Raw genomic sequence first — 57,671 nt, forward strand, 5'->3', positions numbered from 1 at the left:
ATTAATCATTTTTGCAGGAGGAAATCCAGACAAAGTTTTCAAAACATAAAAGAGGTCGGATTTCTTCCGACCATGACTAGGCAAAGCCCGCCGAAACCGCTTTAAAGAACATTGAAAATATTGGATTCCGGCGACCGAAGGTCGCCGGAACCTTTTATAAGATTTGGATAGGTTTCTTAAACTCATCAATCGCTACAAAAGTAAAATCGCCTACAATCGCTCTTTCCCTTTCATACGAATACATCTGTTCCGTGAAAATTTCCACATTTACTTTCATACTCGTTTTTCCGACGTGAACCACTTTTCCAATCAGTTCAACAATGGTTCCGGCAGGAATCGATCTTTTAAAATCAATCTTATCGCTGCTTACGGTTACCACGCGTTTTCTTGCAAATCTGGTGGCAGCAATAAATGCCACTTCATCCATCAGCTGCATCGCTGTACCTCCGAAAAGGGTATCGTAATGATTGGTTGTGTTCGGGAAAACCGCTTTGAAAATTCGGGTTTCAGATGCTTCAATTCTTTCTTCTGTAGTCATATATCATTATTAATTAAAGCGAGATGAAAAATAGAAGAACAACAGAAAAAGCAGAGACAGAAATCTCTGAGTGTCCATTAGATCAACAAACTTCAAATCGCGAAAGTTTTTTGTTATGAAGAAAAAGGCAGGTCTCCTGACTTGTAACATCTTTATTTCCTTCCCATGACCAGCACAGTGGATTTTAATAAAGACTTCAGTTACTTACAGTTGCGCGACAGCTCGTGATTTTCACACGATTCCCTTTTAATCTGCAGTTAAGCAAAACCAGTTTCCTGAAAAGTAACAGACTTTACAAAAGAGTTAAAGACGGATGCTTTTCGGGTACAAAAATAATGATTATTAATGAATTATTCGGGAGTTTTATAGATGATCTGGCTTTCAGCTTTTCCCTGTTTGATAGTCCAGATCGTTGTATAGCGGTTTTCACCGGAACCGTTAATCATATATAGAAAAATATGATCATTGTCGATGGCGGTTACCCCAACATTATTGAAATCCATTGTAGGCTGAAACATATTTTTAATAGCGTCTCTTACAAAAACAGAGCCTCTTCCCGGCTGCTGAACGCGTACAGATTTTATTTCGGTTAAACCTTCAGGCAATTCCTTTCCTACGCCCCAGGCTTTTACTTTGTCAACTTTAATAATATTTCCATTGGCATCTTTTTCCTGTTTCTTGATGTGTGCATAGGAAGGATAAACATCAATGATGACTTTTGTTCTCTGATTTCCCGGAATTTTAGGATTGGTGTCGTCTGTAAAGATCAGAGATTTTCCGTTCTTGGATTTTGAAGGCGTAAATGGTGCTAATTTATCCACAAAAACCACACGGTTTTTATTAACCATACCTTCTTTAGTAATGCTGTCGTATCTTACGAAAGGTTTTTCCGTGTCCTCTTTTTCAGGATATTTTATCCAGATCCATTCCGTTTCTCCCGGCGCAGGTTTTTCGTAAATAAAAACATCTCCTGTTTTCATACGGATTTTATCGACGATTTTTCTGTAGTCGTCTTTATGAACGCGCACCATTGCATAACCTTCTTCAGCTTTTACAACACCGAAAGGAACTTTATTCTGACCTTTCGCCAACGCAAAAGAAAAAACACCGAAAACTGAAAGATAAAATGCTTTACGTAGAGACATCATCATGAAATTTTTTGACAGTTCAAATATATAAATTAAAATTTGTTTAAACTTTTCAAAAGTATAAAAGTAAACTTATGAATGTATCTAAACTAATTTAAATTAAAAAAAAGCTGTCATGAAACCTTTGTACTGGTTTTCTGTATATATTCACTTGGAGTTACCCCTTCTATTTTCTTAAATACTTTATTAAAAGTTGACTGATTCTTAAATCCTGCTTCAGAATAGATGTGCATCAAAGTCATCGTTTTCAGTTCATCACTATGAAGTTTATTTTTCACATATACTACACGATGCGTATTGATGTAATGATTAAAATTATCGAATCCGTTGATTTTTATGGCTTTGGAAATATAATTGTTATTCACTTTAATTGTACTGCTGAGCTCGGAAATCGTTAAATCTGCATTTCTGAATAACTTATTACCAATAACTTCCTGGTCTATTTTCTCAAAAATATTTTCTGCAAGTTGCAAATCTTTATCGGCAACAGGAGCAGGCTGAGAAACCTTTTTCTCAATAATTACCTCTTTACTCTTTATATTTTGAATCAGGCTTTTATAATATGTTCCTAAAAATATCTGTATAAGGTTAACAGTAAATATGAAAGCATCTGTAAGGCGTCCTTTCTCAAGATCATTAAAAGGATATCCGAAGTAATCGTTTCCCGCAAATACGCAGCAGAAACTTATGAGAAAAATAGCATATACTGTGAAGAAAACAACTTCTTTTTTCGAAAAAAAAACATTAGCCCAAAAGGGTAGGGCTACAATCCATATTAAACTGCAGACCGAAATATTCCAGAACCTGAATACTATAAACAGATTATAAAGCGGCATTACAAGAATGAAAATCTTCACTACTTTAAGAAGATCGTAATGATTTCCCAATATGTAAAAAGGAAGCAGTAATGAAAAAAAACCTCCGATGAGATAATAAACCATTACCGGATCTTTCATATAAAATGAGAAAACCAGGATGAATGTAATAAAAGTTACACCCAGTACATAGACGTATCTGTTGGCGAGCTCTCTTTTCAGATTAAGCACTTCGCTCTCAATATTTTTTTTCCCCATACCAATCTAATATAATAAAATTCAGAAAATCATTTATTAATTATTTTGATTATCAGTGGTTTATATTAGTTGCAATGAAAAGTCATTTATCATTTATCTCTTGTTTTCTACTCAAAAATGTGACTCTATATTTGCAATGTGTTTTTCAGTTAGCAAAATTACAATAAAAATTTAATCTTTAAATATTTATAATGTAGATATCTGATAACCTCCTTAAAAAACATATATTATGACGAACAAAAAAAAATTATTTCTTCTCATGGCTTTTTCTGTTTTGGGAATTAAATCTTTTGCTCAGGTTGGTGTTAATACCACAAAACCGCAAGGTGTATTCCACGTAGACGGAAAATCTTCTTCTGCCACAACCAATGATCCGGATAACGCACCAACAGCTTTACAGTCTTCCGACGACTTTGTTGTTAAGAGTAATGGAAGTGTAGGTATTGGTACAGTAACTCCAGATGGATCTGCTATACTGGATATGAATGTGGATCAGCTTTCTTCAGGAAGCAAAAAAGGTCTTCTTATTCCGAGAATGGCTTTAACATCCAGAACGGATATTACAACAATTCCGAATCCGGCAACAGGATTATTGGTGTATAATTTAGGAACAAATTCAGGATTTAGTTATTCCGGGTATGTTTACTGGAACGGAAGTGAGTGGCGTCTTATGGAAGACACTTCTCCGGTTAGCGCAGTTGCTGTGTTAAACTGTAACGCGGCGGCGTTGGATCCATCCCAGTTGATTGATGGAAATACACCTACTGCAATTACTTCAGGAACCGTGATGAAAATTCCATACTCTGGAGCAAACGGTGGTCAGTACAGTGGAATTACATTATATTCAGTAGGAAATCCGGGAGTTACGGCAACCATTACCGGCGGAAAGCTTGAGGTTGGATCCGGTTCTTTAGCATTTGCAGTACAGGGAACACCTATTGCTTCGCAAACGTCACCGGTGGGGATAACATTTGATCTGACTCCTTTTATTACAGCAAATTCGGGACTTACAGGCTGTAGCTCTGTTACCGTAGGAACTCAGGTGAATGCTGACATTAAAACAGTAGCTGTGATGGATTACATGAAGTTTATTACAGATCCGGATACAGGAGTAAAAGGATTTGTAGTAGAAGCAAAGACACCAGATGGTCTTTATACAGTAAAAGTTTTTATGAGACATTCTCTTCAGAATGCTACGGCTACTGCTACCAATAATACAACTTCAACTGCAAGTGGAGCAGAAAACAACGTACTTTTACGAAATAACTCCAGTACATCAAAAACCATCATGTGGAATTACTCTACATTTTATGGAGGACAGATTACAGATGCCGGAGGAAATTTAGTGGTGCCGTCACAGGTTCCTGGTGGAGGAGTTGGAAATACCTGGAGATCATTATCTACTTCTAATGCAGGAGCATGGGGTAATCCGGGAATTTATAATGCTGATAACAGCGGACCGGAATATCGATACTATTCCTGGATTGATACTTCCACAACCTCAAAAGTAGCTTACATAGCGACTGTAATGGCAGGGATGGATCCTTCGGCTACTGCAACACAGGTTACCAAACAAAAAGTTTTTATTAAAATCGAACAGATTACAGGACAATAGTAAATATAATACACATTGATGAAAAATGAATTTCAAGGACATCCATATTGGTAAGTTTATTGAAATTAAGGTTACAGAATGTGGGATGGAAATTTCCCACATCTGTAATTATTTTAATCTCGGAGAAAAAGATATACTAAGAATGTATGATTCTTCACACATAGACAGTGCACTTTTACTAAAGTGGAGTAAACTTCTTAATTATGATTTCTTTAGACTTTACACACAGCATTTAATATTTTATGCACCCCCTTCTTCCAATTTAAAATCAGCACTTAATAAAAAGAAGACCTTAAAATCCAGTTTCAGAAAAAATATCTACACACAGGAAATCATTGATTTTATCCTCGAATTGATGGAAGAAAAAAAACTATCAAGACATGAAATCTATGAAAAATACAAAATTCCTAGCACAACACTTTACAAATGGATATCAAAGAGAAAAAAATAAAGAAAACCGTTCCGGACTACAAGCAGATTTATAGTGATTTAGTTGCATTGAAATATCCTGAAAAACTGGATCAGTGTACACCAATCCTTCAGAAAAGAGAATTAGATTTCTTAGATGTCTTAGAGATCAATAATATTTTAAAACCCAATAAGACAGATCAGAATTTGAAATCATATGATAAATCTACCATTCTGAAAATTCTGGATTACCAGAAAAAAAATAATTTAAACAATACTGAACTGGCTATTAAGTTTAAAATGAGCAGAAATACGGTAGGGAAATGGAAAAAAATATTCTTCTGAATTAATCTGAATAGGAAACCGGAAGATAACCGTGCCGTTTTAATTCTTTTGAATCTTTAATCTGCCTTAAATAAGAATCAGAAAGAAGATAAATTTCATCTGAAACTTCCAACACTTCCTTATAGCGATGATCTGAGAGGATAATTCCTTTCTGTTGTGATTGTTCTTTAATCATTCTCTGAATTTCAACAATCATTTTTGGAGATAAAGCGTTAAAAGGTTCATCCAGAAGAATAAACTTTGAATCGGAATATAAAATTAAAAGAACCTCAACAATTTTCTTCTCACCGCCGGAAAGACTTCCAGAAGTTTCATTTAAAAAAGGTTTTAACAAATCTGATGCAATGAGCTGATCTGCATTTTCTTCATTACAGAAAAGTGAGATCAGTTTTTTAATTTTTACACCCCTTGGAAGAAAAGAATGCTGAGGTAAATAAGCAATCCTTCCTTTTCTGTCCATTTGGTTTTGTAAAATTCTATCATCCACTCTTACAAACTGAGAATCGCTTTTCTCTGTTCCGAAAATAATTTTTAAAAGAGTAGATTTTCCCGTACCGTTTCTTCCCAGCAATCCGATAATCTTTCCTGTTTCACAAGCCATGTAGATATCTCTCAGAATTTTCTTTTCGTTAAAAGATTTTGTAACACTGTCAATATGCAATTTGCTCATATTAATTTTGTAATCAAATTAACAATTACCCCTGCTGAAAAAGTGAAGATCCAAAGAAAAACTCTTGAAAACCCGAAATTGGCAAAGAAAAAATATTCATTTTTAAATCTTAATTCATAAATCAGATAATGAAAAGCCGGAAAAAATACCAAAAAACACAATCCGAAATTGTCAGCCGTAAAACCAAGTAGGGCATTCATCAACAAAGAAAATAGAACAGCAGGAATCAATAATTTTACATAGAAAATCCATAGAATCCTTATATTTTTAACCATATATCTGTTTAAACTAATTTTGAATTCAACCAAAGTTAAATCAATTGATTATAAAGCTTTTACTAAAATATATTAAGCTCTCAGAAGAATAAAAATCTGAAATTTTTTAGAAACTGATAACCAAATATCGTTAAATTTTATCCAGATCTTTTTTTGACAAAAACAGATAAGAATAGATTCCAAAGAAAACAAAAACAACTGAAAATACAGCGGCAGCAATATAAAAAGCATCTCCGAAACTGTACGCAATATTTATTTTTCCATCCATTCCCATTCCTGTGGTATGTTCCAGATCTTCCATTTTTGCTTTAAAACTGAGATAAAATCCTAAAAACCCAAGAAGTCCGGTTACAGAAAACCCAAGATGATAAAGATACTTGTTTCGTATGGTTTTCATCAGTTGCACAGCAATTCCCGCAATCGCCATTAGAAAAGAAAGAATAACAAACGGATTTGGCAAAATATCACCTTTGTCACTTTCTTCCTGAGAATCATCTGATGACGTTGAATGATCTTCCTGATTGCTTACGGAAGATGCATAAGGAGAACTTTTTTTAATGCTTTCTCTCATTCTTTCGTCCATTTTTTGCTTAGAAACTCCCGTTATCAGATCAGTTCCCTTTACAGACATCAAAGTAACGTTACCGCATTTCACGAGGAAAAAGGGAAATAAAAAACAAAGGATAATTACAGTATAGCTCGGTATCGGCAGAAAGTCGGACAGTATTTTTAAGTTCTTCATAAATTATTGTTTGGGGTAAAAATATAAAATTTAAAATAAAAGAGCGTCCTGAACAGACGCTCTCATGAGATATATTTTGTAAGTACATTACTCTTTTCTAAGTTTTGCTTTTACATTATTTTCTGTAATCATTCTTCGCAATCCGGTAATCTCATCCTTCGTAAAATACTTTTTCGGAACCATATTCATCGTCTGTGCGCTTTGGTAGATCAGAAACCATTCTTTATTTTCCCTCACTTTATAAACCGTATTCCATGCAAATTCTGCATCAAAAGTTTCTCCTTCCGTACGGATTTTCTCTTCCGTAAAAATATATGTAATATGTTCCTGAATCTTTTTATTGGAACTGAATGCAAATTTCAGCCGTAAAAAAGACCGGATCACGATAAACAGAAACATAATTCCAAGCCACATTGAAGCCGAAAGCAAAATTTCCTGTTCAGAATTGCCGTCCGCAAACAGTTTCACAATAAAGAAAAGCAGAATCAGCAAAGGAAAAGCAATAAGCCTTATTAAAGAACTTTTGAGATGAAACATCAGAAAATCCTTAAAACTAATATGAGTTTTTACCGTTATCATTTAAATTCTTTCCAGTTCGTCTGCGTCAATCGTCGTTTTAAAAGTTCCGTAATTCACAATTACTTTATTCCGTGAAATTTTTTCAATCGTTCCCACACTCGTGCTGCCGGAAATACGGACACGTTGCCCGACTTTCATCCAGAGAGCGCGGTCGGTTTTGCGTTTTTCCTCCAGTTTTTCATTGGTTTCCGTAATTTTTTCAATTACTTCTTCCTTTTTAAGCTGTTGGGTAATCTTCCTTTTCACAACTTGCAGACGTTTAGACTCATCTTTATCTGCTCCCAGTTTTCTGAATTTTTCCTGCTCAAGAATTTTTACAAAATCTTTTACCACATCTTTTCTGGATTTTCCTTTTACGTAGCTGTCGATAAAAGCCTCAATTTTGTTCCCGAACTGCAGTTTACGGTGCTCTTCTTCATATAATTTCTGGAAATTGAATAGCTTCTGCTGAAGCTGTTCATTCAGTTTCTGAAGGTTATCGCGCTTATCTTCTACAGATTCTTTTCTTTCGGCAAGATCGGTTTTAAGCTTTTCCACTTCATATTTTTCCTGCTGAAGTTTTACAATCGTTTTATCCAGATTTACAATATCATGTTCCACCTTTTTCTTGGCAGAATGAATAATGAATCTCGGGATTTTATTCTTTTCCGCCACCTCAAAAGTAAATGAACTTCCCGCTTGTCCCACTTCCAGTTTATACATCGGTTCCAGCGTTTCTTCATTGAATAGCATTGCGGCATTCTGGGCATTCGGAAGCTGCTCTACAACAAGTTTAATATTGGTGTAGTGCGTCGTAATGATTGCAAAACTTTTTTTGTCATAAAAAAACTCAAGGAAACTTTCTGCTAATGCACCTCCCAGTTCAGGATCGGAACCTGTACCGAATTCATCGATTAGTAAAAGCGTATTCGCTTCAGCTTCACGAATGATTCCCGACATTTTCTTCAATCTTGATGAATACGTCGAAAGGTGATTTTCAATCGACTGATTATCCCCAATATCGGTCATGATCTTATCAAAGAAAAACATTTCCGATTTCGGGTGGGTCGGAACCAGAATTCCGCTTTGGATCATCAATTGCAGCAAACCAACTGTTTTCAGCGTAATGGATTTTCCTCCCGCATTTGGTCCGGAAATACAGATGATTCTGTTGTGTTCCGTTAAACTCAGCGTTTGAGAGTAGATCGTTTTATTTTCCGCTTTATTTCTTAAAAACAGTAAAGGATGGAACGCTTCTCTTAATCTTAACGTTTTGTGACGGTTGATTTTTGGTAAAACACCGTTGATAAGTTCAGCAAATTTTGCCTTCGCTCTCGTTAAATCAAGGTCGAAAATATACTTCTGATATCTCCAGAGCTGAGGTTGAAATTCCGCTACTTCTGCGGTAAGCTGTCTTAAAATCTTATCAATTTCCTTTTTCTCTTCCTCCTCGCTTTCACGAAGCTTAAAATAATGCTTTACTACGGAATCCGGCTGAATATAAGTGATGGAACCGGTTTTTGAAAGTCCCAAAACCCTTCCCGGAACTCTTCTTTTGAATCCCGATTTTACCGCTAAAACTCTTTGGTCATCAATAATCGTTTCACGGATATCATCCAGAAAATCACTCTGTCCGTAAGTCGTTAACGCACGGTTGAAATTTTCCTGAATCGCTTTTTTCGCGTGCTGAATTTCACTTCTTAATCCTTTTAAAGCAGGAGAAGCTTCGCTTTTAACCTCACCGAAACGGTTGAACACCTTATCAACTTTATCAATAATCTCTTTTCTGAATTCCAGAACAGAAACATCTTCCATGAGAGTAGGGAAGGTTTCCGGCATGGTCGGGAAGAACTTCTGCAGTTTCCCGATTTGCTCCGTGATGGTTTTGATTTTGATGAAAGCGCTGTTTTCCAGTCGGTAATTTTCGATCAGCATAAGCTTCAGCTCACTTTCGATATCTTCATATTCATCAAACGGAATTGCATTTGAACTTTCAAAACTCGAAAGATACTCGGAAGTTTTTTTCAATGAAAGTTCTGCCTCGTCTATTTCCATCGGACGAAGTTGAAGAATTTTTTCTCTTGTTTTCGGAGAATACGCAAAGGGAGAAATTTCCGCGAGCAATTGCGGAAACTCTAATTCGTTTAAATCTTCTTTATTTATATACACAGTGCAAAGATAATTAATTTGAAAATGAAATAATTTGAGAATTTGAAAATGATTTATTGATTTGATCTCTTTTATTAATATAAGCTTGGGCAAGTCCAGTTTGATATTTTGTAACGCTTCGATTGTATTCAGGATGTTATCTTTTTGTAAAGTTTTTCTGAAATCATTAATGTGCTGTATAATTAGATAAATGTTTAACAGCCTCCATTGAATTTTTGGACTTTGTTCTACACTTATTTCAATAAAATTTTTGTGATTTTTGTAGCAGAAATTAGTGAGTTTAATTACTAAATTTATGTAAGTTTGAACTATGAAGCTAGAAACCGAAACATTAATTCTGAAACCCATCGACGAAAGTTATACGGAAGACATTCTAAAGATCAGAAGCAATGAAACCATCAACCAGTTCGTACACCGAAATCCTCCTAAAAACAATTATGATGCGCTTCAGTTTATTTTAACCATTAAAGAAAATACCCGAAATCAGACGTCTTTTTATTGGGGAATTTCGTTAAAAGACCACCCGAATCTGATTGGAACCATTTGTCTCTGGAATTTTTCCGAAGACCGGAAAGAAGCAGAAGTCGGTTATGAATTATTACCGGAGTATCACAGAAAAGGCATCATGTCGGAAGCTTTGGCTGCAGTCGTGGATTTTGCATTTAAAAATTTACATTTGCAGGAAATTGTTGCGATGACGCACAAACTCAACGAAATTTCAAAAGGACTTCTTTTAAAACATGATTTTGTATTGCAGGAGGATAGAAAGGATGAAGATTTTCCGGAGAATCTGGTTTTTAGTTTGAAGAAGAAAAAAAAGAATTATTGGTTTTCTTATCGAAGAGGATAAATGTATCTACCGTGGGATTAGATTATTCTATAATAAATTTTATGAAGAGAAAAACTTGAAGACTCATTAAACTGGCTTAATCAAAATTCTGCTGGAAATGATAGAGTTGTCTTGAGACTGGATAATGGAGATTATGTTGATGTTTTAGGGTAGTATTTTCAAAGAATTGATAAGGTTCTTTGAATAAAAAAAAGTATGATTAATAGTGGATAATTAAATAAATTTATTTGTCATTTCGACGGAGGAGAAATCTTTTTTATTTTAATCATTAAATTTGCGCTAGATTCTTCATTTCGCTTTGCTTCATTCAGAATGACAGTTGGCGTAAAAATTGAATTTTTAAATTAATTCGTTCTCAAATTTTCAAATTTAAAAAATGACCTGGACAGAAATATTAGCCCCGATAAAAAATACAGAATACTTTACCGGTTTATGGGAAAAAGTAAAGCAGGAATATGCAACCACTAAAGTTTTTCCACCAAAAAATCAGATTTTCAGAGCGTTGGAAATTACGCCTTTTGAAGATATTGAAGTGGTGATCATCGGACAGGATCCTTATCATAATGATTATCAGGCGAATGGTCTGTGCTTTTCCGTTTCCGAACAGGTAGCTGCACCACCTTCTCTGAAAAATATTTTTATTGAATTAAAAGATGATTTAGGTGTTGAAAGAACTTCAAAAGAATTGGACGATTGGGGAAAACAAGGCGTTTTACTGTTGAATGCAACTTTAACCGTTCGTGCGCATTCTCCGAATTCACACAAAGATTTGGGATGGGAAAAATTTACAGATTTCATCATCAAGGAAATTTCAGATAAAAAAGAAAACGTGGTTTTTGTTCTTTGGGGCGCTTTTGCACAAAAAAAAGCCGAACTCATCGATCCGGCTAAACATTTTATCTTAAAATCTGCGCATCCTTCTCCGTTTTCTGTTTACAGGGGATTCTTCGGAAGCAGACCTTTTTCAAAAATTAATGAATATCTGGTTTCAAAAGGGAAAAAACCTATTTCATGGTAGGATTTTCTCCTCCTTTTTTAATGGTAATTCCTATTTTGTATTTTCCGTTCAAAGCCTTTGTTCCGTCTGCAGAAGCAGGATAAGGCTGAACATCCGTTAAAGAAATAGTATATCCGTTAAAAACAGCCGACTGATGATAGTTTCTGCCTTCATTGTCCATACTGGCTAAATTCAGAACCACAGGTCGGGTTGCAGTTCCCATTACTTCAACCTGTGCCACGGCAACACCTGCCCAAATGCAGTTTACGTCTTTTGGGCAACGGCTGTCTTCAGAAATTCCTTTGAAGGTTACATTCATCTGATATTCTTCAAGGAATTTGTTTTCACCCTCGTTGAAATAGATCATTCCGCCATCTTTGCTGGTTACTTTGGTAACGCCTGTTTTATCCGTGTTCACTTTTAATTTATTTTCTTTTTGAGCATTACAGTTCATTAAAAACAATGAGCCTAAACTCAGGATAAGCATTTTATGTAGCATAATTTTTTTATATAATATTAAGCATATCTAATAATACTACCAAAAACATTGCCACACCTACCACAAGACTGAAACCTGTTCCGTAAATAAATCCTATAAAAGCCCCTTTTGTTGATTTCAGGGCTTTATTCACATCCTTGCTGTCGTGAAGAAGTTCTCCGATAAACACTCCTGCAAACATTCCCACCAGAAAACCCAAAGGAATAGGTAAAAATATTCCGACAATGGTTCCGATAATCGAACCGATGCTTCCCCAACGCGTTCCTCCGTATTTCTGATTGGTTTTTGCCGGAATTACATAATTCAAAACTACAGAAGCTACCGTCAGAATTCCGAATGCCCAAACATAAATCATAGGAAGATCTGCATCTGTTCCGAATTTATAAATTAAAAGTCCGCAGATGCTCAGCAATAAGCCCGGCAAAACAGGAAGAAACGTCCCTAAAATCCCCAGAAACAAAAGAATAAGACAAAGAATATTAATCAGTGTAGAGTCCATAATTTAAATTTATTTGCAGTATATAACAAAAGTGACTCCAAAGAGCCACTTTATATTGATAAAAAATTCTGTTAAAGATTCAGGATCACGTACTGTAAAATAACACCCGCATTTCCGATGTTTCCTGCAGCATGATTGTGGAAACTTGTATAATAAATATAGCCGCTGTTTGAAGAACCTGAGCAAGGACCTACAGTTGCACCCAATGCAACAAGATAAGGAACTAAAGTCTGCGGAACCGAAATCGTGATCTGAATACTGCTTCCCGGAATTGTAATGCAAACCGGAACAAAAGTTGTGTTCGGAGCATTTCCAATAGGCGTTACCGGAATTCCTGTAGCCGTAAAATGATTCGTTCTCAACATCAATGCCTGATTAGCACCGTCTTTTACTAGAACTTCCCAGTAAGAAGGGTCATAATTGGTAATTTTTTGCCAGGATCCCAAATCAAAATCGATATTCAGATTGTTGAAACCAAGTGCCGAAGACAATCCTGCGTTGCTTACCACAGCCGGAACAATGCCCGAATTTCCTGTGTTCGTAGAACAAAGTTTTGAATCGGGAACAAATCCTCCCGCAGGAGCGCAGCTTGAAGTATTGTCTGTACCACCCACTAAATAAGAAACATCCCAATCTGAAGCATAAATACTTCCGCCATTAGCAACGAAGATCGCAAGGTTTGCATCGATTGCAGGGAAAAGTGCCTGATTGGTGGAGTATTTTCTGGAACCGCAGTTCAGGAAAATAATATCATACTGTGCAATGGTATTTAAATTGGTAAGATCATTATTTGTGATTTCCGTAGCGGTATATCCCAAAGAAAGAATAATATCTTCAATTTTATCATACGAACCTTTTACATAAGCAATTTTAGCCACCTGATTCAGTTTGGTCTGAGACAGATCCAACGTTAAAGTTTCGTTATTTTTTACCGTTGCAGCAACTTCTGTACGGAAATTGCTTCCATTCCCGGTCTGAATGTGAATGGTGTGATTGCCGACCGGAGCGTCCAGTGTAAAATTACCATCCGCATCAGAAGTTGTGTAGTAGATTTTATATTTATCGTCGAAAGTAAAAACAGACGCACCGCCAATAGCTTTGGCTCCGTTTTGTGACATTACTTTTCCGGTTATTTTTCCGGTTTTTACCGTATTATCTACCGTGGCTTCTGTAGGAGAAGAAGGATCCGAGTGACAGGAACCCAAAGAAAAAAGGATGATAAAAATAAAAAAGAGGTTAAGTTTTTTCATAAATCATAGTTTTTAATTACGAGACTAAATTAATGATTTTATTATTAAATATATTGAAATTTTAAAACAATTTTAAATAATCGTTAATTAATTTTCAATTGTTTTGTGAAAAATTCTTATTTAATCGGTGTTGGAAGGATTTAATTTTTTACTAAATTTGTTAGAATGAATGATCAGTTACAGGAAACCAAAAATTTCATACAGGATTTAAGCGAACAGCTTTATTTATATATTACCAAAATTTCTCCGGCAGGTCTGGATTGGATTTTTCATGCCTTTACAAAACTTGCTATACTTGTTATTTTATTTTTGCTGGTAGACTTTCTTGTAAAACCTGTGATTAATCTTATCTTCCGTTTTTTTCATAACGAAGAAAAATACCCGGTGATAAAATCAATTTATCAGTCAAGAATAACAAATTCCGTAGCTCATCTTTTTGCTTTGGCCATTGTACTGGGGATTCAGACTTCTATTTTTCCGCCAAAAGCAATTCCCAGAACCAACATTTTTATTATACGTTCCATTAATTTAGGACTTGTATTAATTCTTGCCGGAATGCTCTATCGTGGTCTCACTGCTTTCAGAAATTATTTCGCCATTAAACAGGATTATTACAAAATCATGGCATTGAATGCGATTTCTGAAACAATGAAAATTTTAGGAATTTTCATTTTCTCCATTGTAGGAATCTGTGTGATTTTTGGGATTAAAGGAGCTACGATTGTTGGAAGTTTAGGGGCAATTACTGCGGTTCTGGTACTGGTTTTCCGCGATACCATTCTTGGATTTGTAACCGGAATCCATGTTTCAACTTCTAAAAGTCTTAAAGTAGGGGACTGGATCAGTATTCCCAAATACAATATAGAAGGAAATATTTCAGACATCAGTCTTTTAACGACGAAGATCATGAATTTCGATAAAACCATTTCATCGATTCCCACCTATGATCTTTTAACCACTGAGATTAAAAATCTTCAGGTGATGTCGGAATCCAACACCAGAAGAATTAAAAAATCAATCTACTTTAATATCAATTCCTTTAAATTTTTAACGGAAGAAGACATTGATCGCCTGAAAGACATTAATCTGATCTCAGAATATCTTGAAGGAAAAAGCATTGAGCTGAAAAAAGAAAAAGAGACTTTGAAGCACAGTGATAAAATAGTGAACGGAAGACAGCTTACCAATATTGGTGTTTTCAGATACTACGCAGAAAAGTACCTGCAGAATGATCCCGATGTGGATCAGGATGGTGCAATGATGGTTCGTCAGTTGGATATTACTCCGCAAGGTCTGCCTTTGGAAATCTACTGTTTCGCCAATGATTCGCGTTGGGAACATTTTGAGCAGATTCAGGCAGATATTTTTGATCATTTATTGGTTGCTTCTAAAGAATTTGATCTTCAGGTAATGCAGATCAGTGTAAAGGTGTAATGAAACTTATTCTTCGAATGTAAAATTTCATGAAATAATAAACCCACTTTTAAGTTGGGTTTTTTTATTTTTGCAGTATGACAAAACTAAGTGTAAACATTAATAAAATTGCGACGCTGAGAAATGCAAGAGGAGGAGAAACACCAAGTGTAACGGAGGCGGCCGTAAAAATTCAGGAGTTTGGAGGACAGGGCATTACCATCCATCCAAGACCGGATGAAAGACACATCACAAGAAAAGATGTTTATGATCTGAAACCTCTGGTAACAACAGAATTCAACATCGAAGGAAATCCTCACCGTTCTTTTATCGATATGGTTCTTGAGGTGAAACCGGAGCAGGTAACGCTGGTTCCCGATGCAGATGATGCCATTACTTCAAACGCAGGTTGGGACACGAAAAAACATCTGGATTTTCTTACGGAAATTATCGCAGAATTTAAAAATGCGGGAATCCGTACTTCGATCTTCTTGGATCCGACTCCCGAACTGGTAGAATATGCTGCCAAAACAGGAACCGACAGAATTGAACTCTACACCGAAGCTTACGCTAAAAATTATACCCAAAATAAAGAATCTGCCATAAAACCTTATTATGATACGGCGGTTGTTGCCACAGATTTCGGATTGGGAATTAATGCAGGACACGATTTAAGCTTGGAAAATTTAAAATATTTCGCCGATACCATTCCGAATTTGCTTGAAGTTTCGATTGGTCATGCTTTGGTTTCCGAAGCGTTATATATGGGAATGGAAAATACAGTTCAGGCTTATCTGAAGAGACTGGCAAAATGGTAAAAAGGCAGGAAGCGGGATTTGTAAAGCCAAAGGTTTGATAAGTATTGTCTGAACTATCTGCTTCCAGAACCCACTTCTATCCTAAAAACAAAACGTATGGAAATTTTAAATTCAAAAATATTTGGCGAAAATCTTTCGTCGACACCGCTTTTGGTATTTCACGGTTTATTTGGAATGCTTGATAACTGGGGAACCTTCGGGAAAGATTTCGGAGAATTTGTACCGACTCACCTTATTGATCTCCGCAATCACGGGAGAAGTTTTCATTCCGATGAGATGTCTCACGACGATTTAGCGGATGATATTCTTCGGTATATGGATCATTACGGCATAGAAAAAGCTCATATTCTGGGGCATTCTTTAGGCGGAAAAGCAGTGATGCAGTTTGCTATTAAATATCCTGAAAAAGTTGAAAAGCTCATCGTTGTGGATATTTCTCCGAAAGCATATCCTCCACATCATCAGGGAATTATCAAAGCTTTAGAGACGGTGGATTTCAATACGGTAAATTCCAGAAATGATGTGGAAGCGGTTTTAAGTCAGTACATTCCTGAAAGATCAACCATACAATTCCTCACAAAAAATCTGTATTGGGATGATAATAAAAAACTCAACTGGAGATTTAACCTGAAAACCCTTTCTGAAAAATACAATCAGTTTGTTTCCAATGCGATAAAGTTCGGCGTTTTCGAAGGAGAGACATTGTTTATCGCAGGCGAAAAATCAAATTATATTCTTCCTCAGGACGAATTTGCCATCAAACAGCAGTTTCCCAAAGCTCAGTTTTCAACGGTGAAAAATGCAGGACATTGGGTGCAGGCTGAAAATCCTGTAGATTTTGCTAAAATTGTCAAAGAATTTTTGAATATTGTATAACATAAAGCGTTTATTGGGGTTAATTTGTTAAAATTTTCTTAAAACGAAAATTTATTCTACTTTGTGTGATATTTTTTAATATTTTAGTCGAAGCTAAATCACTAAATATTAACATCATGGAAAATAAGAAAAACAAGAAGCCGTTCTTCGCATCATTTTTAGAAAAACAGATCGCAGAACCGGAAAAAATCAAAGGAGGATCTGAAACTGCTGCAACAGCTCCGTTAAAAGATAACGTTACAACAGCACTTCAGGACAGCGTTACAAAACCTTCCAATGATAATGTTACCATGAAATATCCTTCCGATGGCGATGAGGGCGGTAATGAAATCTAAAAACGAATAACCCAAAATAAACAACTATGAAAAACAAAGATTCAAAAAAGAAACCTTTCTTCGCTTCATTTTTAGAGAAACAATTACAGGATCCTGAAAAAATTAAAGGAGGTGGAGATGTAACTATTGCATCACAGGACAGCATTACAAAACCCGCTGTAGATACAGTGACCAAGCCGATCTATGATATGGCACAGACTATGAAATATCCGTCCGATGGTGATGATGATTCTCCATCAGTTTAATGGATTTTTATTATTCAGATCACATTAAAAAATCATATTAAAAGGAAACTTACACTCTAAGTTTCCTTTTTTAATAAAAACCGGCAGATGATTCTTTGTATTACGCATTCTCAGGACTTTTACAATATTGATATCTTTTTTGAATATTTAAAATCTAAAAATATTCCTTATTTCAGACTGAATTCAGATAAAATCAGTCATTATCAGAAAATCAGCATCAACGAAAACTTTTTTGAGTTAACCGATGAATTTGGAAATACCGTTAATTCAAACGAAATTAAAGCGGTGTGGCACAGAAAATCATGGGGAATTTCAGTTCCCGGAGAACTGGGCGAAAACTACACAAAAACTTTCCTGAAAGAGTATGCTGCTCTCAGATATAATCTTTTCACTTTGCTGGAAGAAGTTCCGTGGATCAATCCATTTGAGAATGAAAACAAGATAGATGGCAATAAGATGCATCAATTGAGAATTGCCAAAAAAAACAACCTTACTATTCCTGAAACTATTTTTTCGAACGATTCAGAACAAATAACCGAGTTTTTCCATCAGAAATGCAGCGGAAAAATGGTGGCAAAACTTCATGGTGCGCTTTCAAAAACAATGAGCGGCGAAAATTTCCTTTCCACCAATATCATCGATGAAAATTCTCTCGAAAATATAGAAGACATAGAATATTGTCCCATGATTTTTCAGCCCTACATCGAAAAAGAATATGAACTGAGAATACTGTATCTCGAAGGAGAATTTTTTACCGGAAAAATCAATAACAGCGAAAATGCCGACTGGAGAATTGCCAACGAAAATTATTTTTGGTCAGAATACAACTTACCCGAAAATATTAAAACCAGTTTAACTTCAATGATGAAAGAAATGGGACTGTACATCGGAGCAATCGACATGATAAAAAGCAAAGACGGAAACTACTATTTCCTTGAAGTAAATCCGCAGGGAGAATGGGGAATGCTGCAGAAAGAACTCAATTTTCCTATTGCAGAAAGAATTGCCGACAACCTTATAAAAAGAATGAAAACCAATGAATAAAATTTTAATAATTACCCATACAGGAGATAATTTTTCCATAGAAAAAGTAACGGAATACATTGCCGAAAACCATTGTGAAGTCATCCGTTTCGATGTCGATTTATACCCTTTGCAAAATAAATTATCCACCCGTTTTGAAGACGGAAAATGGATCAGTATTTTAGAAACACCCGAAAAAAAACACCGTTTAGATGATATTTCCGCAGTTTGGTACAGAAGAGCCTACAACATCGGAAGCGGACTGAAGGAAGAACTGGATTCTAAATTTTACGGAGCCGCGATGGGAGAGGTCAGAACCACGCTTTTTGGTTTTTTAGAGTCTATTGATGTGTATTCATTAGGAAAACCGAGTGTATACAGAAGACTGGACAGCAAAGAGGAACAGTTGAAAATAGCCCATAAAATAGGACTTCAGATTCCCGAATCCTGCCTTACCAACAATCCGGAAGAAGCGAAACAGTTTATTGTAAAACATAAAAATGTGGTTGCCAAAATGCAGACCGGATTTGCCATTTATGAAGACGGCGTTGAAAGTGTGGTCTTCACCAATGTGGTAAACGAAGATAAGCTGGAGGAACTGGATACGCTTTTGTACTGTCCGATGCAGTTCCAGAAAAAAATTGAAAAGAAAAAAGAACTTAGAATTACCATTGTCGGAAGAGATGTTTATGCTTTCGAAATCGATTCTCAACAATCGGAAGCCGCAAAAATAGACTGGCGAAAAGACGGGGTAAATCTCATTGATAAATGGATTCCTGCGGAACTTCCGACAGACATCGAAGCGAAGTTGCTTGAACTTTTAGACGTTTATCATATCGATTACGGCGCAATTGATATGATTGTTTCGCCGGAAGATGAATATTATTTCATTGAAATCAACTGTGCCGGAGAATTTTTCTGGCTAGATAATCTTACTGAAGGAAACCTTATTTCTAAAAGCATTGCCGATATCTTATGCGACAAAGCTCCAATAAGAAACAATAGAGTTCTTGTTTAAAAATTTATTCAGAACAGATGATATGGAAAACGGGCGAAAGTCCGTTTTTTTATTTCAAAACAATTTCACGATTTAATTAAAATCAGGATTACTAAAACTTTTGTCGTTTTATCCATTTAAAAAACAGAAAATCTCCCTTAAAAATCGCAAATTTGCATAACGTAGAATATTATCATAATTTAGTCAGCAATCAAGTAAAAAAAATTGATGGTTTTTGTAACGGGAGCAACCGGAATTTTAGGCAGAGTAATCGTTTTGGAACTTCTGAAAAAGGGAAAAAACGTTCGTGCAGCAAAAAGACCGACGAGCAATTTAAACGAAGTAAGGCATTCCTATACATTTTATACGGAAAATCCCGATGATTTCTTCAACAGAATTGAATGGGTTGATGTAGATTTTAATGATATGTATTCCCTTCAGGAAGCTTTGAAAGAGGTGGATGAAGTATATCACTGCGCTGCAAAAGTAAGCTTTCATCCTCATGACGAAAAAGAAATGTATCGTACCAATATAAAAGGTACAGAAAATCTCCTGTACGCCTGCGAAGGCTCCGGTGTGAAGAAATTTCTTCACGTGAGCTCAATTGCTGTCCTTGATAATTTCAACGAAAAAGGAGAACTGGACGAGGATTCCGATTTCAATCCTAAACTGGATCATTCTGCATACGCACTTTCCAAACACCTTTCCGAAATGGAAGTATGGAGAGCTTCAGCAGAAGGTTTAAACGTTGTTATTGTAAATCCCGGAATCATCATCGGAAGCGGAAACTGGGGAAACAGCAGCGGAGATGTTTTTCCTACCTTCGAAAAAAACAGCTTTACATTTTCTGGCGGATCTAGTTATGTGGATGTAAGAGATGTTGCAGAAATTTCCATAGAATTAATGGAAAAAAACATTTTCGGAGAACGTTTTATTGTAATTGCAGAAAACAGAAGGTACGCAGAATTAGGAAAACAGATCAGATCTAAATTAAATTTAAAAGAAGCTAAAATTCTTTCAGACTTTCAGCTCAATATCGGAGTTTTGGCAAATACATTATTCGGCTGGTTTATTCCCGCTTTAAGAATGGCAACAAGATCTAATGTGAAATCAATTTCAGAAATGAACACCGTTTCCAACGAAAAAATAAAAAGCAGATTGAATTATCAGTTTATTCCTCTTCCGGAAAGTATTGATTTTCATTTAAATAATTATATCAACGATAAAAAGATAAAGCAATGAATCTTGCAGAGGCAATTATCTTAAAAAATACAGAAAAGCATCCCATAAAATCTGCCATCGGATTTAAAAAGAAAGATGCAGGCTGGAAAGAACTGAGCTGGAAAAAATTCGGCGAAATTGTGTATAAAACAGCCAATGCGCTTAAAAATGCAGGAATTCAGGAAAATGATAAAGTAGCCATTTATTCGGATAACTCTTCCGAATGGATGATTTTTGATCTCGCGGTGTTGGCAATCGGAGCCATTACGGTTCCAATCTATTCCACCAATAATGCAGAACAGGCAGAATACATCATCAATGATTCGGAAGCGAAGGCAATTTTAGTGGGAGATCAGTCGCAGTACGATGCGTGTCTTGAAATTTTGAAGAAAGAAAGTACCAGTCTGCAAACGATTATCATTTCTAAAAAAGCAGTCTGGATCAAGAAAGAATTCAGCAGTTTTTATCTGGAGGATTTTATCGCTAAAAGTTCTCCCAAATTAGAATTCTGCAAGAAAGAATATGAAGATATTGCCACGCTTATCTACACTTCCGGAACTACAGGAACACCGAAAGGAGTCATGCTTACGCACGGAAATTTTGTAAAAGCTTTTGATGCCCACTTTGAATTTTTCAAGTTTAAAAACTTTGAAGAAGAGCTTTCTCTGGCATTTTTACCTTTAACCCACGTTTTCGAAAGAAGCTGGAGCCTGCTTTGCCTTTACGGAGGCGCAAGAGTGTATTTCCTCGAAGATCCGAAGAATATCGCCATTGCTTTGGAAGAGGTAAAACCGACCATGATGTGCGCGGTGCCGAGATTTTTCCAGAAAGTCTACGCCGGAGTTTTGGAAAAGGCAGAAGAAGGTTCTTCGCTGAAGAAAAAAATATTTAACTGGGCATTGGAAACCGGTTCGCAGACCGCAGAATTAAGAAGAAGAGAACAGCCGGTTCCGTTTGGATTAAAAATAAAAGAAAATATTGCCGAATCTTTGGTTTTCAGTAAAATTAAAGAAAAAATGGGCGGAAGATTATGGTTTCTGCCTTGTGGCGGAGCTTCATTATCTCCTGAAGTGACGAAGTTTTTTGAATCGGTTGGAATTCATGTGACGGTTGGCTACGGTTTAACGGAAACTACGGCAACTTTAACCGCTTTTCCTTTGACGAATTTTGAACACGGAGGCTGCGGAAAGCCTCTTCCGGGCGTGGAAATCCGAATCGGGGAGAACGACGAAATTCAGGCAAAAGGAAACGGAATTATGAAGGGATATTACAAAAAACCTGAAGAAACGCAGAAAGTTTTCACGGAAGACGGCTGGTTTAAAACCGGAGATGCCGGAACAATAGACAGCAAAGGAAATCTTACTATTACAGACCGTCTGAAAGATCTTATGAAGACTTCCAACGGAAAATATATCGCGCCGCAGCAGATTGAAAATATCCTAACCAACAACAATTTCATTCAGCAAATTGTCCTGATTGCGGAAGGAAAACAGTTTGTTTCCGCGTTGGTTGTTCCGAACTTTGAATTTTTAAAAGAATATCTCAAAAAAAATAATATTCCTTTCACCCATTGGGAGGAAATTGTAAAAAACGAAAAGATACACGATTTTTACAAAGACAAAATTAAAGAACTGCAAAGCCATTTATCCGATTACGAAAAAGTGAAAAAATTCACATTGATGCCTTCGGAATTTGATATCAATACAGGAGAAATTACTCCGACATTGAAGGTAAAAAGAAATGTAGTGCTTAAAAAATATGCAGATCTCATAGAGAAGATGTATTAAATTTTTAAGGCTGAGTTGAAGATTGAGCTGTAACAACTGTACATTAAGCCAGATCTCACCTTGCAAAAATTGAAATTATGACAACACAGGAATTTTTAGGAAAAAAAGATTTTACAATAAACAATCAGACGGTTTCGGAAAGCTGTCCTTCGAATATTGCCTTAATCAAATACTGGGGGAAATACGACAATCAGATTCCCGCCAATCCAAGCATCAGTTTTACTTTAAACCATTGCAGAACGAATACTTCGATGGAGTTTTCTGCCAATGAACCTTTTTCTGTGCAGACTTTTCTTGCCGGAAATGAAGAAGTAAAATTTGCCGAAAAAATTGAAAAATATTTCAGAAATATCGAACAGTATCTTCCATGGATTTTACAGGGAAAATACATCATCAGAACCGAAAATACTTTTCCTCACAGCTCAGGAATTGCAAGTTCTGCTTCCGGTTTCGGAGCGATAGCTAAATGTTTAATGAATCTGGATGAAACATTCTCAGGCAAAACTTCGGATGAAGAATCGTTGAGAAAAGCCTCTTTTTTAGCAAGATTGGGAAGCGGAAGCGCATGCCGAAGTCTTTATAATGGGCTGGTTGTGTGGGGCGAATCTCAGGTAAAAGGAAGCTCTGATCTTTTTGCAGTACAATACCCAAACGATGAAATTCATGAAATTTTTAAAGATTTTAACGACTGGGTTTTACTCATTCATGAGGGTCAGAAAAGCGTTTCTTCCACTGTCGGTCATGGTTTAATGAATACCAATCCTTACGCAGACAGAAGATTTCAGGAAGCAAGGGAAAATTTCGGTCCCATGAAAGAAATTTTAGCCAATGGAGATTTACAGAGTTTCATTAAACTGGTAGAACACGAAGCATTAACACTTCATGCCATGATGATGATGAGCGATCCTGCATTTATTTTAATGAAAACAGGAACTTTGGAAGTCATCAATAAAATCTGGGATTTCAGAAGAGAAACCAATTTGCCGTTGTTTTTTACGTTAGACGCAGGAGCCAACGTTCACCTTCTGTTCCCGAACGAAGGTTCAGAAGAAAAAATAAAATCTTTCATCGAAACCGAACTGTTGCAGCATACGCAGAACAATGGAGTGGTGAAAGATGTGATGAGGTTTTAATTTTGTGAAAAAATATAAGGGTTAAAGACATACTTAAAATCTTTAACCCTATTTTTATCTATTTATCTAAGATTCCCCTGATTTTATTCGCATTCGAAATCAGTTCTCCAAGATATTCGAAATTTTCTTTTTCCAGGGCGGCTTTAAACTTTCTTAACTGAGCAATGTGTTCATTCAATACATCCAGAACATTTTCTTTATTTTGTCTGAAAATCGGAACCCACATTTCCGGATGAGACTTTGCCAGACGAACAGTGCTGGAAAAACCGGAACTAGCCAGTTGAAAAATAGTTTCTTCTTCTTTCTCCTTTTCTAAAACCGTATTTGCCAAAGCGTAAGAAGTGATGTGGGAAATATGCGAAATATAAGCGGTGTGAACATCATGATCTTCCGCATTCATGTAAATCAGATGCATATCAAGACTTTCTACAATTTTTTCAACCAGTTGTAAAGCATCTTCTGCGGATTTTTCCTTATCGCAGATTACTCCTGCTTTTCCGGAGAAACTTTCTGAAACTGCCGATTTCGGGCCGTTATTTTCCGTTCCCCACATCGGATGGAAAGCCACAAATCTTGATCTTTTCGGATGATTTTTTACCGCATTTACAATTCCTGCTTTGGTAGATCCTGCATCCATCACCGTCTGATGTTCTGAAATCAGGTCTAAAACATTCGGCAATAATTTTCTTGCGGCATCTACAGGAATGGCAAGAATCACCAGATCAGAGTTTTTAATTCCGTATTCCAGATCTACTTTTGCATCGATTATTTTGAGTTCTAATGCTTCATTCAGATGGTCATTGCTGTTATCAATACCGTAGATGAAATCGGCAATTCCCTTTTGTTTTAATTTTAAAGCCATTGAGCCACCGATTAATCCTACACCAATAATACTTATTTTCATCGTTTAAATTTTAAAATAAAAAACCCCGCCCAAGGACGAGGTTTTGTTTTATCTATAAGAAATCCTTATCCCAGATCTGAGTTAAAAATTCCGTAATAATATGTTTCGTTGTTTGTAATCACGAGACAAAGGTAAATATTTTTTTTTAATCAGGATTAAAAAGTGAATTGTGAATTTCGCTTCGCGAGTAAAATTTTTTACAGGTCAATAAACTTCGTTGCCAATTCGCTTTGCTGTCAATTTATTTCATTGTGAATTTAAGAATTAGCCATTGCTTGCGTAGCAAATTCATTATTCAAATCATTAAGGATTGCTGATAATCAATGTTGAAGGAATATCCGATAACCATATGCTTTTCGTATCGATGAGGTTTTTCCAGCTTTTGCTGCTGATGAGCATTAAATCCTGCGAATTCAGAAATTCTTTCTCAATTTTTTTCTCATTGTATAGCGTGATGTGATTCGGCGCCACCTGTTCGATGCTTCGGATGAGTTCTTTCACTTCAATATTATTCCGGATCTGTCCTGCAACATCTAAGATAATAATCTGCGAATTGTTATTATTGATGAGTCTTTTGGCATATTCAAGCAGATAAAAATCACTTAAATTAAAAATCGGGACAAAAACTTTGTCTGCGGAAGTGAATTCTTTTTCCACCAGAATCCCAACAGGAATATGGGTTTTATCCAGAATCTGTAACGTAAAATCGTCAAAAGGCGAGTTGTTGAAAATATTGCCTTTCCCTTTTACCGTGTTTAAAAGTTTTTCAGGATTAATAATCTTTGTCGTGAAACCAAGCAGTCTTCCCAGTAAGCTTCCTTCATACATGGATTTTCCGAGCATGATGAGAAGAAGGTCATAATTTCCTTTGTTGGTAATATGCGTAAGATCGTTTTCAATATCATTGGATGCTTTGAAAAGCGTTGTGACTTCAAGATTCAGATCGTTGGACGTTTCTATTACATTTTTAAACTGTTCATTTTCGTATTCATTAATATCATAAGCGTGCATTTCATTCACAGGAGCAATATTCATCGCGGTTATGCTTTTGTTGCCGTTCATTTTATGGGTGAAATCATGAGCCAGTTTCAGCAGCGTGCTTCCGGATTCAGGATGGTCAAAAGATAATAATACCCTGTATTTCGCATCATTTACCGGAGATTCCTCATCATCTTTTTTAGATTTAAATAGAAAATTGATGAAATCCAGCGCAGGTCCCGTCATGAAAGTTGTAAAGAGCGCCATAATTACCATCATAGCAAATATCTGAGGACTTAAAACGCCCAGATCATAACCGATATTCAGGACAATAAGCTCCATCAAACCTCTGGTGTTCATCAAAGCTCCGATCGTTAAACTTTCTTTCCAGTTGATGCCTAAAAATTTTGCGGTTAACGCACTTCCTGCAAATTTTCCTACGACTGCGGTCAAAATGATAAATCCTGCCGTAATCCAGAGATGACTGTCATTCAGTAATCCGATTTGTGTACGAAGTCCTGTAAATACAAAGAAAAGGGGTAGAAGAAGAACCAACGCCACATCTTCAACTTTATCAATAAACAGTGTTCTGAATTTTGCATTTTCAGGCATAATCGCTCCTGCCATAAAAGCTCCGAAAAGCGCATGAATCCCAATAACTTCCGTAGCATAAGCCGAAAGAATTAAGGTTAAAAAGAAAATCGCAACCATGGGTTTGTTGATGGTGCTTTTTCCTGCCTGTAAGTCTCCGATTCTTTTTAGGAACGGTCTTACAATTTTAATCATGAAAAATACATAGGCAATTGCCATCAGGATCACGTAAATGGAGCTTTCAAACGATCCGGCTTTTACAATAGCAATTACGGCTGCCAAAATACACCATGCCGTAATATCATCGGCTGCTGCACAGGTAATGACCACAGTTCCCAGTTTGGTTTTCTGGAGATTTCTTTCCTGAACGATTCTTGCTAAAACGGGAAAAGCGGTAATACTCATGGCAATAGCGATGAAAAGCGCGAATGAGGTAAACTGAATTCCTTCCGGCGCAAATTCTTTATAAATGAAATAAGACAGACCAATTCCCAAGGCAAAAGGGATAATAATACTTGCATGACTTATGACTACCGCATCGTGTGCTTTTTTTCTTAAAACGCTTAAATCCAGTTCCATTCCCACAATGTACATGAAAAGAATAAGTCCGATCTGGCTTAAAAACTGAAGATTTCCTAAAGATTCTTTCGGGAAAAGAAACGCTGAAAATTCGGGGAAGTACATTCCTACGAGGGAAGGTCCAAGAACAATTCCTGCGATCATTTCACCGATCACGGAAGGCTGCTTGATCTTCATACAAATCCATCCGAAAAGTCTTGCAACAAGAATAATGGTAACGATTTGTGCCAGTAATAAAGCTAAAGGATGGTGAAGATTGGTCTTGAATGATTCTAAAAAATTGTCCCAGCTGGAACTGTTGTTTGTTTTTGTAATGATCTTTTCTCCGATTTCCAAAGTCTGCCCTTCAATGATGAAAAAATACATCAGTGATGAAAAAACAATAATGGTGGAAATATAAAAGATGATATTTCTGTATTTTCCCCAATTCATGATTCCAAATTTTAGACAAAATTGCTAAGAAAATCGGAAAAAAAAGATGATTTTTAATCAAATGTAATGAAAAGAAAGAATTTTGCAGTGAAATCTAATGTCCCAATAAATCGGAAAGAGATTTCCTGTAGGTTTCCCCGATCTGAAGCTTTAAAAAGCGGTCATTTCCCAGAGAAACAGTAGTAATAATTTCGTTGGTGGAGAATATTTTGACGGCACATAAAGCAATAACTTCTTTTTTGTTGACCTGCGCAAAATCTTTTGCAGGAAGCATTTCCAGAAGATTTTTGAAATTCAGGTTTTTTAAAACAATATTGGTTCCGTCCTTAAGAAGGATTTCCTTATCCCGACTGTCGATTTCCGAAGTTTTGATGTAGGCGATCTGGTCTGTAAAAATTACGGTTTTACCGATGTTGGTATTCCATTCGATAAAATCTTTTTTATTGGTCTTTTGGAGTAGTTCCGCTGCTTTTTCGAAAGCCTGGGTTAACCTTTCTTTTTTGATGGGTTTTCTTACATAATCTACAACATTCAGGTCGAAAGCTTCGGCTGCATATTCTTTGTAAGCGGTGGTAAAAATGATTTTTTTTGAGCCTGAAATGGCTTCTGCAACCTGCAATCCGTTTATTCTGGGCATTTCGATGTCTAAAATGCAGACGTTGCAGTCGATGTTTTCAATTTCGTTCAGAAAAATTTTAGGATCATTAAATGCTTTTACAACTTCTACATTTTCAATCTGTTCGCATAGAAGTTTTAAATAGCTGATTGCCAGTAATTCATCGTCAAGAATAACGCATTTTATCATAAAAATCTCCTAAATTGATTGTTAATTCTGCCGTGAAGATACCGTTTTTTGAACTTTTCTGAAGCGTGTAAAAATTATTGTAGATCATTTTCAGCCTTTGATCCAGAGACTGGCTTCCGAAGCCGCTTTTTTCTTTTTCGAGAACATTTTTCAGAGAAGCTTTATTGCTTACTTTCATCGTGAAAATTCTTTTTTCAAGTTCAAGCTGAATGGAAATAAAAGAGTCTGAAGCAAGGAAATCGGTGTGTTTAAAGGCATTTTCAATCAAATCTACCGAAAGAAGAGGGGCAAAAACTTTCTCTTCGTAAATTTCATCCGATTTATTGATTTTCGATTTAATTCTGAAATCAAAAAGCGGATTTACTTTAATTTTGTTGATCTCAATTAAACTTACAGCAAAATTTAATTCTTCTTTCGGACTTACGAATTTGTTATTACTTTCGTATAGAATATAGTCTAAAACATTCGCAAGTTTATCGAGCGACATATACGTCTGATAAGCATGAGACTGCACCGAATTCAGGATATTTTTAAATAAATGTGGATTCAGTTTTGTTCCGATGTGTTCAAGCTGTACTTCATTCAGTCTTTCCTGAATCATTTTATTGGCAGTCGAAAGCTTGGCATTTTTTACTTTGAATTTCTGATTTTGGCTGAATAAATAAATGCTTACCGTTAAAAAAAAGAAAACCGCAAATACTCCGATGAATATCCAATAATCATGAATCATGTAGTAATTGCCTTCCATGGATTGAAAATTTATTTACTTCTTTTTATTTTCTATTTTAAACCAAACACTCGGTATTTGCGACATGTCATGCTGAGCTTGTCGAAGCATGTTTATTTTTTATTTAAACGCAAAGTTTTAATAAAGATAATTCTAAATTTAAAAGAAGCAAAGATATAAATGCTTCGCAAAGCAGACTGATAATTTATTTCAATTTCTTCAAAGAATTTACCGTTACGCTTTCCTCACATTTTTCAAAAGTGATTTCGTAAGTGGGTTTTTCTTCGGGATAGGTGAGAAGATAATCAGGACAGGGTTTTTTCTGAGCGTGGCTTCTGTCGAAATCAATCTTTCCTTTGGTGATGATACTGTCTTTCAGAAATTTTTCATCAACTTTTAATGTTGCCATTTCTGTTTTTGCTGTTTCAGAATATTTAAAATCTTTAGACAGGGTTTCTGCAATAACGCGGCTGTTGGGAAGATAACCGCTGCAGCTTGCGCCTTTTTTGTTTAAGATAAAAAATACAATAATACATCCCGGTACAAGACCGATTGCATAGAATTTCAGTTTTTTCATTAGAAAATTAAAAGATTGATATCGTGATAAGTAAGTCCGAAACGGTCGCAGATGATTTTTTTCGTGTGTCTGCCTTTGTACATATAAAGACTCTGTTTCATTTCGTTTTTGCGAACCAGCATATTTTCGAAGCCGCCTTCTTCATCGTAATTTAAAATATAGGAAAGGAAGAAATTGGAGATGGCTTTTGTTGTGGTTCTCGGCATTCTTGAGGTAAGGTTCGGAAGTCCGCAGTGGATTACGCCGTGCTTAATGATGTATGGATCTTCCATGGTGGTAAGTTCGGAAGTCTCGATTACTTTTCCGTTGTCGATGGTAATATCAATAATTACACTTCCTTTTTTCATTTTCATTACCATATCTTCGGTAACGATGGGTGTCATATTCAATCTTGGAAGGGCTCCGATCACCACATCGGCTCTTCTTAAGGCTTTTTTCAGCTCTTTCGGATCGATAATGGAAGTCGGAACTCTGCTGTCAACCAAAGTGTGAAGTCGTCTTAATTTTGAAAGGGAATTATCGAAAACTCTTACACTTGCCCCTAAACCGATGGCTGCTTTTGTGGCAAATTCTCCAACGATTCCTGCTCCCAAAATAACCACTTCAGCGGGTCTTACTCCTGTGATTCCGCCCAACATTAAACCGTTGGATAAAGCTAAAAGCTCGGAAGCATAAAGAATGGAAACCGTTCCTGCAATTTCGCCGACCAGTCTTACTAAAGCTAATTGTTTGTATTCGTCTACAATGAATTCAAATGCAATGGCATTTACTTTTTTCTCTGCCAGTTTTAAGAAATAGTCTTTATCTCTCAAATTGATCTGAAGTGCCGATACAAGATAGGTATTCGGTCGCATATAATCGATTTCTTCGTCTGTAGGCGGATTGACTTTTAAAATTAAATCCTGCCCGAAAGCTTCTTTCGGATCGTTTGTAATTCTCGCTCCCGATTCAGAATATTGCAGATCTGTAAAGAACGAACCTTGTCCGGCTCCGGATTCTATGATTATTTCATGACCACTTTCTACCAAAACCTGCACCGCATCAGGCGTTATGCAAGCTCTTCTTTCATTCAGGGAAGTTTCCTTCGGAATTCCTATGCTGAATTGTTTTCCTTTTTTAATGACCTCCAGTTTTTCTTCTTTCGGCATCAGTTCCTCTTCGGTAAAAGGAGTAAAAATGTTTGTAGTACTCATCCTTTTAAATAATTAGGTTCTTACAGATCGTTATTTTACATTCAAATTCAGGAGCAAAGATACATAATATTTACTCGAATGAAATTTCTCTGTTTTCTCCGGTATTAATGATGCTCATTTCGTGGTATTTGAGACCGTAAAGATCTTCTTCGTAGACTTCCGGCCATTCGATAATGCAGAGAAATGAATGGTCTAAGTATTCTTCCATTCCGATATCATAGACTTCTTCAATGTTTTTTAAACGATATAAATCGAAATGATATACTTTTCCTTTTGGGGTATTGTACTCATTGACAATAGAATAGGTGGGTGAATTTACTTCGTCTGTACTTCCCATATTTTTAAGGAGAAACTGGGTGAAAGTTGTTTTTCCGGCGCCCAGATTTCCTTTTAAAAGTAAAATGTTATGCTCTAATTTTGAAATGACGGTTTCGGCAATATTCTGCCAGTCTTCCATATGTTGAATCGTGAATTGCATATTTTTAAACAAAGATAATGAATTACGGTAAAAAATTCAGGTGTAAAATTAGATCAAATAATTGTATTTTCAATTTTTGAGGTCATTCAAATCAATTAAATTTATAAAACTTTTCAGGATAATTTTAAGATGTTTTTATACTAAATTTATACTGTTCTCTATAGATTTTTTTGTATATTTTTGCAGCATGATTTCCAAACAGACCATCGATAAGATTTTTTCTACAATCCGCGTTGAGGAGATTGTGGGAGAATATGTGCAGCTCAAAAGAGCAGGGTCTAATTTCAAGGGATTAAGTCCTTTTCATGACGAAAAAACACCGAGTTTCGTTGTTTCGGCAAGCAAACAGATCTGGAAAGATTTCTCTACCGGAAAAGGAGGAACAGCGATCTCTTTCTTAATGGAAATCGAAAATTTCACATATCCTGAAGCACTTCGTCACGCGGCAAAAAAATACGGAATTGAAATTGAGGAAGATCAGAAGGATTTTTCCGAAGAAGCAAAAAATGCACAGTCGGAAAGAGATCTGCTGTATAAAATCCATGAAATTGCGAACGATTTTTTTCAGAATTTCCTTTGGGAAGTGGAAGAGGGGAGATCAATCGGTCTTTCTTATTTTAAAGAGCGTGAACTTCGTGATGACATCATTAAAAAATTCCAGCTCGGATATTCGCCTGAAAAAAAGAACGCCTTTACAGAATATGCTTTAGAAAAAGGCTATTCAAAAGAAATTCTGGAGAAATCGGGTCTTTCAATTTTTCCTGAAAATTCTCCCGCAGGAATCGACCGCTTTCGTGAAAGAGTAATATTTCCGATCCACAGTTTTTCGGGCAGGGTTTTAGGTTTTGGAGCCAGAATTCTTAAAAATAACGTAAAGACAGCCAAATATCTCAACTCACCGGAAACGGAAATTTATCATAAATCCAATGTTCTTTATGGTTTAAACCAAAGCAAGCAGGCAATTTCGCGTAAGAATGTCTGTCTTTTGGTGGAAGGTTACATGGACGTTATTTCGCTTCACATGTCGGGAATCGAAAATGTGGTGGCAAGTTCCGGAACTTCTTTAACGACGGAGCAGATTAAGCTTATCAAAAGATTAACAGAGAACGTTACGATTCTTTTTGACGGGGATAATGCAGGAATTAAGGCCAGTTTCAGAAGTATTGATATGCTTTTGACGGAAGGAATGAATATTCGGGTGATGTTGTTTCCGGACGGAGACGATCCCGATTCTTTTGCACGAAAACATCCGCAGGAATATGTGGAAAAATTCATCGAAAATGAAGCGATGGATTTTATTGATTTTAAAGCTGAAATTCTTTTCAAGGAAATTGGAGATGATCCGATTAAGAAAGCTGAAGCCATCAGAGACATTGTGAAGTCGGTTTCCTTTGTTCAGAATGCTTTGAAAAGGGAAGTGTATCTGAAGCAGGTTTCTACAAAATTCGGACTTTCAGAGCAGAGTCTGTTTAATGAGCTGGATGTTCAGAAGCAGATCACCCAAAATCAGACGCATAAAGCACAGATTAAAGCTGAAGCGCAACAACCTGCAAAGCTTGAAGTGGTTAATGATCCGAGAGATTATATTGATCCGGTACTTTTTAATGTAACGAAACTTGAAAATGACCTTATCAATCATATGCTCAATTACGGAGATGTTGTTCTTCACAGAACCGCGCCGGATCAGCAGCAATATGATATTACGGTGATTGAGGAAATTCTTCACCATTTTGAAGAAGACGACTACGAATTTCAGGTGGAACTGAACAAACGAATCGTAGAGTATATAAAAGAAGGAATTGAAAAAGAGGAACTCCGAAAAGGAAATTTCTTTTTCGGATTAATGGATGAAGAATTGAGCAAGGCAGCCGTCAATTCCATGAATATCTACAGTGAGCTGAACGACTGGACCACAAGAAATATTTTTTCGCCCAATTACGGGGATAAAATTCCAGAGCAGGTGGCAGGAGATATTCTGATTCATAAATTCAGATATGTTAATTTCCTGATATCAAAAGCAAAAGGAGAATTGGCAGAATATGCAGAATCCGATGAATCTAAATATTTTGAACAGCTTAAGAAAATTCAGATGCTCACGATGGTTTCCAAGGAATTGGCTAAAATTTTAAATTATTCTGCAATTACAGGTATTTATACTGACAGATAATAGGAAATAATCTATTAATTATTGAAACTTTATGACAAAAAGTCTTATAAAATTTTAGGAATAAAAGTTGTAAATTCAACCTCGTAAAATGTAATACACAAAACAAGCATATGGACATTAAAAAAGAATTCAGAGATTTCTCTGTAAAACATCTGGGAAATAACGGTTTGGCAACCGATCAGTATATGGGAATGTATGGTCCTACAGGTCTTACGCCGTACATTATGGAGGAGAGAAGATTAAATGTTGCACAAATGGATGTTTTCTCCCGTTTGATGATGGACAGAATTATTTTCTTAGGAACAGGAATTGATGATCAGGTGGCGAATATCGTAACCGCTCAGCTTCTTTTCTTAGAGAGTGCAGATCCTTCAAAAGATATTCAGATTTATATCAATTCTCCGGGTGGAAGTGTTTACGCCGGTTTAGGAATTTACGACACGATGCAGATCATTAAGCCTGATGTAGCAACAATCTGTACCGGTATTGCAGCTTCAATGGGTGCTGTTCTTTTGGTTGCCGGAGAAAGCGGAAAACGTTCTGCTTTGAAGCACTCAAGAGTAATGATTCACCAACCTTCGGGAGGTGCGCAAGGTGTTGCTTCTGATATGGAGATCAACCTGAGAGAGATGTTAAAGCTTAAAAAAGAGCTTTACGAGATCATTTCCGAGCACTCAGGACAGACTTATGACTGGGTAGAAAAAGCTTCCGACAGAGATTACTGGATGACTTCCGAAGAAGCAAAAGGATACGGAATGGTAGACGAAGTTTTACAGAGATCTAAAGACAAAAAATAAATTTTGTAAAAATAATAAGAAGACGCATCAATTGATTTTGGTGCGTTTTTTTATTGAAATATATCAGGAGCTTTTTCCGGCTTTCCGCACTCGCTGTTTCTAATATTTCAGGGTTGCGGCGGCGGAGCCGCCGCAACCCTGAAATATTAGAAACGAGCTCAGACAATTGCTGCAATCCGGGCTAGGATAAAAGTCGGATTTACAAATTTTAACATCAATAGTGATAAAAGTAATTTTCAGACCTAAAATAAATACTTTAACAAATTTTATAAAATGTAAGGGCAAAAACGGTATCATTTTTTCAAGATGATGAGTACAACACTTAAATCATAAAAATTATGTCAAAGAAAATTGCAATTTTAGCAACACACGGATTTGAAGAAAGCGAATTGAAATCTCCAAAAGAACATTTAGAACAGCAAGGTTGGACAGCCCACATCATCAGTCCGGAATCCGGAACTATTAAAGCATGGGCAGAAAAAGATTGGGGAAAGGAATACAATGTTGATAAAACTTTAGATGAAGCCAACGCTTCAGACTATGATGCATTGGTTTTACCGGGAGGAGTAATCAATCCGGATCAGTTAAGAACCAATGAAACTGCTTTATCTTTTGTAAGAGATTTTTTCCAGCAGCACAAACCCGTTGCAGCCATTTGTCATGGACCACAGATTCTTATTAACGCCGAAGTGGTGGACGGAAGAAAAATGACATCGGTGGATTCAATCAGTAAAGATCTTAAAAATGCGGGAGCAAATTGGGAAGACAGCGAAGTTGTGGTAGATCATGGTCTGGTAACAAGCCGTACTCCGAAAGATCTTCCAGCCTTTAATGCAAAGATGGTCGAGGAGATCAAAGAAGGAAAACATGAAGAACAGACCATCTAAAATATAAAAGCACAAACTTTAATTTTACAAACTCTGATTATAAAAAATCCGGCGGCATCGAAGATGCCGCCGGATTTTATTTTTCATTTTCTGTAGATCTTCTCTTTTTAAAGAACATCCTGTAAATCAAAAATGTCTGTACTAAAATATTTCCAAAAAATATCAGAAACATCTTATATATTGGTATTGACGCATAAAAAGGCAACAGCTTATCAAATAATACTGCGGGTGAATTCACCAAAACTTTTATGACTGACAACGGATACTGCAAAAATTCAGGTTTTATCCCGATGAAAAACTGGTCGTAGATAAATACATAAAGAATATCAAATATTAATATTCCCAGAAACAGCAGTATAAATTTTTTCACAGCCTTATTTTCGATTAATTAAAAGCCTCAATAATTTTAGAAAAATCTTCCAGTTTTAAAGCGGCTCCGCCAATCAATCCACCATCAATATCCGGCTGAGAGAATATTTCCTTTGCATTATCCGGTTTTACAGAACCTCCGTAAAGAATAGAAACTTCATCTGCAACTTCCTGTCCGTATTTTGCGGCGATAATACTTCTGATGTGAGCGTGGATTTCCTGTGCCTGTTCCGGCGTCGCAGTTTCTCCGGTTCCGATTGCCCAAACCGGTTCGTAAGCGATCACTACTTTTTTAATTTCCTCTGCGGTAAGCGTGAAAAGAGCCACTTCAGTCTGGTTTTTTACCACTTCAAAATGCTGTCCTGCTTTTCTCTGCTCCAAAGTTTCCCCATTACAGTAAACCGGAATCAGACCTTTATCCAAAGCTAATTTTACTTTTCTGTTGCAGTGAGAGTCTGTTTCGCCGTGATATTGTCTTCTTTCAGAATGCCCGATTAAAGAACCTGTTGCATCAATAGATTCCAGCATATCTACAGAGATTTCTCCTGTGTACGCTCCACTTTCATGTTCACTGATGTCCTGCGCGAAAACGCCGATTTCATCTTTTTCAAAAACATCTTTTGCCATCATCAGATACAGAGACGGAGGAGCGATCCATACTTCGCAGTTCGTAGTATTATTGTTTTTATAGCTTAGTAACTGAACCATTAATTGTTGGGCATCAATTACATTTTTGTTCATTTTCCAGTTTCCTGCAACTATTTTTCTTCTCATAGTTTCTTTTATTTTAAAGTTAAAAACTAAAAGTCAGAAACGGATTTCTAACTTCTAATGACTCAATTATCGATTAATATTCCAAAGGTTTTTCAAAAGCGTATAAAAAGTATGCTCTTCATCCGTCACTTTATTATCCGCCTTAATCAGCGTTTTCGCAAACTGGATGAAACTTGTTCTTTCCTCTTCTGTAGAATCGTCGTAGAAACAACGTGCGTGAAATTCAAAATGATCTTTCCATTCTTCCGGCTGAAGCAGGGCAATGGTTTCAAGCTCATTATCAAGATTCATTTTAAAAGGAAATTCATCGGCTAAATATTGCTGAACAAGCATTCCTTCTTCCGGAGCAAATTCTCCGTCTACAGAAGAAAGAATCATCAATAAATGATAACCGGCAATGGGTTTGTTAGACTTTTGCATTGATATAGTTTAAATTTTAGTGTTTTTTTATTTCAGATAATCTTTTGCAGGCTGTTTGTCAACAATTTTTCCGTTTTCCAGAACCAGTACAAAAGGATTGCTTCTAGCGATGGTTTTAATTGCTGTAGCATCCATCATCAAATTTTTAATGGTTTTAAAGGTATTCGGAAGTGTTGAAACTCCGTAAACAGCAGGTGTACCCTGAGTTTTTATTTTAGTTTCAAGCTGTTTAATAAGTTCCGGAGAAACATTTTGAGGATAGTACGTGAAAATTAAAATAGCTTTTGGAGCATTGATAACTTCCTGAGTCATATCCATTCCCGTAGTATCTTCAAGCTTGAATTTTGCAATTTCAGATTTGTAGCCTTCTTTTACCAGAACAGATTCATTCTTTCCTTCCTCTATTTTCCAGGGCGATCCTTCTGCCCAATATTCTGTTTTTTTGATATAATCATCCTGATTTACTTTCAGAACCTCTCCGGTTTCAGCATTTTTCAGGGAATAAAACGTCTGATACTGGGACGGATTTTTAGCAATTTTAGCTTTTTCAGCTCTCAGATCGGTTCCGATTTTATAATCACGGAAATCAATAACAGGTTCATGAACAATTCCATGTGCGCCAACCAGAATCATGGCAACAGAAAAAACGCCCAGAAGAATATATTTGAATTTGTTTCCTGTTTCTTTCTTTGTGCTGAAGCTGTATGCATCTTTTTTCTTAAATTCTTTTCTGTAAAGAATGAAAACAGCGATTAACCCGATTAAAAGCACAATGTCTTTAATAAAACTCTGCCACGGCGTAAATTTAATGGCATCTCCAAAACATCCGCAATCTGTTACCACATTGTAATAGGCAGAATAAAAGGTAAGGAAACCAAAGAAAATACATAATGCAATTAATGCAGAAAGCGTGAATTTAAGTTTCAGTTTAATCAAAAGCATAAAGCCCAGAAGAAGTTCCAGCACCACAACAAATATCGAAAGCGGCAGTGCAAACTTTTCGAAAAACGGCATATTAAAAACATTCGGGGCAAAATATTCTTCCATTTTAAAGGAAAAACCAACCAGATCAACTGCTTTTACAAACCCTGAAAGGATGAAAATAACCGCAAGAAGAAATCGTAATAAACCTTTTATCATAATTAATTTGTTTTTTTATTTTACACTGGCTGCTTTTTCAGAAAATTTGATCAGGCAGAACACCGCATAATTCAGCATATCAAAATAATTGGCATCCAAACCTTCGGAAACCAGAGTAACGCCTTGGTTATCTTCAATTTGTTTGGTTCTTAAAACTTTCTGATAAATAAGATCCGTAATCGAAGAAATTCTCATGTCTCTCCAGGCTTCACCGTAATCATGGTTTTTTCTTTCCATTAATTGTTGTGCTTCGGCAGCATAATGATTGTAAATCTCTAAAATCTCCTCTTTATTTTCATTAAAATCGTTGGAAAAACCTTTTTCAAGCTGAATCAGTCCGATAATGGAGTAGTTCACAATGGCGATGAATTCATCCTCTTCACTTTCGTCCACCATTTTTTTGTCAGTCATTTGTAACGTGCGGATTCTGTTGACTTTAATGTAAATCTGATCCGTAATTGAGCTTGGTCTTAAAACCCTCCAAGCTGCGCCGTAATCCTGTAATTTTTTGCTGAATAATTCGCGGCACTGACTGATAACTTTCCCGAACTGTACTGATGTTTGTGACATAAATTCTCTTAATCTTCCAAATATACGAATTTTTGTGTGTTGGAGGGGTTCGGAATAGGAGAGTTTGGGCGTTTTTGGGTGAGAGCGTTTATGAGTTTGAGGGAGAGCGTTTATGCATGGTGTGGTTAATAGGCATTTAAATGATATTTTCAGATTTGTGCGTTTCTTTTTTATGCTATTTTTGTAGAATAAACTCAATTCGTAATTCCAAAATGTTTACTCATAAACCATCCGGCTTCCCAGCTCTCTCATTCTCCAACACTCAAACCTTTGAACACTTTCACTCCATCAACTGCAATGGAAGATTAATAGATTTATCAGCCCCGAAAATCATGGGAATTCTCAATCTCACTCCGGATTCTTTTTCAGACGGCGGAAAATTTAACAATGAAAAATCTGCGCTGGAACAGACTGAAAAAATGCTGAAAGATGGTGCTGAAATCATCGACATCGGACCGCAATCCACAAGACCGAATGCGGAATTTCTGACTTCTGAAGAGGAAATCCGAAGAATCGGAAATATCATTTCTCTAATTAAAAAAGAATTTCCGGAAGCTTTGATCTCTTTGGATACATTTTATTCCGGAACCGTAAAATTTGGTTTTAATGAGGGCATTGATCTGATTAACGATATTTCCAGCGGTCAGTATGATGATAAAATGTTTGAAACTGTTGCAGAAACAAAGCTGCCGTACATTCTCATGCACGTAAATCCTACTTATGAGACGATGCACGATAAGATACAATTTGAAGATATTATTCTTTCAGAAAATCGATATTTCTCAGAAAAAATGGCAGAATTGCTCAAGTTAGGAGTGAAAGATCTGATCCTTGATCCCGGTTTCGGATTTGGTAAAACAGTGGAAGATCAAATGAAAATGATTGATGAGGTAAAGTATTTAGGATTTGGGAAATTCCCTTTACTGATCGGTATTTCAAGAAAATCTTTCATTTATAAACCTTTAGGAAAATCTCCTTTGGACATTAATGAAGAAACTCAAAAACTCCATCTGAAAGTTTTGCAGCAGGGCGCAAAAATTTTGAGAGTTCATGATGTCTTGGAAGCTATGAAAACTCTGGATAGATTTTTGAGGAATTAAAATGATCCGAATCGTCGGATTTTCATGATTAAAAAACAAAAAAGCTGTCTCAAAAGTCAGTTTTTTGGCTTTTGAGACAGCTTTTTTATAGTTCTAAATTTATCTTTCCAGTGTAAAATTAGAAATCACTTTCGGACGTTCGGTTTCATTGGCTACTTTCCATGAAGTTCGGTACATCCATTCCGTCATTTTATACAGCTTTTTGTAATTAATATTTTCCGATTCATCTTGCGGCGTATGATATTGATCGTGCAGAACACTCGTGAAAAATATTGCAGGAATTCCTGCTTTTGCATAGGGTAAATGATCGCTTCTGAAATAAAAATATTCTGCATGCTTCGGAGAATCCCAATCTTTCAGATACCTGAATTTCGTACTTTCATTATTGGCATCTTCAGCCATTTTTACCAATTCTTCAGAATTTTTGTGAGGCGGGTTTCCTCCCAGAAGCGCAGCTTCATTATTATTATTTCTCCCGATCATATCACCATTGAGAACGGCAACAATATTTTCTTTTGGCACAACAGGATGCGCTGCATGCCATCTCGAACCCAATAAACCTCTTTCTTCAGCACCATGAAAAACAAAGAGAATACTGCGTTTTGAAGGCTGTTTTTTATAGGCTCTTGCCATTGCCAACATCGCAACACAGGTACTTGCGTTATCATCTGCGCCGTTGTAAATTGTATCGTTTTTTACAGGATGTCTTATTCCGTCGTGATCCTGATGTCCGCTGATTAAAACAAATTCGTTTTTAAGTTTAGGATCTGTACCGTCTATTTTTCCGATGATGTTTACGGAAGGATATTTATAAGTTTCTGTGATGAGGTGCAGCGAAATTTTAGGATTGTTTTTTACCCAGTCAGAATTTTCTCTTTTAATCCATAAAACCGGAATATTATTCGTCACACTTTCTCTTAAACCTTCTACTCCGTAAGAACCTCTCGTCATTTGCGGTAAAACTTCAACCCAGCTTTTATCCGATGTTTCGTCTGTAATGAAGATGATTCCTTTTGCTCCCAGTTCAGATGCTTTGTTATAGTATTTTGTTCTTACAAAACCGGGATATCTTCTTACGAAAAGCGTCATTTCCTTTTCAATATTCTTGTCAGATGCATTTACGGCGAGAATTTTACCTTTAATATTTAATTTTGATAAATCTTCGGGTTCGGCATTTCCGGCATAAATAATTTCAGAATCGATGTTTGCATTTACGGGTTCCGCAACAAGAAAATCTTTCCATAATTTTAAAGAATTATCCCCAATTTTCAGACTGCTCTGCGGAATTACCTGATGTCTGTACATATCAAAAAACTGAAAGAAAGTTCCGTTGTCTCCGGCTGGTTTCATTCCTGCTTCCTTAGCTCTGTCAGCAAGCCACATTGATACTTTAAGTTCGTCTAAAGTTCCTGCTTCACGGCCCAAAAACTGATCGGCTGCAAGATCATACATATCTTTGCGAAGATCGACTTCTTTAATAGCAGAAACCAGAGGTTTTTGATAGGATTGAGCAGTAAAAGTCCCAAAAATAAACACACTGATTGCAGATAATAGGTAATTTTTCATCTTGAATTTTTTAATGATTGGGATTACACTTTTAAAATTTAACACAAAATAAACAAAAAATGAAGTTTAAGTTGAGGTTAAACTTTAAATAAGAAGAAATACGTTTCTAAAAGTTTAATTCAGATTCGCAAGTTTATCCGCAAACTGTTTAGAAAATTCTTTTCGGTCTTCCTCCATTTTCTCCGGTGTGGAAGGAAGAATATAATTGAAAAGGATTTTATTTTCGTTATCCAGAAAGATGATTTCCTTTTCGTTTCCATCGATCATTTGGGCAAAGATTTCCCACATCGAGGTATCTTTTAATTTTAATAACTCGAAAAACTGATCTGCTTTTATTTCGATTTTCTGCATTTATCTTTTATTTAACGGTTTCATTTTTTAAAAATCCAGAATCTTTAATTTAAACTGAACTGCAAAATTTTGTTTAAAATTAGGAGTGGTGTAATATCCAACCCTGTAAAATAATCCCAGATTAAAGTAGGTTGATAGGAAATTATTCCATTCCAGACCGACTTCCTGATAAAGGTGATCCAAAGGATGGAATCTGAACTGATGGTAATCGGGATGCTTCATATTTCCCGTCGTTCCTCTTAACACAAAGTCGAAGCTTGAAATATTCTGCCCGAAGCTTTTAAAATACCATGGGATTTTATGGGTAAAATAATAGGCAATAAACCGGTCGTTGTAATATTTTCCCCCTTCCAGAGTGGCAAATCCTAAGAAAGAAGTTAGGTTAAAATTAAAATCTTTTCTTGAAGAAGCAAGCCCGTTCATGGTGAAATTTTTCCAGATCGGCGCATCTCCGAAAACCATTCCGCCATAGAGTCTGAAACCTGTGGTTCCAAACATCGTTTTGAAATTATGAACCAAAAGCGCATCAAATCGTGTATAATCGAAATCTCCGCCAAATATTTTGTAGCTTTGTTCATAATTAAAGTACAGTTCGGGATATTTCTGACCGATCAGCGATTTTCCCTGCGGCGTCATAATATTCGTAGAATTTGGGGAATATTTTAGTGTAAATAGGGTGTTAAAATTATCAAAAGAAGGACCTCTTCCACGGAAAGAATAATCGAACATCGCTTCTTCCAGATTTCTTCGGGCAGCAAAAACCAGTGTTAATCCGTTGGTAACATCGTTCAGGTAAGACACTGAAGCGCCTTTGTAACGGTAATAACGATCGTTATTCAGGTTATTTCCATAGTTTGCCGTTCTCATTTTAAAGCTCCAGAGTCTTCTGTAAAATTCACCGGAAGCTGTTACATCATCATAATAATCCAACCGGAAATACGAGTCTTTTTCCAGAGTTGTTTTGATATCAAGACCAATCCTGTATTTCCATTTATCATCCTTAAAACCGTAAGCAAAAAGGTAATCCGGAGAAAAATACGGATTGAAATTTTCATTAAGTTTTGCTTTTAATCCAACTCTGAAGCCTTCGTAAAGGTTGTAATTGACGATTTCGTCCACTGCAAAATCCATCACCCCCACTTTAATCTGTCCGTTTAGGAACAAACCGCCCAAAACTCTTGCTTTTCGGTCGATATTATAGATTTTTCCCAGACTGTCGATGGTTTTATAGGTATTTTTTTCTCTTTCGGTAAGAGGATCAGTTCGGTACTGGTCTAAGGTTTTTCCGTCGATATTTTTTACTGAAAAAGTGTAGCCTTTGAAGTCATTCTGAGAGTTTTCGGCAGGGGAATGATAATCGAAATACCGCGATGTAAGAAACGCATAGGTTCCGAACGTTTTTTTACTTTTCCTGTCGGTTTTTTCATCGCCTTTTTCGTTTTCCATCTGCATATTGCTCATTTTCAGCTTTACGGTTTCGTATGCCAGAAACCATTTGTTGTTGAAGAAAATCCACGAACTGGTAATAATTCCGTCGTTTTTATTCTTGCTGAAATTTTCAATTTTTTTTACGCCGTAGGTTTCGGTATCTACATAAATAGCGCCGTTGTATTTTCGTTTTTTATCGGGCTTTTTGTAATTCACTTCCCTGAAACGGATAACGAAATTTTTTCTTCCGTCCATTTCAATGGTATCGGTAAGAAAGAAGCGGTAAAGTCCGCGGTTTTCTTTTTTAAGCTGATCCGGAATTTTGTCTCTGTTGCTCTGCTGAAGCGCGATCATTTCATAAATAGGCTGCTTGAGACCGGAAATTCTGTTATCCAGAATATTGATCTTCTCACCGTATTTTTTAGAATACAGAAATTCCTGCGCTCTTTCCCAGAGAAACAGTTTGCTTTTCGAGAATATTTTTCGCGCGGTAATGTTGTTTAAAGAATCTTTTTCCCGCTTTTTTTTGAACATTCCGGTTTCTTCGAAGAATTTGTTGTACTGCGAAATGCTGTCTTCGTCGATATCGAGAGAAATTTTTTCGTAAGATTTGTAATAGTAGGAATCCAGCGTTTTGGGAGAGTTCTCATGGAAATACTGATTCACTTTATTAAGGATTTCCAGTGCTCTCGGATCACTTTTGTCTTCGATGATAACGGTTTCAATAGAAGTAACTTTCGATTGTGAAAAACCAAAAATACAGATTGAAAAACATAGAAACAGTAAAATCCTTTTCATAGAAAACCTTGCCAAAATTACTAATATTTATTGTCCCGCAAAAGTTTTGTTAATTGATATTAATGGGATCATTCATTGGAAATATCTTTTAAAAAATAAGACTCAAACTCTTTATCTTCAATCAAAGGACAGGATTCTTTTTGCATTAGAAGAAAATAATATTGCAGAGAAACACTCAGTAAGCCTATGTTTCATGGTTATTTTTTCAGAAAGATAATAAAAAAACAGAAACCCGAAAGCTTCTGTTTCTATTTTGCAGATAATTATTTTGAAATACGGCTTAGTTTAACAGGTTAAATCTCAGTTTGATTGCAAAATTATCTTTAAATTCCGGGGTCTGATAATATCCTAAACGGTAAGAAAATCCTACCCCAAAGTTTCTTCCCAGAAAACGGTTCCAGATAACTCCGGCTTCCTGATAATAATGATCCAGTACCTGAAACTGGAACTGATGATCCTGTCTGTTTTTCATGTTTCCGATCGCCGCCTGATATTCAAGTTCGATATTGGAATATCTTGATCCGAAAGTTTTAAACCTGAAAGGAAGATACTGCGATACTTTGAAGGCAACAAATTTATCGGTAAAGAACGTTCCGGAAGGCATGGTTGCAAAACCTAAATTGGAAGGTGTCGTAATGCTCGAAGTCCAGTTGTCTCTGTTCGCATCGGTTTGTCCTGCGATTTCAAAGTTTTTCCAGATCGGTGCATTTCCTGAAGAAATTCCTCCGAAAAGTTTGATGTTCGTATATCCTAATTTTGATCTGAACTGATGAATAATTAACGCATCCACTCTGTGATAATCCAGATCTCCGCCTAACGTTTCAAATCCTTTTTCGTAATTCATGAAGATTTGCGGATATCCTTTTTCATAAGTGAACTTTCCGCTCGGCGTCATGATATTTTTGTCATTCGGCGAGAATTTTAGGGATAAAGTGGCGCTTGTATTATCGAAACGGCTGCCCATATTTTTATACTGATAATCAAAAAGAGCCTGTTGCTTTTCTTTATTCACGGCAACTTTCACGCTTAAAGAATTCGAAATATCATAAAGGAAAGAAGCGCCCCATTTCTGGTTTTTGTAAAAAGTTGAGTTGTGAAGATCCAGATTGATGTCTGAAAATTTCATCATCATGTCCCACATATTGTTGCTGAATCTTCCGGCTGCGAACACATCATCCACATAATCGATCCTGAAAACAGACGTTCTTTTGTCTGATAATCTTACATCAAGCCCTAAACCGTATTTCCAGGTATGGTCTTTAAATCCGTACCCGAAATAGCCGTCCGGAGAAAATGTTTTGTTAAATTTTTCATTCAGCTTGATTCCTGCTCCCAGACGAAGACCTTGATATTTATCGTAACTGAAAAACTTCGTAATGTCGAAATCGATGAATTTATACCGCAGATTTCCTCTTAAAAGCTGCGTTAATGTATTCAGCTTTTTTTCAAAATCATGCTTTTCCACAAAACTGTCGATCTTGGTGTAGGTTGCACTTTCTCTCGCGGTAAGACTGTCGGTTCTGTATTGGGACAGGAGACTTCCGTCCGAGTTTTTCATTTCAAGAGAATAGCCTTTGAATTCGGATGCTTTTTGTTCTTTATTGATCTCAAAATCGAAGAAACGGTTTTTCACATATAGATAATTTCCGAAATTCTTTTTGTTGTATTTCGTTTTTTCTCCGGGTTTCAGACTGTCTTTTTTAGAAGTCTCGAAACTCTGGCTTCCCATTTTTACTTTCATGTTTTCGTAGTCTAAGAACCACTTTCCATTAATAGGCTTCCAAACCGAAACAATATCTCCTTCATTCCGCTTTTTGCTTTGGCTTTCAAATTTTTTCAAAGCATAGGTTTCAGAATCGATGTATATTTTCCCGTTGAATTTTCTCGGATTCTGCTTCTTTTTATCGGTGATTTCCTTGAATTTAATCATAAAAGTTTTTCTTCCGTCAAGCTGTAAAGTATCGGAAAGATAAAAATTGAATAATTTTCTGTTTTCGGGTCTAAGCTGTCTCGGTGTTCTGTCAAGATTAGAAATATTGATCGCTAAAGCCTCATAAATCGGATTTTTAAAACCCGACATTCTGTTATCAATGATATTGGTTTTTTCCCCGAAACTTTTAGAATATTTGTATTCTGCAGCTTTCTCCCAAAGAAACAGCTGGCTTTCGGTGGTCGCCTGAATAAGATCTTCTCCGATCAAAGAATCTTTTTTCTCTTTATCCGTTTGCTTAAGGTCTTTTTTATCAACTTTCGAAAGCGAGTCTTTTCTTACTGCCAAAAAGTTTTTATACGTATCCACAGAATCTTTATCTACGTCAATAGAAAACTTGGAATACGATTTAAAATTGTAGGAATCCAGCGATTTTGGTGAATTCTCTTTGGCTCTTTTGTTTACCTCATCTAAAATTCTCAATGCTCGCGGATCACTTTTATCCTGAATGACAATTTTGTCTATATTTCCCATCTTTTCAGACAAAGGCTGCATGGAAACTTCCATAGAAGGTTTTACATCCACGATTACATCCTGAAAATTACTGGCAAGAATTTCGACCTTTTTACATTTTGTTTTAAAAGATACACTGCCGTTGAAGTCGGTTTTCCCAAGAAGTGCATCGTCACAGTAAACGGCTGCATTGTGAATAGGCTTTTTGTCCGCTTTATTGAAAACTTTCACCTGATTCTGTGCAAAAAACACTACCGAAATAAACAAAAACAGGGAAGATAGATATTTTGTCATTAGTCTTTTTTATAGATAAGACAAAACTAAAAATAAGAAGGTTACAAAACGATAAGAAAAAATATAATCTTTTGTTAAAAATAAAATCAGCTGTACGCAAAGATGGTACAACTGATTTCTTATAATAACTTTATTGACGTTTTAAGTTTGTCTAAATATTCAAAGCTTTCTGATAGGCATTTTCCAATCCGTCAAGATTTTTTCCTCCTGCTGTTGCAAAACCAGGATTTCCGCCGCCGCCGCCTTGGATTTCCTTTGCTAAATCTTTTACGATAGCTCCTGCCTGATAATTTGCAGCCAGATCGTCTGAAACACCCACCGTAATCATTGGTTTTCCGTCTGCATCAGAAAGGATGATCGTTACTGAAGTCGGGATTTCTCTCTTCAACTGGAATACGATATCTTTTACAGAACCTGCATCAAGAGACGTTTTCTTTACCAAAAGCTGCTTATCGCCTTTTTGTTCATAAGCATTTTTCCAGTCGCCGATTTCTCCTTTTGCTTTTTCTTTCTTGAAAGCTTCCACTTCCGATTTTAAAGAAGCATTTTCTTCCATCAGCTTTTCAATCGAACGGATGAGGTCTTTGGATTTTAACAACTGAGAAAGTTCAGCTACCTGCTTTTCAAGATTTTTGAAATATTTTTCAGATTCGTCTCCGGAGATCGCTTCAATTCTTCTGATTCCTGCTGCTGCAGAACTTTCGGAAAGAATTTTAAAATGACCGATTTCGCTGGTGTTTCTTACATGAGTTCCTCCACAAAGTTCTTTCGAGCTTCCAAACTGGATCATTCTTACATTGTCTCCGTATTTTTCGCCAAACAAAGCCATTGCTCCCTTGTCTAAAGCCTCCTGAATCGGGATGCTTCTGAACTCCTGTAATGCAATACTTTCTTTGATTTTTGCATTCACTTTATTTTCAACCAAAGCCAGTTCTTCTTCCGTCATTTTGTTGAAATGAGAGAAGTCGAAACGCAGATAATCGGGACCTACGTAAGAACCTTTCTGTTCAACGTGCGTTCCAAGAACTTCTCTTAGCGCTTCATGCAGTAAGTGCGTTACCGAATGGTTTGCCTGAGAATTTTTTCTTTCTGCAGCATTTACTTTAGCATAGAAAACAGCTCCTGCATCTTTCGGAAGACCGTTAATTAATGAAATAATCAGTCCGTTTTCTTTTTTGGTTTCCAGAACCTCAAAACTTTCCGTGGCGTTTTCAAGAAGACCTTTATCTCCAACCTGTCCGCCGCCATCCGGATAGAAAGGCGTTTCGCTTAGAACCACCTGATAAAATTCTCCGTCTTTATTTTCTATTTTTCGGTATCTTGTAATGTAAGTTTCAGATTCTAATTGGTCGTAGCCTACAAAATTTTCTGCTTTTTCCTCAAGAATTACCCAGTCGTGGACTTTTTGTTCAGCACCACCTCTGGAACGCTCCTGTTGCTCTTTCTTTCTCGCTTCAAAACCTGCTTCATCAATCGTTAAGCCTTTTTCTTCAGCAATAATTCTCGTTAAATCATTCGGAAAGCCGTAAGTATCATATAATTCGAAAACTTCATCGCTTGGCAGCACTTTCAAATTGCTTTCAATGGTCTGCTGAATTAATTTTTCAACTCTTATCAGTCCGTTTTCAATTTTATTAAGAAAAGATTCCTCCTCGCTTTTGATCACTTCTGTAACCAAAGCTCCCTGTTTTTCAAGTTCAGGGAAGAATTTACCCATTTGCTCCTGAAGAACGGCAACCAATTTATAAAGGAAAGGTTCTTTCATGTCTAAGAATCTGTAAGAATAGGAAACCCCTCTTCTTAAAATTCTTCGGATAACGTAACCTGCACCTCCGCTTGAAGGCAATTGTCCGTCTGCAATGGCAAAAGAAACCGCTCTGATATGGTCTACCACAACACGAATCGCGATGTCTTTTTCGTCTTTTAAAATTCCGGTATATTTTTTTCCTGAAAGTTCTTCCACTTTAGCAATTAAAGGGGTAAAAACATCCGTATCATAATTGGAGGATTTTCCCTGAAGCGCCATACAAAGACGTTCGAAGCCCATTCCGGTATCAACATGTTGCGCAGGAAGTTTTTCCAAAGAACCATCAGCTTTTCTGTTGAATTCCATAAAAACGAGATTCCAAACTTCCACCACTTGAGGATGGTCATTGTTCACCAATTCAAGACCGGAAACTTTAGCTTTTTCTTCCGGAGTTCTTAAGTCAACATGAATTTCAGAACACGGTCCGCAAGGTCCGCTTGCACCCATTTCCCAGAAATTGTCCTTCTTGTTTCCGTTGATGATTCTGTCTTCAGAAATATGGGATTTCCAGAAATCGTAAGCATCCTGATCTCTTTCCAGATTTTCGGAAGCATCTCCTTCAAAAATGGTTACGTAAAGATTTTCTTTAGGAATTCCATACACTTCCGTCAGCAATTCCCAGGCAAAAGCAATAGCATCTTTTTTAAAATAATCACCAAAAGACCAGTTCCCCAACATTTCAAACATGGTGTGGTGATAGGTATCTCTACCTACGTCATCCAGATCATTGTGCTTTCCGGAAACTCTTAAACATTTCTGGGTATCGGCAATTCTTGGGGCTTTAGGTTCTTTGTAACCTAAAAAATAATCTTTAAACTGCGTCATTCCCGAGTTGGAAAACATAAGGGTAGGATCGTCTTTCAGCACAATAGGAGCCGAAGGAACGATAAGGTGTTCTTTACTTTTAAAATAATCTAAAAATTTTTGACGAATCTCTTGTGATGTCATAATACTATATATTGCTTTGCTTTTTACAAATTTGATAAGATGCAAATTTAATGTTTTTGAGTGATTTAGTTTTAAATATTTGATACTTTTGCTAAGATTTGTATAATAATCTGAAACATTTTCATGAGCTTTTTCCCGCTTTCCATTGCAATTCCTCATTGCGCGGCTCCGCTTTGCTCCGCCGCTTCACTGCGGGATTTTCATTGCAATCGGGGCTAAATCACGATTATAATTTTCACTATTTATCGAAGTTTAAAGTAAAATAGTTTTGCTCCTTTAGGAGCAGAATCTGTGTAGAAATAAGAATACGTCTATCAATCAATCCGTAGGATTGATATCTGTAATACGATAAATTTTCTAAAGATAGCATTCCTACGGAACGCCGAACTTCCTCCGAATATGATTTCTACACAGATAAAAACTCCATAGAGTTTTCTAACATTTTACTTTAAACTACTTTATCAGAATCGTGTTATTAGTGATAGGATTTGTGGCATTTGTGTTAAAGAAATAAGATAGTATTGCTTAGATACTTTCAGCAGGACAAATACAACGCACAAATTGATTGATGAAAACTTTGCAGTTTATGATTTAACTTTCTATATTCGTTTTTAACTGTAAAAATGTGCTGATTTTTTTATAAATTTAAATCAATGACAAAAAATGAAACCATTAAGAACTGGATCGATCAGTATTCCGGGCAGTTGCTGAGAAGAGCTGTTTATCTGCTGTCGGATAGAGTGGAGGCGGAGGACACTGTTCAGGAGGTTTTTATCTCTGCTTTTTCGTCATACGAATCTTTTGAAGGGAAAAGTCAGCCTTTAACGTGGTTAATGACAATTCTAAACAGAAAGGTTGCCGATTTTTACCGCAAAAAATACAAATCGGAACCACAGATAAGACTGGATCATTTTTTTGATGAAACAGGATCGTGGAAAAATGACGATGTGCTGAATGACTGGAATGCTGAAAATAAAGGAACAGAACTTTTAGATGATACAGAATTTAATACAACATTGGAGGATTGCCTGGAAGAATTGCCCGTTCGGTGGAAACTTCCCATGAAAATGTATTATCTTGAAGAAAAAAAAGCACCCGAAGTAAGTCAGGAACTGAATATTTCTACGACTAATCTTTGGAAGATTCTGCAGAGAGGCAGAATGCAGCTCAGAGAATGTCTGGAATTTAACTGGTTTGCTCAATTATAAATGCTTTTAAAATGTTAAAAAAACTAATCCATATCCTATTTTTACCATGCAGTGAAGCAACCATGCTCATGGAAAAAAGAAACGCAGGCAACATTTCTTCAAAAGAGAATCGAAAACTTTCCATGCATCTGAAAATCTGTAAATGGTGCAGAGCTTATAAAGAAAAGCTGGAAATTTTAGATGAAATTTTAAAAAGAAAACTTTTTAATGAAGAAAAAAGTAAAATTAATGATTCTGAAATTCAGGATTTTAAAGAAAAAATGATTAAAAAATTAGATATTTAAGAAATTTTTTGTCAGGATTTTGAAAACGTTCCGACTATACTTTTGAAAATAACAAAGTATTAACTCAAAATCTTAAAAAAATGAACGGAACTACACTTAAAATCGATAACAGAAACCTTGCCGGAAAAGCAGGGTATTACATCTCACTTTTCGGAGCTGCCATCATTCTGCTCTGGATCGGAATTTTCAAATTCACACCTACAGAAGCGAACGCGATAAAACCTTTGGTAGAAAACCATTTCCTTACTTTTTTCGTATATGATATTGTAAGCATTCAGGCAGTGTCTAATGCTATCGGAGTGATAGAAATTATCATTGCATTACTTTTAATTTTTAGTGTGAAATTTGCATCACTCAGAAAGTACGCCGCCATCGGAATGATCGTTACCTTCCTTACTACTTTAAGCTATTTATTTACAACTCCGGGAGTTTGGAAAATAGTGGACGGAGTTCCGGTAACAGACTTTTTCATCATAAAAGACCTGATGCTTTTAGGCTTTGGATTAATGATTTTAAATATAAAAAAATGAATAACAAGATAAAAATGAAAAACATACTAATTCTACTCAGTGTGGTACTGGGAATAGCAGTTTTTGCGACAAGCTGTGGAGATGCCAAGCAAAAATCCACAGACAATAAAAAAGAAAATGAGACCATTATGGACAATAAAAATGTAAAAGAAGTTTATTTTGCGGGAGGATGTTTCTGGGGAACCGAGCATTTTTTTCAGCAGGTTCGCGGAGTCGTAGGAACAGAGGTAGGCTATGCCAACGGAAATACAAAAAATCCTACATATGAGGAAGTGGTAAGCCACACCACGGGTTTTGCCGAAACCGTAAAAGTAAAATATGATCCTGAAGTAGTAGATTTAAAACTGTTAATCGATTTATATTTTAAAACCATAGACCCGACAAGCATTGATAAACAGGGAAATGACAGAGGAAACCAATACAGAACAGGAATTTATTCCACAGATAAAGAAACGGAAGCGATCGTAAAAGCTGAAGTGGCAAAACTGGCTAAAAATTACAGTAAACCTGTTGTGGTGGAAACTATTCCTTTAAAGAATTTCTATAAAGCGGAAGATTATCATCAGGATTATCTGGATAAAAATCCGGGAGGTTACTGCCACATTGAGCCGGGATTGTTTGAAATGGCAAGAAACGCCAATCCGCCCAAAAAAGAAACAAAGGGAACTAACGAAACCAAATATCAGAAGCAGGATAAAAAAGCTTTAAAAGAAAAACTGACTGCTGAACAGTATAACGTTACTCAGGAAAATGGTACGGAAAGAGCTTTCCAGAACGAATACTGGGATGAAACCAGAGAGGGAATTTATGTAGATATTACCACAGGAGAACCTTTGTTTATCTCCACCGATAAATTCGAATCCGGTTGTGGATGGCCAAGTTTTTCTAAACCGATTACCAAAAAATTAATCGAAGAGAAGTTAGACCGTTCTCACGGAATGACGAGAGTGGAGGTGAGAAGTAAAACAGGAGATGCGCATTTGGGGCACGTTTTCAATGATGGCCCTGCAGACAAAGGCGGACTTCGTTACTGTATCAATTCTGCTTCCCTGAAGTTTATTCCGAAAGCGGAAATGCAGGAAAAAGGTTACGGAGAATATATTTCTTTACTCGATAAAGATAAAAAGTAAGTGTTAAGTGAAGAGGTGATTGAAGGGGCTGTCGAAAGGCAGCCTTTTTATGTTTATACTTTAAATTGAGTACTCTGTTATTCAGAAATGAGTGGAACGAAGTGAAGAATCTATTGAAGTTTTAGCTGAAATCTTTCCTTAATGCTGAACATGGAAATATTCAGAAATAATAGAAAAGCAAATAAAATGTAGTAAGCTCCTTTTGGAAGTTCAGATACATTTTCAAAAACTGTTTGGAAATGTTGATTAAAGGCTAAAAACTTATCCATAAAAGTAGGTTCTTCAACTTCGTAAATCAAGTCATTGCACAAAAGATATTCGGATTCTTTTTCTTTAGTTGGTTCAACATAATAATGAACTGCAAAAATATTTCCGGTTTTCTCTGTATCTATAGCATACATATCATTTTTCGAAATGTGCATATCATTTAAAATGGAAATGAGATCTGCATAAGTATTTTTGTCAGAAAGAATAAATTCAATTCCGGAATTTTTCTCATTTCTTTTCTGCATTGCTTTGATTTCGGAAACAAAAAAATCCGAATTATTTTTGGCTTCATTTGGTGGAACGGCAATTTTCTTGTAATTCCAGTTTCTTAGTGGTTCAAAGGTAGCATTCTGATTATAATTGTCTTTTCTAAGTTTCGCAGGGAGTCCAAAATCAACTACATTATAAACTGTTTTATCAATATATGGATGAATGTAATACCAAAACAAAACAGGAATCAGCAAAGCACTGATCAGTCCCGGAAAATAATAGATCTTTTTCATGGTTATAATTTAATTTCATCTGAATGAAAATTTTAAGCCAAAAAACAAAAAAAGTGATCCGTAAAAACGAACCACTTAAAAAAATAATCTGAATATATTGTGTTGAATGTTTCAAAAAAATTACCAGTCCTTCTTTCTGAGAATCCAGTACGACCCGAAAATAAAAATCGCACACCAAACCAGACACGCAAATAAGCTTTCGGTAGGATAGTGGAATTCATATTTTCCGCCAAAGATTTGCGCCGCTTTTAAACGCATCATCGGATTGGGAATAAGACTGGACATACTTTCCAGAGGAAAAAGATGACTGATGAAGAAATCGTCTTTCATAATCTTTAATCGTTCCGCTTCCTGTGTTCCTCTTACTTTTGAGAAAACTTCCACGGTAGACAAAATGCTTTCTGCAACCCATAAAACAAAGAATGCAAGAAAAACAAACACCGATTTTCTCAATAAAACCGAAAGAAACATCAGGAAACAGAAAAATGTAAACAGTTTCACAAAATAATTGCCAATAAAGAAAACCTCTTCAAAAACTTTTCCTGAATCTGTCGTATCGGAATACTGATATCCCAAAAACAAAGTAAGCGCAAATACAATAACCGTGGAAATAATCGTGAAAATGCTTATCGTTAACAATTTAGAGCTGATAAATTCCTTTCTGCTTAAACCGTCAATCGTGTTCTGCTTAAACATCCGGTTGCTGAATTCCTGCGAAATCGAAAAAACAATGATTAATCCTAAGAAAATCTTCAGCAAAGCCACAATCCATGTTGTGAAATTCCAGATTCCCGGAAAATTATAAATTCCCTGCTCTTTCAAATTAATCTTTCCTCCGAAAGCATCAAAATCCACCAGTCCGACGAAAAGCAAAGTAATAAGAATCGCAAAATATAAGATCGTAAAAACCTTAAACGGTCTGTAGTTCAGGTTTTTGTAATATTCTAGTTTTAGTAATTTCAGCATGATTATTTTGTGTTTTTTACAAGTTCAAGGAATTGAGATTCAAGAGACAGTTTTTTCTTCGTTAAATGAGACAGGAAAATCCCTTTTTCAGCCAGTTTCTGGTTCAGCGCCGAAGCCGAAATAGAAGCATCATCACGGATCTGTGCTTTCAGAATATCGCCTTCCGGATTTACCGCAGTAAACCACTGCAGCTCATTCAGTGCATTTAAAAGTAATGTATTGTTGTCTGCTTTCAATTCAAAATAACCATTATTGGCGGTCATTTCGTCCACCCTTCCGCAATAGATAGAATTTCCCTCCTTCAAAACAATTACATGACTGCATATCTTTTCAATTTCATCCAGAAGGTGACTCGCAATAATAATCGTAATGCCCTGTTTTGCAATATTATTGATGATATCTCTGATCTGGATAATTCCTTCAGGATCAAGACCGTTTGTAGGCTCATCCAGAATAAGAACCTCCGGATTGTTCAGCATCGCCGAAGCAATCGCAAGACGCTGTTTCATTCCCAGAGAATACGTTCGGAAAGGATCTTTTTTTCTTTCCAGAAGATTAACCGTTTTCAGCACTTCATCAATTCTGGAATAAGGTGTTCCTTTAATTTCGGCAACAATTTTAAGATTCGTCTCCGCATTCAGATAAGGATAAAAATTAGGCTGTTCTATAATCGCCCCGATTTTTTTCAGCGTATCCGGATCGGTTCCTTTCTTTCCAAACCAGTACCATTCTCCGCTTGTCGGGTTAATCGTAGAAAGCAGCATCCCGAAAGTGGTGGATTTTCCGCTTCCGTTCGGTCCTAAAAGTCCGTAAACATTCCCCTTTTCCACATCAAAGGAGATATTGTTTACCACGATTCTCTTGAATTTTTTAGTCAGATTCTTTACTGATAAAATTTTTTCCATGTAATTTGTTTTACATAGTAGTAGTGTATATAATTCACGTTTTGTTACAAATTATATCATCAATCCGTAAAATTTAATTTCTAAAAACATTAAATTTGATAGAATTAATAGGGAATTATGAAGTTAATTGAACTGGCAAAAGAACTTACCGTTTCAGCCGAAGCGATCAAACAGTTTATTCAGGATTTTGATCTTGAGCTCGTAGAATGCATAAGCACAAATTTTGAAGTAAAAGAAGATTTTGAAAAGTTTGCGCGCGAAAACATCGAATTTTTAAAACTTTACGAAAAAGATTTAGACAAAACAAAAACACTGGAACAGATTGCGGAAACCATCAATCAGCCCAAAGAAAAAATAGAAAAAGCCATTAAAGAAGCCGATCCGAATATTTTTGACAACGGTTTCTTCAAATCTTCCATTTCAAGCTACGGAATCGATAACAAACTGGGCGGAAATTATCAGTTTGTATACGATTACTTCGGGCATAAAACCAGCCTTCAAAAAAGAGATTTTATCGGTTACCGGGATCTGTTCTTCTATATTTCAGGCGCTCTGGAACCGTTTTTAAATCCGCAGCAGATTAAAGACTGGGGAATCAACAAACCTGCCGGAATTATTCTGTATGGTCCTCCCGGAAGCGGCAAGATTTTCTGGGCAAATAAAATTGCGGAAATTATAGGGTATCAATTTAAAGAAGTTAAAAAACATTACCTCGGAACCTCTTTTGTAGACGGAATTCAGACCAATTTCAATGATTTTCTGGTAACCATTATGAAAAAAGATAAAATTCTGCTGTTTCTGGAAGACTTTGATGAAATTATGATGGCAAGGAAAGCAGACAATAATGTCGCTTCCTGTAATCTGGAAACACAAGAACTTATTCTGCATTATATTTCGAAATTTGAGCAGGGAAATCTTTTAATGGTAGGTTCGGCAAATTCCGTTTCTGAAATTAATGAAGAAATTCTGGCTCCCGGAAGATTCGATGTCATGATTCCTGTTTTTCCGCCCAATCTTGCGGAAAGATCTGAAATCATTTTATATGCGATGACAAAAAATCTGGAGAAGGATTCTTTGCTGTTTAAGATTTTAAAAAACAACAAAGCCGATAAAATTCCTTTCTGGAATGAGGTTTCTTCACAAATGAAAGTATTCAGCAATACGATGCTCATCGATTTTACCCAAAGTCTGAAAAAAAGAATTAAAAATGAATATCAGAAAACACGGAACGAAAATTTAAAGATCGATCAGAAACTTTTAAAAGGGGCTTTAAGAGATGCAGCAGCGAAACTGACGGAAGAATATCTGGATCAGATTGCGAGATTTTTAGCAGATGCGATCATCAATAATTTCGATCAGTTCCAGCAGAGAATTCAGAATCTTAAAAAAGAACTGGATACTTACAAAGCAGTTGAAGAACCAAGAAGAATCATCGGATTTCATCATAACGGCGAAGAAGAGGGAAGTCAGGGATAGAAAGGTGAATTCTCTTTGTTTGTGAATTTTGCGTTGCAAGTCAACTATCAATTTTTATAATATTATGACTCAGAATGGAAAAAAAAATTCACAAGCGAAGAGAATTGACTATTCACAATTTACCATAAAAATAACTTTATGAACAGCATCTGGGAACTTGAAACTTTTTACAGAAAACGCGAGGTTATTATTATCGGAGCCGGTTTTACGGGACTTTGGACGGCAATCTCCATTAAAGAAAAATATCCCGAAAAATCTGTTTTGATCATTGAACGAAATTCTGTTCCGATGGGCGCTTCCACGAGAAATGCAGGATTTGCGTGTTTTGGAAGTTTAACGGAAATAATTGCCGATTCTGAAAAAATGGGCTGGAAAAAAACATTAGACCTTGTAAAGATGAGGTTTGACGGTTTGCAGAAAATTCAGTATTATTTTAAAAATTCGGAAATAGATTTTGATCTGAATGGCGGTTTTGAAATTCTTAACCATGATGAGCCTTTACAAAAGTTGGATGAAGTGAATCAAAAGCTGAAATCCATTACCAATATTGAAGAAACCTATTTTTTAAGCCAGTATAAAATTCAGGAATTCGGTTTGGGAAAATCTCAACATCTGATTGAAAATCCGTGTGAAGGAAGTCTTCATTCCGGGAAACTCCTTCAAAAATTACTGGAAAAGTGTCACGAATTAAAAGTTGAATTTCTTTTCGGAACAGAAGCTGAAAATATCACGGAACATTCAGATGAAATTGAAGTTCATCTTTCAAAAAATCTTTCTGTGAAGGCAGATCAGTTAATTCACTGTACGAATGCTTTTGCTTCAAGATTTTTAGACAAGGAAGAAATTATTCCGGCTCGAGGACAGATTATTTTAACGGAACCGATTGAACATCTGAAATTAAAAGGGACATTTCATTATGATGAAGGTTTTTACTATTTCAGAAATCTCGGAAACCGAATTTTATTGGGAGGCGGGAGAAATCAGGATTTTAAAACAGAAGAAACCACATCTTTTGAAACCACCGAATTTTTGCAGAATCATCTTGAAAATTTTTTGAAAGAAGTCATTTTACCCAATCAGCATGTTGAAATCGCTCATCGCTGGTCAGGAATTATGGCAATGGGAACCGAAAAAACACCGATTGTAAAACAACTTTCAGAAAGACAGTTTTGCGCAGTCCGCCTTTCGGGAATGGGCGTTGCATTGGCTCCGAAAATCGGGGAGATCGTAGCGGAAATGATTTAATTTCAGTCACATTAGTTTTTATTACTTTAAAATAAAAGACAAGTAGGAAGAAAATCAAAGATTTTCAGAAACTAATGTGTTCTTCTCTACAATACGAAAGAATTAAAATCTTATGTGACTGATGTGTTTAAATTTAGAATTAACTAAGAATACCAATAGATAAGCTGAAGGTATATTTCAGCAGGAATCTGTACTAATTCGTGAAATCTGCGGGACAAAAATTTGCACTCATAATTTTATCCGTATTTTTGCAAAAAATAAACAATCGTGATTAACAGCGACCAGATAAAAGAAATTCAGTCAAGAATTGATGATTTACATAAATATCTTCAGATCGATAAAAAGAAGATAGAAATTTCTAATGATGATGAAAAAACAGCAGCTCCTGAATTTTGGGACAATCCTAAAGAAGCTGAAGGATTTCTGAAACAGCTCCGTTCCAAAAAGAAATGGGTGGAAGCGTATGACGAAATCAATACCCAGTTTGAAGATTTACAGGTTTTGGCAGAATTTGCCAAAGAAGATCCGGATTCTGAGAAAGAACTGGACG

Annotated in this window: 56 protein-coding genes and 1 riboswitch (1 of these 57 running past the window's edge); of the genes, 26 read left to right on the forward strand and 30 right to left on the reverse strand. The window is 36.1% G+C overall.

Features of this window, described 5'->3' with window-relative positions; genetic code table 11:
• Positions 1 to 154 precede the first annotated feature (154 nt).
• From DD829_RS08085 to DD829_RS08095, 3 genes are all read right to left on the reverse strand, one after another.
• Positions 155 to 538 (reverse strand): acyl-CoA thioesterase, encoded by a 384-nt coding sequence (locus tag DD829_RS08085; RefSeq protein ID WP_076392338.1) that lies wholly within the window; start codon positions 536 to 538, stop codon positions 155 to 157.
• A 108-nt stretch (positions 539 to 646) separates the two neighbouring features.
• A riboswitch (cobalamin riboswitch) is annotated at positions 647 to 825 on the reverse strand.
• 63 nt (positions 826 to 888) lie between these two features.
• Complete coding sequence (locus tag DD829_RS08090; RefSeq protein ID WP_228408152.1) at positions 889 to 1,686, reverse strand: hypothetical protein; 798 nt, start codon at positions 1,684 to 1,686, stop codon at positions 889 to 891.
• Between the two features lie 113 nt (positions 1,687 to 1,799).
• Positions 1,800 to 2,759 (reverse strand): helix-turn-helix domain-containing protein, encoded by a 960-nt coding sequence (locus DD829_RS08095; protein ID WP_108409773.1) that lies wholly within the window; start codon positions 2,757 to 2,759, stop codon positions 1,800 to 1,802.
• A 229-nt stretch (positions 2,760 to 2,988) separates the two neighbouring features.
• Between DD829_RS08095 and DD829_RS08100 the strand changes: the two genes are divergently transcribed.
• From DD829_RS08100 to DD829_RS08110, 3 genes are read left to right on the forward strand one after another with little or no spacing between them, the layout of a single operon-like run.
• Positions 2,989 to 4,374, forward strand: coding sequence for a hypothetical protein (locus DD829_RS08100; RefSeq protein WP_108409774.1), 1,386 nt, complete (start codon positions 2,989 to 2,991; stop codon positions 4,372 to 4,374).
• Positions 4,375 to 4,399: 25 nt separating this feature from the next.
• Complete coding sequence (locus DD829_RS08105) at positions 4,400 to 4,825, forward strand: transposase (RefSeq protein WP_108409775.1); 426 nt, start codon at positions 4,400 to 4,402, stop codon at positions 4,823 to 4,825.
• Positions 4,801 to 5,127 carry a transposase gene (locus DD829_RS08110; protein WP_108409776.1) on the forward strand — a complete coding sequence of 109 codons (327 nt, stop codon included), beginning with the start codon at positions 4,801 to 4,803 and terminating at the stop codon, positions 5,125 to 5,127. The genes DD829_RS08105 and DD829_RS08110 overlap by 25 nt, the downstream gene beginning before the upstream one ends.
• Before the next feature lies 1 nt (position 5,128).
• Here the strand turns inward: DD829_RS08110 and DD829_RS08115 are convergent, their stop codons facing one another.
• From DD829_RS08115 to DD829_RS08135, 4 genes are all read right to left on the reverse strand, one after another.
• Complete coding sequence (locus DD829_RS08115) at positions 5,129 to 5,797, reverse strand: ATP-binding cassette domain-containing protein (RefSeq protein WP_108409777.1); 669 nt, start codon at positions 5,795 to 5,797, stop codon at positions 5,129 to 5,131.
• Positions 5,798 to 6,202: 405 nt separating this feature from the next.
• A complete protein-coding gene (locus tag DD829_RS08125; RefSeq protein WP_123906832.1) occupies positions 6,203 to 6,814 on the reverse strand; it encodes a hypothetical protein in 612 nt (203 codons plus the stop codon).
• An 87-nt stretch (positions 6,815 to 6,901) separates the two neighbouring features.
• Entirely contained in the window at positions 6,902 to 7,393 is a 492-nt protein-coding gene (locus tag DD829_RS08130) for a YcxB family protein (RefSeq protein ID WP_108409805.1), read from the reverse strand.
• The gene (locus tag DD829_RS08135) at positions 7,394 to 9,541 is read right to left on the reverse strand and encodes an endonuclease MutS2 (protein ID WP_108409807.1); all 2,148 of its coding nucleotides are present in this window, start codon (positions 9,539 to 9,541) and stop codon (positions 7,394 to 7,396) included. It lies immediately after the preceding gene.
• Positions 9,542 to 9,851: 310 nt separating this feature from the next.
• Here DD829_RS08135 and DD829_RS08140 point away from each other — a divergent pair, with 310 nt between their 5' ends.
• Entirely contained in the window at positions 9,852 to 10,391 is a 540-nt protein-coding gene (locus DD829_RS08140) for a GNAT family N-acetyltransferase (RefSeq protein ID WP_108411037.1), read from the forward strand.
• Positions 10,392 to 10,767: 376 nt separating this feature from the next.
• On the forward strand, positions 10,768 to 11,409 hold the full coding sequence (locus DD829_RS08145; RefSeq protein ID WP_108411304.1) for a uracil-DNA glycosylase: 642 nt from the start codon (positions 10,768 to 10,770) through the stop codon (positions 11,407 to 11,409).
• Here the strand turns inward: DD829_RS08145 and DD829_RS08150 are convergent.
• The 3 genes from DD829_RS08150 to DD829_RS08160 form a co-directional block, all read right to left on the reverse strand.
• On the reverse strand, positions 11,396 to 11,887 hold the full coding sequence (locus DD829_RS08150; protein ID WP_108411303.1) for a hypothetical protein: 492 nt from the start codon (positions 11,885 to 11,887) through the stop codon (positions 11,396 to 11,398). The two genes, DD829_RS08145 and DD829_RS08150, sit on opposite strands and share 14 nt — an antisense overlap.
• 7 nt (positions 11,888 to 11,894) lie before the next feature.
• Positions 11,895 to 12,386: a DUF456 domain-containing protein gene (locus DD829_RS08155; RefSeq protein WP_076392366.1), complete on the reverse strand. Its 492-nt coding sequence runs from the start codon at positions 12,384 to 12,386 to the stop codon at positions 11,895 to 11,897.
• A gap of 71 nt (positions 12,387 to 12,457) precedes the next feature.
• Positions 12,458 to 13,636, reverse strand: a complete 1,179-nt coding sequence (locus DD829_RS08160) for a carboxypeptidase regulatory-like domain-containing protein (protein WP_076392368.1) — start codon at positions 13,634 to 13,636, stop codon at positions 12,458 to 12,460.
• Positions 13,637 to 13,801: 165 nt separating this feature from the next.
• On the opposite strand from DD829_RS08160, the gene DD829_RS08165 reads away from it, so the two are divergent.
• The 10 genes from DD829_RS08165 to DD829_RS08210 all read left to right on the forward strand — a co-directional run bounded on the left by DD829_RS08165 (position 13,802) and on the right by DD829_RS08210 (position 23,484).
• Positions 13,802 to 15,070 (forward strand): mechanosensitive ion channel family protein, encoded by a 1,269-nt coding sequence (locus DD829_RS08165; protein WP_076392370.1) that lies wholly within the window; start codon positions 13,802 to 13,804, stop codon positions 15,068 to 15,070.
• A gap of 77 nt (positions 15,071 to 15,147) precedes the next feature.
• Positions 15,148 to 15,867: a pyridoxine 5'-phosphate synthase gene (locus DD829_RS08170; protein WP_108411010.1), complete on the forward strand. Its 720-nt coding sequence runs from the start codon at positions 15,148 to 15,150 to the stop codon at positions 15,865 to 15,867.
• Between the two features lie 96 nt (positions 15,868 to 15,963).
• Positions 15,964 to 16,743, forward strand: a complete 780-nt coding sequence (locus DD829_RS08175; RefSeq protein WP_076392374.1) for an alpha/beta fold hydrolase — start codon at positions 15,964 to 15,966, stop codon at positions 16,741 to 16,743.
• 116 nt (positions 16,744 to 16,859) lie between these two features.
• Positions 16,860 to 17,078: a microviridin/marinostatin family tricyclic proteinase inhibitor gene (locus DD829_RS08180; RefSeq protein WP_076392376.1), complete on the forward strand. Its 219-nt coding sequence runs from the start codon at positions 16,860 to 16,862 to the stop codon at positions 17,076 to 17,078.
• Between the two features lie 26 nt (positions 17,079 to 17,104).
• A complete protein-coding gene (locus DD829_RS08185; RefSeq protein ID WP_076392378.1) occupies positions 17,105 to 17,323 on the forward strand; it encodes a microviridin/marinostatin family tricyclic proteinase inhibitor in 219 nt (72 codons plus the stop codon).
• Between the two features lie 87 nt (positions 17,324 to 17,410).
• Positions 17,411 to 18,367 (forward strand): MvdC/MvdD family ATP grasp protein, encoded by a 957-nt coding sequence (locus DD829_RS08190; RefSeq protein WP_108410709.1) that lies wholly within the window; start codon positions 17,411 to 17,413, stop codon positions 18,365 to 18,367.
• Entirely contained in the window at positions 18,360 to 19,364 is a 1,005-nt protein-coding gene (locus tag DD829_RS08195) for an MvdD family ATP-grasp ribosomal peptide maturase (RefSeq protein ID WP_108410708.1), read from the forward strand. The genes DD829_RS08190 and DD829_RS08195 overlap by 8 nt, the downstream gene beginning before the upstream one ends.
• 207 nt (positions 19,365 to 19,571) lie before the next feature.
• The gene (locus DD829_RS08200; RefSeq protein WP_108410707.1) at positions 19,572 to 20,585 is read left to right on the forward strand and encodes an NAD-dependent epimerase/dehydratase family protein; all 1,014 of its coding nucleotides are present in this window, start codon (positions 19,572 to 19,574) and stop codon (positions 20,583 to 20,585) included.
• Positions 20,582 to 22,351: an AMP-dependent synthetase/ligase gene (locus tag DD829_RS08205; RefSeq protein ID WP_108410706.1), complete on the forward strand. Its 1,770-nt coding sequence runs from the start codon at positions 20,582 to 20,584 to the stop codon at positions 22,349 to 22,351. The genes DD829_RS08200 and DD829_RS08205 overlap by 4 nt, the downstream gene beginning before the upstream one ends.
• Before the next feature lie 77 nt (positions 22,352 to 22,428).
• Positions 22,429 to 23,484 (forward strand): diphosphomevalonate/mevalonate 3,5-bisphosphate decarboxylase family protein, encoded by a 1,056-nt coding sequence (locus tag DD829_RS08210; RefSeq protein ID WP_108410705.1) that lies wholly within the window; start codon positions 22,429 to 22,431, stop codon positions 23,482 to 23,484.
• Between the two features lie 58 nt (positions 23,485 to 23,542).
• On the opposite strand, the gene DD829_RS08215 is transcribed toward DD829_RS08210, so the two are convergent.
• The 7 genes from DD829_RS08215 to tsaE form a co-directional block, all read right to left on the reverse strand.
• Complete coding sequence (locus tag DD829_RS08215) at positions 23,543 to 24,388, reverse strand: prephenate dehydrogenase (RefSeq protein ID WP_108410704.1); 846 nt, start codon at positions 24,386 to 24,388, stop codon at positions 23,543 to 23,545.
• A gap of 303 nt (positions 24,389 to 24,691) precedes the next feature.
• Complete coding sequence (locus DD829_RS08220) at positions 24,692 to 26,968, reverse strand: cation:proton antiporter (protein WP_108411386.1); 2,277 nt, start codon at positions 26,966 to 26,968, stop codon at positions 24,692 to 24,694.
• A 94-nt stretch (positions 26,969 to 27,062) separates the two neighbouring features.
• The gene (locus tag DD829_RS08225; protein ID WP_108411385.1) at positions 27,063 to 27,773 is read right to left on the reverse strand and encodes a LytR/AlgR family response regulator transcription factor; all 711 of its coding nucleotides are present in this window, start codon (positions 27,771 to 27,773) and stop codon (positions 27,063 to 27,065) included.
• A complete protein-coding gene (locus DD829_RS08230) occupies positions 27,751 to 28,521 on the reverse strand; it encodes a histidine kinase (protein WP_108411384.1) in 771 nt (256 codons plus the stop codon). Before DD829_RS08230 ends, DD829_RS08225 begins: the two co-directional genes overlap by 23 nt.
• Before the next feature lie 184 nt (positions 28,522 to 28,705).
• Complete coding sequence (locus DD829_RS08235) at positions 28,706 to 29,077, reverse strand: hypothetical protein (protein ID WP_108411383.1); 372 nt, start codon at positions 29,075 to 29,077, stop codon at positions 28,706 to 28,708.
• The gene (locus tag DD829_RS08240; protein ID WP_076392398.1) at positions 29,077 to 30,270 is read right to left on the reverse strand and encodes an alanine dehydrogenase; all 1,194 of its coding nucleotides are present in this window, start codon (positions 30,268 to 30,270) and stop codon (positions 29,077 to 29,079) included. The genes DD829_RS08235 and DD829_RS08240 overlap by 1 nt, the downstream gene beginning before the upstream one ends.
• Positions 30,271 to 30,340: 70 nt before the next feature.
• On the reverse strand, positions 30,341 to 30,748 hold the full coding sequence (gene tsaE / locus DD829_RS08245) for a tRNA (adenosine(37)-N6)-threonylcarbamoyltransferase complex ATPase subunit type 1 TsaE (protein ID WP_108411382.1): 408 nt from the start codon (positions 30,746 to 30,748) through the stop codon (positions 30,341 to 30,343).
• Positions 30,749 to 30,935: 187 nt separating this feature from the next.
• Here tsaE and dnaG point away from each other — a divergent pair, with 187 nt between their 5' ends.
• From dnaG to DD829_RS08260, 3 genes are all read left to right on the forward strand, one after another.
• Complete coding sequence (dnaG, locus tag DD829_RS08250) at positions 30,936 to 32,915, forward strand: DNA primase (protein WP_116547665.1); 1,980 nt, start codon at positions 30,936 to 30,938, stop codon at positions 32,913 to 32,915.
• 110 nt (positions 32,916 to 33,025) lie between these two features.
• Positions 33,026 to 33,712: an ATP-dependent Clp endopeptidase proteolytic subunit ClpP gene (gene clpP, locus DD829_RS08255; RefSeq protein WP_076392404.1), complete on the forward strand. Its 687-nt coding sequence runs from the start codon at positions 33,026 to 33,028 to the stop codon at positions 33,710 to 33,712.
• A gap of 338 nt (positions 33,713 to 34,050) precedes the next feature.
• Complete coding sequence (locus DD829_RS08260; RefSeq protein WP_116547666.1) at positions 34,051 to 34,599, forward strand: type 1 glutamine amidotransferase domain-containing protein; 549 nt, start codon at positions 34,051 to 34,053, stop codon at positions 34,597 to 34,599.
• Positions 34,600 to 34,675: 76 nt separating this feature from the next.
• Here DD829_RS08260 and DD829_RS08265 read toward each other — a convergent pair whose 3' ends face one another.
• The 5 genes from DD829_RS08265 to DD829_RS08285 form a co-directional block, all read right to left on the reverse strand.
• On the reverse strand, positions 34,676 to 34,969 hold the full coding sequence (locus DD829_RS08265; protein WP_116547667.1) for a hypothetical protein: 294 nt from the start codon (positions 34,967 to 34,969) through the stop codon (positions 34,676 to 34,678).
• Positions 34,970 to 34,983: 14 nt separating this feature from the next.
• Positions 34,984 to 35,742: a triose-phosphate isomerase gene (tpiA, locus tag DD829_RS08270; RefSeq protein WP_076392408.1), complete on the reverse strand. Its 759-nt coding sequence runs from the start codon at positions 35,740 to 35,742 to the stop codon at positions 34,984 to 34,986.
• Positions 35,743 to 35,808: 66 nt separating this feature from the next.
• On the reverse strand, positions 35,809 to 36,162 hold the full coding sequence (locus DD829_RS08275) for a TerB family tellurite resistance protein (protein ID WP_076392410.1): 354 nt from the start codon (positions 36,160 to 36,162) through the stop codon (positions 35,809 to 35,811).
• Positions 36,163 to 36,189: 27 nt separating this feature from the next.
• Complete coding sequence (locus DD829_RS08280) at positions 36,190 to 37,302, reverse strand: BT_3928 family protein (RefSeq protein ID WP_108411326.1); 1,113 nt, start codon at positions 37,300 to 37,302, stop codon at positions 36,190 to 36,192.
• A 15-nt stretch (positions 37,303 to 37,317) separates the two neighbouring features.
• Complete coding sequence (locus tag DD829_RS08285; protein WP_108411327.1) at positions 37,318 to 37,872, reverse strand: DUF1599 domain-containing protein; 555 nt, start codon at positions 37,870 to 37,872, stop codon at positions 37,318 to 37,320.
• Positions 37,873 to 38,204: 332 nt separating this feature from the next.
• On the opposite strand from DD829_RS08285, the gene folP reads away from it, so the two are divergent.
• Positions 38,205 to 38,972, forward strand: coding sequence for a dihydropteroate synthase (gene folP / locus DD829_RS08290; protein WP_108411328.1), 768 nt, complete (start codon positions 38,205 to 38,207; stop codon positions 38,970 to 38,972).
• 99 nt (positions 38,973 to 39,071) lie between these two features.
• On the opposite strand, the gene DD829_RS08295 is transcribed toward folP, so the two are convergent.
• The 5 genes from DD829_RS08295 to alaS all read right to left on the reverse strand — a co-directional run bounded on the left by DD829_RS08295 (position 39,072) and on the right by alaS (position 48,607).
• Positions 39,072 to 40,538: a M20/M25/M40 family metallo-hydrolase gene (locus tag DD829_RS08295; RefSeq protein ID WP_108411329.1), complete on the reverse strand. Its 1,467-nt coding sequence runs from the start codon at positions 40,536 to 40,538 to the stop codon at positions 39,072 to 39,074.
• 114 nt (positions 40,539 to 40,652) lie between these two features.
• Complete coding sequence (locus DD829_RS08300) at positions 40,653 to 40,889, reverse strand: hypothetical protein (RefSeq protein ID WP_108411330.1); 237 nt, start codon at positions 40,887 to 40,889, stop codon at positions 40,653 to 40,655.
• 27 nt (positions 40,890 to 40,916) lie between these two features.
• On the reverse strand, positions 40,917 to 43,115 hold the full coding sequence (locus DD829_RS08305) for a hypothetical protein (RefSeq protein WP_116547668.1): 2,199 nt from the start codon (positions 43,113 to 43,115) through the stop codon (positions 40,917 to 40,919).
• 280 nt (positions 43,116 to 43,395) lie between these two features.
• Positions 43,396 to 45,852: a DUF5686 family protein gene (locus tag DD829_RS08310; RefSeq protein ID WP_108411577.1), complete on the reverse strand. Its 2,457-nt coding sequence runs from the start codon at positions 45,850 to 45,852 to the stop codon at positions 43,396 to 43,398.
• Between the two features lie 151 nt (positions 45,853 to 46,003).
• The gene (gene alaS / locus DD829_RS08315) at positions 46,004 to 48,607 is read right to left on the reverse strand and encodes an alanine--tRNA ligase (protein WP_108411680.1); all 2,604 of its coding nucleotides are present in this window, start codon (positions 48,605 to 48,607) and stop codon (positions 46,004 to 46,006) included.
• 653 nt (positions 48,608 to 49,260) lie between these two features.
• Between alaS and DD829_RS08320 the strand changes: the two genes are divergently transcribed.
• The 4 genes from DD829_RS08320 to msrB all read left to right on the forward strand — a co-directional run bounded on the left by DD829_RS08320 (position 49,261) and on the right by msrB (position 51,759).
• Positions 49,261 to 49,815, forward strand: a complete 555-nt coding sequence (locus DD829_RS08320) for an RNA polymerase sigma factor (protein ID WP_076392426.1) — start codon at positions 49,261 to 49,263, stop codon at positions 49,813 to 49,815.
• A gap of 11 nt (positions 49,816 to 49,826) precedes the next feature.
• A complete protein-coding gene (locus DD829_RS08325) occupies positions 49,827 to 50,099 on the forward strand; it encodes a hypothetical protein (RefSeq protein WP_108411681.1) in 273 nt (90 codons plus the stop codon).
• An 80-nt stretch (positions 50,100 to 50,179) separates the two neighbouring features.
• Positions 50,180 to 50,629: a DUF417 family protein gene (locus DD829_RS08330; RefSeq protein WP_076392430.1), complete on the forward strand. Its 450-nt coding sequence runs from the start codon at positions 50,180 to 50,182 to the stop codon at positions 50,627 to 50,629.
• A gap of 14 nt (positions 50,630 to 50,643) precedes the next feature.
• Positions 50,644 to 51,759 (forward strand): peptide-methionine (R)-S-oxide reductase MsrB, encoded by a 1,116-nt coding sequence (gene msrB, locus DD829_RS08335; RefSeq protein WP_108411683.1) that lies wholly within the window; start codon positions 50,644 to 50,646, stop codon positions 51,757 to 51,759.
• 110 nt (positions 51,760 to 51,869) lie between these two features.
• Here the strand turns inward: msrB and DD829_RS08340 are convergent, their stop codons facing one another.
• From DD829_RS08340 to DD829_RS08350, 3 genes are all read right to left on the reverse strand, one after another.
• Positions 51,870 to 52,529: a hypothetical protein gene (locus DD829_RS08340; protein ID WP_116547669.1), complete on the reverse strand. Its 660-nt coding sequence runs from the start codon at positions 52,527 to 52,529 to the stop codon at positions 51,870 to 51,872.
• Between the two features lie 120 nt (positions 52,530 to 52,649).
• On the reverse strand, positions 52,650 to 53,495 hold the full coding sequence (locus tag DD829_RS08345) for an ABC transporter permease (protein WP_108410742.1): 846 nt from the start codon (positions 53,493 to 53,495) through the stop codon (positions 52,650 to 52,652).
• Between the two features lie 2 nt (positions 53,496 to 53,497).
• A complete protein-coding gene (locus DD829_RS08350) occupies positions 53,498 to 54,400 on the reverse strand; it encodes an ABC transporter ATP-binding protein (RefSeq protein ID WP_076392438.1) in 903 nt (300 codons plus the stop codon).
• Positions 54,401 to 54,517: 117 nt separating this feature from the next.
• Between DD829_RS08350 and DD829_RS08355 the strand changes: the two genes are divergently transcribed.
• From DD829_RS08355 to prfB, 3 genes are all read left to right on the forward strand, one after another.
• Entirely contained in the window at positions 54,518 to 55,876 is a 1,359-nt protein-coding gene (locus tag DD829_RS08355) for an AAA family ATPase (RefSeq protein ID WP_108410741.1), read from the forward strand.
• 138 nt (positions 55,877 to 56,014) lie between these two features.
• Entirely contained in the window at positions 56,015 to 57,121 is a 1,107-nt protein-coding gene (locus tag DD829_RS08360) for an NAD(P)/FAD-dependent oxidoreductase (RefSeq protein ID WP_108410740.1), read from the forward strand.
• 267 nt (positions 57,122 to 57,388) lie between these two features.
• Positions 57,389 to 57,671, forward strand: partial view of a peptide chain release factor 2 gene (gene prfB / locus DD829_RS08365; RefSeq protein ID WP_087709536.1) — the 5' portion only. Its footprint extends 830 nt past the window's final position; the window shows 283 of its 1,113 coding nt (coding positions 1-283); it begins with the start codon at positions 57,389 to 57,391; the stop codon falls past the right edge of the window.

It is taken from the genome of Chryseobacterium sp. HMWF035, from assembly GCF_003094695.1.
Lineage (GTDB): Bacteria > Bacteroidota > Bacteroidia > Flavobacteriales > Weeksellaceae > Chryseobacterium > Chryseobacterium gambrini.

Excerpts from the sequence above, each read along its gene's own strand:
- DD829_RS08235 (WP_108411383.1), bottom strand. The coding sequence starts at position 29,077 with ATGAAAAAACTGAAATTCTATGCAATCGGTCTTGTACCGGGATGTATT.
- DD829_RS08310 (WP_108411577.1), bottom strand. The coding sequence starts at position 45,852 with ATGACAAAATATCTATCTTCCCTGTTTTTGTTTATTTCGGTAGTGTTT.
- DD829_RS08320 (WP_076392426.1), top strand. The coding sequence starts at position 49,261 with ATGACAAAAAATGAAACCATTAAGAACTGGATCGATCAGTATTCCGGG.
- DD829_RS08350 (WP_076392438.1), bottom strand. The coding sequence starts at position 54,400 with ATGGAAAAAATTTTATCAGTAAAGAATCTGACTAAAAAATTCAAGAGA.
- DD829_RS08360 (WP_108410740.1), top strand. The coding sequence starts at position 56,015 with ATGAACAGCATCTGGGAACTTGAAACTTTTTACAGAAAACGCGAGGTT.
- tpiA (WP_076392408.1), bottom strand. The coding sequence starts at position 35,742 with ATGAGAAGAAAAATAGTTGCAGGAAACTGGAAAATGAACAAAAATGTA.
- DD829_RS08180 (WP_076392376.1), top strand. The coding sequence starts at position 16,860 with ATGGAAAATAAGAAAAACAAGAAGCCGTTCTTCGCATCATTTTTAGAA.
- DD829_RS08155 (WP_076392366.1), bottom strand. The coding sequence starts at position 12,386 with ATGGACTCTACACTGATTAATATTCTTTGTCTTATTCTTTTGTTTCTG.
- DD829_RS08355 (WP_108410741.1), top strand. The coding sequence starts at position 54,518 with ATGAAGTTAATTGAACTGGCAAAAGAACTTACCGTTTCAGCCGAAGCG.
- DD829_RS08140 (WP_108411037.1), top strand. The coding sequence starts at position 9,852 with ATGAAGCTAGAAACCGAAACATTAATTCTGAAACCCATCGACGAAAGT.
- DD829_RS08130 (WP_108409805.1), bottom strand. The coding sequence starts at position 7,393 with ATGATAACGGTAAAAACTCATATTAGTTTTAAGGATTTTCTGATGTTT.
- DD829_RS08095 (WP_108409773.1), bottom strand. The coding sequence starts at position 2,759 with ATGGGGAAAAAAAATATTGAGAGCGAAGTGCTTAATCTGAAAAGAGAG.
- DD829_RS08160 (WP_076392368.1), bottom strand. The coding sequence starts at position 13,636 with ATGAAAAAACTTAACCTCTTTTTTATTTTTATCATCCTTTTTTCTTTG.
- DD829_RS08100 (WP_108409774.1), top strand. The coding sequence starts at position 2,989 with ATGACGAACAAAAAAAAATTATTTCTTCTCATGGCTTTTTCTGTTTTG.
- DD829_RS08125 (WP_123906832.1), bottom strand. The coding sequence starts at position 6,814 with ATGAAGAACTTAAAAATACTGTCCGACTTTCTGCCGATACCGAGCTAT.
- DD829_RS08240 (WP_076392398.1), bottom strand. The coding sequence starts at position 30,270 with ATGAGTACTACAAACATTTTTACTCCTTTTACCGAAGAGGAACTGATG.
- alaS (WP_108411680.1), bottom strand. The coding sequence starts at position 48,607 with ATGACATCACAAGAGATTCGTCAAAAATTTTTAGATTATTTTAAAAGT.
- DD829_RS08190 (WP_108410709.1), top strand. The coding sequence starts at position 17,411 with ATGATTCTTTGTATTACGCATTCTCAGGACTTTTACAATATTGATATC.
- DD829_RS08260 (WP_116547666.1), top strand. The coding sequence starts at position 34,051 with ATGTCAAAGAAAATTGCAATTTTAGCAACACACGGATTTGAAGAAAGC.
- DD829_RS08280 (WP_108411326.1), bottom strand. The coding sequence starts at position 37,302 with ATGATAAAAGGTTTATTACGATTTCTTCTTGCGGTTATTTTCATCCTT.
- folP (WP_108411328.1), top strand. The coding sequence starts at position 38,205 with ATGGGAATTCTCAATCTCACTCCGGATTCTTTTTCAGACGGCGGAAAA.
- DD829_RS08300 (WP_108411330.1), bottom strand. The coding sequence starts at position 40,889 with ATGCAGAAAATCGAAATAAAAGCAGATCAGTTTTTCGAGTTATTAAAA.
- DD829_RS08200 (WP_108410707.1), top strand. The coding sequence starts at position 19,572 with ATGGTTTTTGTAACGGGAGCAACCGGAATTTTAGGCAGAGTAATCGTT.
- DD829_RS08275 (WP_076392410.1), bottom strand. The coding sequence starts at position 36,162 with ATGCAAAAGTCTAACAAACCCATTGCCGGTTATCATTTATTGATGATT.
- DD829_RS08165 (WP_076392370.1), top strand. The coding sequence starts at position 13,802 with ATGAATGATCAGTTACAGGAAACCAAAAATTTCATACAGGATTTAAGC.
- DD829_RS08105 (WP_108409775.1), top strand. The coding sequence starts at position 4,400 with ATGAATTTCAAGGACATCCATATTGGTAAGTTTATTGAAATTAAGGTT.
- clpP (WP_076392404.1), top strand. The coding sequence starts at position 33,026 with ATGGACATTAAAAAAGAATTCAGAGATTTCTCTGTAAAACATCTGGGA.
- DD829_RS08215 (WP_108410704.1), bottom strand. The coding sequence starts at position 24,388 with ATGAAAATAAGTATTATTGGTGTAGGATTAATCGGTGGCTCAATGGCT.
- DD829_RS08175 (WP_076392374.1), top strand. The coding sequence starts at position 15,964 with ATGGAAATTTTAAATTCAAAAATATTTGGCGAAAATCTTTCGTCGACA.
- DD829_RS08110 (WP_108409776.1), top strand. The coding sequence starts at position 4,801 with ATGGATATCAAAGAGAAAAAAATAAAGAAAACCGTTCCGGACTACAAG.
- DD829_RS08210 (WP_108410705.1), top strand. The coding sequence starts at position 22,429 with ATGACAACACAGGAATTTTTAGGAAAAAAAGATTTTACAATAAACAAT.
- DD829_RS08090 (WP_228408152.1), bottom strand. The coding sequence starts at position 1,686 with ATGATGTCTCTACGTAAAGCATTTTATCTTTCAGTTTTCGGTGTTTTT.
- DD829_RS08325 (WP_108411681.1), top strand. The coding sequence starts at position 49,827 with ATGTTAAAAAAACTAATCCATATCCTATTTTTACCATGCAGTGAAGCA.
- DD829_RS08225 (WP_108411385.1), bottom strand. The coding sequence starts at position 27,773 with ATGATAAAATGCGTTATTCTTGACGATGAATTACTGGCAATCAGCTAT.
- DD829_RS08085 (WP_076392338.1), bottom strand. The coding sequence starts at position 538 with ATGACTACAGAAGAAAGAATTGAAGCATCTGAAACCCGAATTTTCAAA.
- dnaG (WP_116547665.1), top strand. The coding sequence starts at position 30,936 with ATGATTTCCAAACAGACCATCGATAAGATTTTTTCTACAATCCGCGTT.
- DD829_RS08145 (WP_108411304.1), top strand. The coding sequence starts at position 10,768 with ATGACCTGGACAGAAATATTAGCCCCGATAAAAAATACAGAATACTTT.
- DD829_RS08230 (WP_108411384.1), bottom strand. The coding sequence starts at position 28,521 with ATGGAAGGCAATTACTACATGATTCATGATTATTGGATATTCATCGGA.
- DD829_RS08330 (WP_076392430.1), top strand. The coding sequence starts at position 50,180 with ATGAACGGAACTACACTTAAAATCGATAACAGAAACCTTGCCGGAAAA.
- DD829_RS08195 (WP_108410708.1), top strand. The coding sequence starts at position 18,360 with ATGAATAAAATTTTAATAATTACCCATACAGGAGATAATTTTTCCATA.
- DD829_RS08345 (WP_108410742.1), bottom strand. The coding sequence starts at position 53,495 with ATGCTGAAATTACTAAAACTAGAATATTACAAAAACCTGAACTACAGA.
- DD829_RS08295 (WP_108411329.1), bottom strand. The coding sequence starts at position 40,538 with ATGAAAAATTACCTATTATCTGCAATCAGTGTGTTTATTTTTGGGACT.
- DD829_RS08185 (WP_076392378.1), top strand. The coding sequence starts at position 17,105 with ATGAAAAACAAAGATTCAAAAAAGAAACCTTTCTTCGCTTCATTTTTA.
- DD829_RS08115 (WP_108409777.1), bottom strand. The coding sequence starts at position 5,797 with ATGAGCAAATTGCATATTGACAGTGTTACAAAATCTTTTAACGAAAAG.
- DD829_RS08305 (WP_116547668.1), bottom strand. The coding sequence starts at position 43,115 with ATGAAAAGGATTTTACTGTTTCTATGTTTTTCAATCTGTATTTTTGGT.
- DD829_RS08285 (WP_108411327.1), bottom strand. The coding sequence starts at position 37,872 with ATGTCACAAACATCAGTACAGTTCGGGAAAGTTATCAGTCAGTGCCGC.
- DD829_RS08150 (WP_108411303.1), bottom strand. The coding sequence starts at position 11,887 with ATGCTACATAAAATGCTTATCCTGAGTTTAGGCTCATTGTTTTTAATG.
- DD829_RS08220 (WP_108411386.1), bottom strand. The coding sequence starts at position 26,968 with ATGAATTGGGGAAAATACAGAAATATCATCTTTTATATTTCCACCATT.
- DD829_RS08340 (WP_116547669.1), bottom strand. The coding sequence starts at position 52,529 with ATGAAAAAGATCTATTATTTTCCGGGACTGATCAGTGCTTTGCTGATT.
- msrB (WP_108411683.1), top strand. The coding sequence starts at position 50,644 with ATGAAAAACATACTAATTCTACTCAGTGTGGTACTGGGAATAGCAGTT.
- DD829_RS08205 (WP_108410706.1), top strand. The coding sequence starts at position 20,582 with ATGAATCTTGCAGAGGCAATTATCTTAAAAAATACAGAAAAGCATCCC.
- tsaE (WP_108411382.1), bottom strand. The coding sequence starts at position 30,748 with ATGCAATTCACGATTCAACATATGGAAGACTGGCAGAATATTGCCGAA.
- DD829_RS08170 (WP_108411010.1), top strand. The coding sequence starts at position 15,148 with ATGACAAAACTAAGTGTAAACATTAATAAAATTGCGACGCTGAGAAAT.